Consider the following 54825-nt stretch of genomic DNA (forward strand, 5'->3'; position numbering starts at 1 on the left):
AATGTTTTCAAAGCTCTAAAGTGTAAAACAGTGGTTTTCCCTCCACCGTTTCTCAAGCGTTTTAGGGCAAGGTGTAAAACAAATTTCGACACTTTGGGCGCAACAGGACAGGGTCATTTGGCTCGAATTGCCTGCCCCATCCTTCGGGGCGTCGTGAGCCTGACAGCGCGCCAGCTTCCGATCGGGGATCGCGGTTAAAGTGAGCGGATCTCACTCAGCAGGGCATCGAATGTCTGGTCTTTCGGCGACTTGCCATCATCGCCCAGCCAGTTCTGGCGGCTCAGCAGGCCGTAACTCTCATCGGAGATATGTTGCCACGTCGCCCAGGGCATGAAGCTCCGCGCGCCCCAGGAGGCGAAGAAGAGCCCGTCCTTATTGTAACCCGTCACGGCAATGGCATGGCCGCCCACCGGCATGTGGTTCGAGACCTTGTCGAGATCCCACGTGTCCCCTGGCTCAAGCTCCATGAAGCCCTGCACCATCTGCACACCGCCGATAATCCCGCCGAGGAAGGCGATGCAGCGTTTGACGGACATGACATCCTTGCGCTCAACATAGCCGAAAGCGGTCAGAATATCCTTGTCCGGGCCAGGGCGGCGAAAGCCGTTTTTGCGCCAGATTTTCAGCACGTCCAGGAGAATGACGCCGTCATCGTTGATGCCCGTCCTGGGATCGTAGCCGGACACATCAGCGTAATTGGCAATCACCTGATCGGTGGAAAGCAGGACTTGGGACTGCGCGTTTTTCGTCCAAGTCGCAATGAACCCCGCCTGTGACGCGAGGCCGCAACAGCCGCATGTGTCATTGCCCCACATTTGATAATCGACCTTGTCGGACCAGTCCTGCGCCTCCGGCACGGAGGGCCAGTGGGCGGTGAGGGCCGGTGTGAGGCGGTATGTTCGCGGGTCACGCTTTGCGGGGCGCTTGCCGAGTTTATAGGTCATTTGAATGTCTCCTCGAGATTTTATTGTTTGTTGTTCGGAGAGCTGTAAGCTTACAGTCAGAGGGTCACGCCAAGGGTGGCGAGGGCCTCTGATTCTGTCATGGGCCGGGTGCGACGCCGGGGCGCACCACCAACAGCGATTGCCCCGCTGAGAAGGGCCTGGAAGATCGCGACGATGGTGCTGAGAGCGTTGAGCGCAGTGGCGACCGTCGCGCGCGTCTTCTCGTCCAAAGAGGGGGACATCGAACCGAGCGCCTTCGTGAGGCCGTGAGAAAGCTTTTCCAAGGCCGAAAGCAGGGCGTCAACCTTCGATTTGAGATCGCCCGAATCATAAACAATTGTTACCTGATCACCGACCTCCGCTTCAAACGCGTTCAACGCCGAAACGACGCCCTCGCTCGACAGGGTGATCGTGGCCGCGACGCCAGCCCCAATCGTGGAAGCTACCAGGGGAAGAGAAAGGATTGTAGCTGCTGCGTTGAGACCTGCCTGCGCATAGGCACGGATCTTGGCGACATTGAGGATCAATGTCGTCGTGTTTTTGCCGTGTATCACGCTGCAGTCGGGTAGCGTTAAAATCGCGGCGCTGGCGCAGGAAAGGCGCAGAAAAGCCCTGCGGCTATGAGGCTTCTTCATTTCTTACTCCTGATTATTTTTGTTTTTGACGTCGTGGTCACGCGTCAGGACGTCGATGCCCGCTTTGGTCAGGGCCCTGTGAGCGGCATCCGCTTCGTCACGTTTGACCATGAAGCCCGTGCGTTCGCATTGGAGTCGGTTCGATGCATGGCCAAGATTAAGCGCGCCCCAAGTGACGATGAGATAATAGAATTTGCGCACAAGATAATGCTTTGACCCGAGTGTCGGCGGTTTCAGACCGACGGCGAGCACATTGCAGAGCCCTGAGAGCATAAGAAAGATAAAAGGCGTGTAGACAGCCCAGCTTTCAGGAAGGGCATGTTGGAGCTGGTTGAGAAGAGCATTAATGTCCAATTTCTGGCTCCTTAAGAAAAAGCCACCCGTATGGGTGGCTGTGGGGGAAGGGGCTTTACATATTGCGCATAAATCCCCAATATGAGGACTTAGACAGGTAATGAACCCGGCGCATGTAAGGGCATGATCAATGTCAGCGAAATCCGGACACGTTTACGAAGACCACCGCCTGGCTATCGAACTGCGTCACCTGCTTGCTGAAAGCGATAAATTTGTGGCGGAGCAACGGAAGTTTGTGGCGGAGGCTGCTAAGCTTGGCCGTGACCGCTGGTTTGCTCCCATTGTGGTATCCACGTCTGTTGCTGCGGCCATGGGTTCGATTATCGTCTCCCTCGTGACGCATTTTCTGAAATGAGCCCGGTTGACCTTAGGCGGTCTCTCAACACGTTGCACTGGTCGCAACGTGGATTGGCTGAAGCCATCGAATGCGACCCGAGGCTCGTGCGGCGCTGGGTCTCTGGCGATAGCGCAATACCGGAAGAGGTGGCGAACTGGCTTCGTAATCTCGCCACGTTTGCCCAGCGAAACCCGCCACCCTTGAAATGGAAGCGCGGTCATCGTTCGGTCAACGTGTAGGCGTATGGTCGGGCCGCTTTCTATATGATCGCGGCGGACGTGAATCGCCGTCAATTGACCGCGGCCGCGATTTTCAGCGGTTAAATCAAGGTGGGGAAGACAATGTATTTCACGAATCTCGCGGACAAACCTCTCCGTTTGGCGGCGATCGGGTTCTTCGTTGGTGCCATGATAGGGGTGCGTTCGTCGTGGCGCTCTTTGCGCTTTCACAAATCAACTGCGGCTAGAGATCCCCAATTTCTCTCTTAAAAGCTTCAAATACTGATCCCGCATTTTCGCGAACCGATCCCTCACACCAAATTCAAGGCGCGTCACATTCGGCTCATCGCCGCGGCAGTCCTTGCGCACGACGTCAACCTCACGCTGAAACGTTAGCTCCGGTTGCATCATCATCGTTTCCCGATGGCCTGGACGTAAAGCTCGCTGCCATCGAGATTCGACATGACTGAGAAGCCCCCATTATCCACCCGCCCTATCGTGACATCCCTTCGCTGACCTGTGTTCGAAACGAGCGTACAGGCAATGCTGGAGACGCTGGAGAAGGCGCGGGGGAAATTGATGCGGCTATAGAGGCCGACGCCGCCCGATTTGAAGCTCTGAATCATGCCGTAGAAGGGGAGGAGAATGACCCGGCTATCGCCCGAATTGAATTCGTCGGCGGTGGGGCGGTTCCAGATTTGACCTTGGAAATCTTTGACTTTCGCGTTGTATGACGCCCAGTCCACACGGCCGCTGATGCTTGCCTTGAGGCTTTTCAAATCCTCTCCATCATTCAGTAAACGACCATTTTCCGTGTAAATATTGTCGTCATTCCTGAACGCGAATTTGTGCTCAACGCCCGCCGCATCATAGAGACGCATTAAGTAACCAGCATATTTGCCGGCGACATCGTAAGGGCTCAAAGTCGCGGCAATCTTCGCATAGGGCCCGATCTGCCTTACGGTTCCACCTGTGTAAATCTCGCCTGGCGTCGTGGCACCCGCATACCTCACATTCACTGTAAGGTTCCCCTCCATCTCATCCCCGGCTTTTTTTACGTAAGTTGCGGCGCTGTCGGCCTTGAGGGTTTCGACCAGCTGGCGGACGGTGGCCTCCAGCGCGTCGAGGCGTTTACGTGTCCATTTTGTGGTCGGGGCGGTTTCGGAGTCATCCTCATCGGCGGGGGAGGCAAGCGAGAGCGTGCCGTCCGCGTTCAGCGGGGCAATGCGGTCCCCCGGCAGGCCGGAATAGACGCGCACTTCTGTCGTGAAGTTCAGCGGGTTGCGCCCCGCGCTGGTATTGCCCAGGATAGTCTGGCGCGTCAGTGTGTTGACGGCCCCGACTTCCAACGCGCCCACGCCCCATTCGGCCTGGGACCCGTCTTCGGCGTAATAATAAACATCGCCCCCTTCCGCCAGGGCGGTGGCGAAGCTGCGCCGGCCTGTCGGCGCGCCATTCAGCACGAAGGCACCTGTGCCGGGATTGGTGCTCGTCTCCAGGACGAGATCGAGGACTTTGGGCGTGCTCATAATCTTTCCTTGATGTCGATGGTGGTGGCGTGCCTGTCCGCCGCGCCGAAGGGGTTGGAAATCTCATTCATGACGGCCCGCCCATAAAGCGCCGCCTTTGTCACATTCTGCGGCGCCGCACCGGGGTTGGGGATAAAGAGCGTATTGGCACCGCTGGCGGCCGCAATCTGCAGGCTGCGCAGGGCGGACACATCGTCATCACCCAGTGACTGATGGGCGATGGTCAGCCTGCGCTGCACATATTGCGGCGCAACAAATTCCGCCCCTGCCATGGTGGTGGTTTCAAGCGCGGTGGCGCTCACATTTTCCGTGCTGGCCGCGGCGTAATTGCGGGCCGGTTGAAAGAGCGGCCCCGCATAGCAGAGCGGGATGGAAAGAAAGCCATCCGGGTTATCGTGATCGGTGATGTCGAGGCGCATCTGGTCGCCTGAATAGGCCCGGGGGAGGACAATCACGCATTGCCCGTTCACCGGCGCCGTCCCATCAGAGGTGGCCTCAATGATCGCGACATCGCCGCGGAAAAGCGTCACACGCAAAACCGCGTTGGCGGTCAGATTGGTGCGATGCACACTGACGACGCGATATGCGCCCACGGCACGAAGCACCAGCGACACCGTGTCCCCGATCGCCCGCCAGGCCAGGCTTGCTGCGCCTTGTGGAAGTTTAAGGTTGGTCACAGGCAGTTGCGCGTGCTGGGAAGACGCACTGAGAGAGCCGATCAGAACAAAATTCTGCCAGCCAAAGCCACAATTTTCCATTTTGTCAGACCAGTAGGGTAAGGGTGGTGGTGGGGTCGAGCGCGTTTGACATTTCGCCAATTACCGTGCCGCGCGCGCCATCCTCCGCGCCCGGGATCGGGGCGCGGAGGAAGACCGTGTCGCCCAGCTCAAATCCTGTCGCCATGTCGCGCGGCACGTCGATCGCCCACATATGACGCCGGCGGCCCCAAACGTCACCGAGGCGATCCGCAATGGCAGCCGCATCGCTCTCCTGCGCCAGGGCGGTTGTCAGGAGAGGCGGGTCGGACGGGACGCGCCAATCTGATTTGACCGCCGTGCTGACCCATAAGGCGGCACGGTCTGACTCAGCGATAAAATTGCGCTGGTCCACCGAGATCTGGGGATGCAGGTCATTCAGATGGATCTGTCGCGTAAAATTATGCGCATAGCCGACGCGCCAGCGCCAGGGTGGCGGGTCCAGCGACGCATCCAGACGCATGGGGGCGATGCGGGCAATCACATCGGCGCTGAGATAGCGCAGTTCCGGCACATCGTCACAGACCCGTCTCATCAGAAAGGGCCGCAACGTGCCGGTGCGTGTCGGGATCAGGCTGATGCCCAACCCGGAAAGCAGCGTGTTGCAGACGCCCCGGCCCGAGACATTTTCCCCGCCATCCCAATACCAGCCCCCCGACGGGTCATAAGATTCTGAAACCGCGTCCCAACCCGGGTCGATGAAGTTGGCAGGCAATGTCAGATCTTCAATCAGCATCTGTCTGAGGAGGCTCAGCAAGCCATGCGGCGCGGCGCCGGAGGGGAAGCGCCCCGTCGCGTCGAGGGTGATGGCATAGACAGGTTTGGTGCCCAGGCGCAGCCACGTGCCCGCGGGCGAATGCTGGATGGTGTAATGGCCGGGCGCGGGCGGTGCGGCGTAAAGATCATCAACCCGCCCGCCAAAGGCGATCCCCCCACCGAAGCCCCCTTCATAAACCGCTGTGATCTCCGCTTCCGCGTCGGAGAGCTGATAGACAAGATTAACGGCATCAATCAAAATCGGGGTGATATTGCGGCACATGCCGCGCAGGCGTGGGTGGCTGCGGCCGACAACGTTTTTATCCCCGTCCAGACCGCCCCCGCCGCCATAACTGCGCGTGGGCATGGCTGTATCAAGCCAGTAAGTTGCATCCAGCAGCGGCACCTCAAAGCCGGTCGGCCCGGGCTGCCAGTTGCGCCCGAGCCCGGCAAAGACGGGGGCGGTTGCGTCATAAGGCGGGTCACGCCAGATCTGCCGCGATGCGTCCCAATCTTTCCGCCCCGCGCGGATGCGGACAGGGAGGTGATCATTGACACGGCTTTGCAAAAGGCCCGAGAGCGCGCCATCAGGGTTTGCGATTTCCAACGCGCCCACACTGTAACTGCCGCCCAGCGCCTCGGCGGAAAAGGTCAGTGCGCGCGTGAGGCTCAAACCTTGAATAACGTAAGGTGGGTAGGGCGTATGATCATCCGACACGTAACCCGCATCGGAATATCGCAGGGTCTCAAAGCTTTCCACCGCTTGCGGATAAGCGGAAAGCGCCCCCCAGGGGCGGCCATTCCACCCTTCAAGCCCCGCCATCTCGGGCAGGACCGCTTTGTTGCGGATGAGGTCGAGTTCAACAAGCTGCACGCGCATCAGGCGCGCCTCGGGCGCAGCGCTTCATTATTGCTGGCCTGTTTCTGCTGCGCCTGGATAAGCTGAACCTGCTGTAGCAGCTCCTGCATTTTATCGCGCAGCGCCAGCATGGCGTCCTCCTGCTTTTTGGAAAGTTTCTCGACCAGGCTGGCGGTCAGTTTGTCGCTATCCGCGCCTGAAAGCCCGCCCAGCATCTCCGTCAGGCGCTGAAAGTCATCCGCATAACCCGTGCCGGAGCCCCAATATTTCTGGGAGAGGCGCAAAGTCGTTTCCATATCGCCCTGGAAGCGACCGAGCGCATCCGAATCCCCCGCCATTGCGGCGTTATAATCCTTCGCGACATTGTCATTCGCGACCTTATATTGGTCCTGGATGGAGAGGGGCGAATAATCCGACGTCACCAGACCGCGCGCATAGTCTGTCAGGCTGCCGAAGCTTGTCGTCAGTGACTGCGCGGCGGAGAGGCTCGCCTGCTTTGCCTGATCCGCATATTGCTTCTGGATGTTCAGCCTCTCCGCGGCGAGGGTTTTATCAAGCTGCGTTGCCTGGTCGATATAAGCTTGCTGCGACGCATAAGCATCGCCGAGATAATTCTCCCACGATGTTTTAAGCTGCTGCCGCTGCTGCGCCGCCGACACGTCGAAATTCAGCAGAGCCGCACCCTGATCATCGCCGGTGGCGCTCAGATAGCGTGCTCTTACGGTGTCGGCATTCTGGCTCAGCGTCCCTTCCTGCGTGGCTTTGCTCTGATCATAAAGCGATTCATATTTCTGGCGGAGGGCGCCGCCATCCAGCCCATACGAATCCGCTTGCTGGGCCGCATCCTCATAGGTCTTTTTAAGCGCGGCCATTTGATCAACCCACGTCTTCTGACCGCTCGCAAGGGCTTTGAGCAGGTCGGGCATGGTGGTGTTCACAAAGGTCGAGATCGTGTCAAACTGCGCTTTCAGATCATCGACCGACATTGTCCTGCCGCCAATCGCCGTATCCAAAGCGGTGCGCAGATCGCCGGAGAATTTGGAGAAATTCGCCCCCGCCACCGTGCCATCATCATTGAACTTCCCGACTGAAATGCCGAGATCATCCACCACTTTGGCCATGTCCTTGAGCTGCGTGATGGTGCGCATATAATCATTGAGATCGCCGTAATTGCCGGTCAAACCCTGGCGCAGCGCCTGCGTGAATGTGGCATTGCCGGACGTCAGGGTGGCGTTTTTGATGATATCGACCAGCGCGACATTTTTGAGCGTCGGGTCTTTATTATTGCGGTCATCCCGCACCGCACCGATATAACCCCCGCCCACATGAATGCCGAGCCGCGCAAATTGCGTGTTGAGGCGGTCAATATCCTTGCGCAGGGGCCCGGTAATATTATCCGTCTGCGCCTGGTTCCAGACTTTACCGACTGAAAACCCATCCGGCCCGGCCTGGACCTGGGCAATGGTATAAGGGTTCTTGCGGTGCCCGAACAACCCGCCAAACAACCCACCCGCCGCCCCACCGAGGAGGCCGCCGACCACCGTGCCCACACCGGGGAAAATCGCCGACCCGATCGCCGTCCCCGCCGTGGCCCCGATGATCGACCCCATATTGCCATACTGCCCACCCCCAATATTCCCCAACGCCGAACCCAACGAAAACCCACCCCCAATCCCGCTGAACGCGTGGCTGAGGGGGGTGAGGAAAGACGTTGGTTTCGCTTGAGGCACATCATGGAGTGATGTTGCCGCCGGACGAACGTCACTGTGAGACCGACCTAACAGGCGCCCGAAGAATGAGCCTACCGAGTCGAATAAACCGCCTTCGCGCTGATGATTCACATGCTCCGCGGATCTCAGATAGGTGGCGAGGTTGCCGTGACTGACGCCGGTCTTCGACCCGACAATGCTTTCCGGCGCCGCCGACGCACCCTCGCCAAAAAGGCTCATGACAGAGCTTAACGTGTTCCGGTGTTTGCCATCGAGGCCGTTGAGCAATGGATTGACCAGAGACAGTTTCGCGATCAGCGATAAAACCTGAGATTGAATGCCGGAAAGGACAGACTTGAAGGAAACGCCACCGTTCGACGCATTGACAAGAGCCTGCGTCACGGAGTTGGAAAGCGTGTCCGCCATGGAAGAGATCGAACCTGTCAATTCACTCAAGGCGGATTCCTGCTGCTGATAGGCGGCGGTCGTTTGAGCCAGGCGGCCGGTGAGGGCAATGTAATCCTGCGCTTCCTTCGGGAGGATCTCGCCATATTGCCGATGCATCTGCGTTTCGGCCTGCAGGATGGATAGATGAATTTGGCGCTGCTGGGTGTCCTGTCCGATTGCGGCGGTCTGAGCCTCCATGAGAGAAATATTATCCTGAATACCGATATTCTGCGTTAGTTGCTGACTACGTGCCTGGGCAGCGGAGAGACGATCGAGCGCGGCGCTGCGCTTTTCAACCGCTGCTTCGAAACCACGCGATCCCTCGCTGAAATCATTGAGAGCCTCGCTGTAAGCCTGCTGGAAATTCGTTGCGTGCTGAAGCGCAGCGCTGCTTTTGCCTGCAGCATTGGCGATCGCCTCCTGAGACTGCGCCTGACGCATCGAGGCCGCCGTGCCATCCTCATAGGAAGCGGCCAGAGCTTGCTGTTTGGCGGTGAGCGCTTCTGACAGAGCTTGCTGGTTAACGGCAGTGCCGCGCGCCGCGTCATTGAACTGCGCGACCACTTCCGCCATCGCCCGCCAGTAACCCGTCTGAGATTGTAGCGGCTCCAGCGCGTCCTGCAGGCCGCGGGCGATTTTCTCCTGAGGCGAAATTGCATTGGCGAGCTCCGCGCGCGCATTGCTCAATTCTTCATTATTTTTCTGCCAGGCGACTGAACCGGCAGTCAGCGTTTGCGCGAGTTTCTCATGAGCGACGATGAAAGCTTCGATCGTCGCGCGCTGCGCTGTCAAACTGCCGGCATTGTACCCGCCCGCGGCATTGGCAGCGCCAGCCTGCAGAGATTTCTGGTCATCAATGATGGCGGCGGAGGTGGCATGACTCGTCTGATTCGTCACCGGGGTTCTGTAATCCGTGAATTGATGGCCGCCGCTCTCCCGCAAAATCACATTTTTGAAAACGCGTGTCTGTAAATCGGTTAGATTGAAGCGCGCCGCTTCCCTCTCGATCAGGTCACGCGTGTCGGTCGGCAGATCCATTGGGTTCCGCCCGTAAATTGACGCGGCATAATGACGTGCGGCGGCACTGGTCGGATCCTTAAAGCCGCCATAATAGCCGAGCGCTTTGTCGAGGCTGTTTCCCGCGCGTTTCAACGACTCTTGAAAAATCGTGAGGGCCGCGTCGATATTTCCTGACGGTGTGCTGATGTCATAGCCGTGCGCGTAGCGCGGATCGACCTGGCCGAGCCCGACATGACCACTTGCATTGATGAGCAGTTTTGACCCCGCAAGCCCGTCACGGCTGGCGCGATCTGCCGGGATCACCGACAGGATGCTTGTCATGACGTCGAGCAGGTCTTTGCCCAAAGCGGCACTGAGGCGGGAAATGACGCTGAGTAGCGGTGAAGCGGCTTCCTGAAGGCGGTGCATGGAGCGCTGAAAAGGCGTCAGCGCCATATCATTTGCGTCTTTGGTTGCGCCCCGAATTGCGTTGATCACCACCGCATAGGCTTTGCCCTGCTCGCCACTTGCCTGAAGCTGTTTCACCTGGTCAACCAATTGGGCGCTTATCCCGGGCAGGTGCTGCTTATAAAGCGCCTGAATCTCTGCGACGGGATCCGTCATTGCCGTCTGAACAGCGGTGAGGCCCTTTTCAAGTGAGCCGAAGACGGTGCCGGCATCACGTGCGATGTTGGCGAGGCTGATCATATCGCCAGCGCCGCCCGTAAAGTTGTAGGTGCCGCCGATCGACGTCGCAGCCTGGTTGGCCGCTGCGCCCTCCCAGCCACGTTGCTTCTGCAGGCTGAGGGCGGCCTGGTCGATCGCGCCCGCCATCTGCGCCGCATCTTGCCGCGTCGCTCTTAATTGCTGGGAAAGTTTTGCCAGGCGCGCCTGCTCTGCTTCCGCATGGGAGCCCATCTTGTAAAATGCGATGCCTGCGGCACTGGCAGCGAGGGCGACCCCGATCGGTCCGGCGAGATAATGTGTGACGAGCTGAAGGGCTTTGCCGAACCCGCCCATGACGGTGATCATATTCGGCACCTCGTAAAAGGCGGCTTTGAGGGGGTTGCCGCCTGCCACGACCATATCCGTGAATTTATGGGCCTGCGCCGTGAGGATGCCGAGCTGATGGCTTTCAAGTCCGATCGACTCAGCGTTCTTCCGATGCTTTTCCGCCTGCTGTCCAGAGGCCTCGCCCATCTGACGAATGGTCGCAATCTCAGCTTTGAGCGTCGCGATGCGTGACAATTGGTGGTTGACGAGTCGGTCCGCGTCTTGGGGGTCAAAATACTCTTTTTCGACGGCCAGCGCGCTGACACCTCGCAATTTTTCAAGCTGCGCTTCCGCGCGGTGAAGGGCGTCCTGCTTATGGGAGAGGGCGTCATAAGATTTTGTCATGCGGAGGAGGGCGTTTGTGGCGCTGCCCGCGCCTTTTTCCGTCACTTCAAACAGGTTGTTGCTCTGTAAAGCCGTCTTTTGGAGATTATCGCGGAAGCCCTGGACTATGCCGTTCAACTCACCCAGGCGGCCTGTCGCGGCATCCTGGGCCGTTGTGACCTGCCGGATTGCGCGCTGCACTCCCTCATATTTTTGAGAGACCGATGTCAGCTCGGCTTCGAGCTGCTTCAATTCCTGCGCGTCGCCGCGACCAAGCGCGCCCGTCATTTTGCCGCGCAACCCTTCAAGCTCCCGAATGCGCGCCTGGAGAGCGGCGGCTTCCCGAATCAGGGCAGTGTATTTTTTGCCAAGCGTGGCGGCGGCGCTTGCTGTCTCGTCTGAAAGAGCGCGCGTTGAAGCCCCGGCCCGCCGGGCCATGTCGGTGAAGCTCGTGGCGACGTCTTCCGCTTTACCTTGCAACGCATCAAGGTTGGCGCCCGCGGATTTGGTGCCGGATGACGTCTCGTCACGCGTGGTGATACGATATTGAAGCTCGGTGATTTTACGGTCTTCAGCCATTATTTTTCTTGCATATCAGGTGGTTTTTGCAGGTGAGGTGCCGCCTCTTGGGCGAGGCTTGAACCTAACGGAGTCGCGGCTCATGGCGCATCTCATCACCTTCAGCGCCGTGGTAGCCGGGCGCTAACTCACGCGCTCAAAATTATTGCGCAAGTGCGTGGCGCGGCGTGGACGGACACCCGAGCAACGTGATGCCCGTCTGGGCTAAGCTGGGTCTGTAGCGGCGCCATCGGGTCGCTTAAGCAGGCGATCCCTCTAAGTCTTCAGAAAGTTTTTCCACCGCGTTGAGGACGGCATCGCCCCGTGAGGCGCACACGATGCTGAAATCCCGCAGGGCGGAGCCGATCATCTGCGCCTCATGCGCCGTCAAGGCGGCATGTTCCAGCCGGTAGCCCACGCAGGCGATGATCTCGGCGAGGCTGGTGATCCCGAGCCCGACCTGGGCCAATGTGGCGCTTGTCTGTTCGAGATTGACACGATTCATTTTGCCAGCCCTCCGAAAACGATTTCCGGTTGGGAGATCTGGAGGGGAGAGGGCGGGCGCAGAACATGGATGACCCGCGCGTACCACCGCAACACGGTCACATTGCCGCCAGAGTGTGCGCGGGAAGTGTCCTCCAACCGTCCATATTGCCTGCCCGCCGCGGTGAGGTGGTAAATGCGATGCCCTTTTTTGTCGTAATAGGAGGTCTGCAAGCCACGGTCCAGCAGAAGCTGATTGATGTGCCGCGCTGAGAGTCTACCAAGCTTTTGACCGATCTGGCTCGGCGTCAGCGTGTGTTCATTTTCCGCGGCGGTCAAATACTCCGTCCCCATCAGCTCAAGCGGGTTCTCACCGCACTTGGCTTTGCAATAGCGCCCTGCACGCAGGACCAACTGACTTCCATTAAACCCGGCGAGTCTCCCGATTTCGATCGCGGTGCGGAAGGTCCGCAGGATTGAGGGACGGCGTGTAGGGGAAACCCGAACGGGAGGTGCTTCGCCGCGTTCATAGGCATCAAAGCGTTCTATGATCTCGATTGTCACCTCGGTAGCTACCCTAGTCTCCGACTTCGCCGTGATGAAGATCGCCTGCTTCTTGTTGAGGTAGTATTCCTCTGATGGGCGGCCGCCTTTGTCGGATGAGGTTTGCGCCACGGTGGCGCAAACCCCCATTTGCTTCAAATCAGCCAAATATCTCTTGATGAGTTTGCGAACGTCTCTGGGGCGATCGAATCCTAGGCGGGTGGCCAAATCGATATCGTGAATACGCAACTCACCATCATGCATGGAGGGAGATATGAAACCTGTGATAGTATCGATCTCAGCCGTGGCCATGAGATAACTCCTCTGGTTGTGGTTAGGTCGGTTGCGGGAGGGCAATCCCCAACCGACCGATACGTATCTACCGTATCTTTCGGTTGAGGTCAAATTTTTGTTGCGTATGTTACGGAAACTACGTATTCACAGGCTATGGAACGTAAGCCCATCCGCTTTGAGATTCGCCTCCAACCAGAATTGTCTGATCAGATTGACAACTGGCGCAGAAACGAATCTGGCTTGCCTAACCGTGCTGAAGCCGCTCGCAGACTTATCGAAGCTGGCCTCAAGGCATTGCAGAACGATGATCCCGAGAACAGTTAGTCGGGACTTCGGCGCATCGGCCATGTAGTCACCGGTTCTTCGGATAGCGGGGCGGACTTCCGCCGTGACCCACTTCTTGAACCGTTTCGCTGCGGGTTTACGCGATGTAAGGATCAGGGAGTAAAGGCCGGACTTGTTGATAACGGTGGTTTCTTGGGGGCCACCAAGGGTGTCCACTAAAGCCGACCTCCTTTCGTCACTGTCTAATCGTTGAGCAGCATCTCGGTAATTTCTTATTCCCAAAACAGCGCAAACGTCTGCGAGAACCCACCAAGGTTCATCAGACCGGTTGAGGACACGCACCTTTGCACCCTCAAAAGAGAATGCGGAGACAGGTAACTCTATGATACACGTGGAGGTAGCTATAGGCATCGGAATACGTCTCCATGCTTGTTGTTAGGGCCGAGAGGAAGTTGGCGCTTCCTTTCGGTCTGCTTTTTTGATAAACAAAAATAATGACGAAGTCAATAAGCGATAATCAGAAAAGAAGAGGCAGGCCAGCAACGGGTTTCGACCCCATGTGGGGTGTGCGTTTCACTGGAAATCAGCGTCGAGCGATTGAGGCTTGGGCTAATAAAAATGCGCTCAACAGAGCCGAGGCCATACGCCGCCTGGTGGAAGCTGGGTTGAAAGTTTCGGCGAAAAAATAATGTAGGTGGATGCCATAGGAGCGGGCAAAAGTTCTCCAATGTCATGTAAATTACACACTTGATGTAAGCCGACGATCTTGCCATCGTCCTCCTATGGAAAACGATAAACTAGATCAGAGATTACAACTTGTGGTTTCAAGACGCTTTCTTGAGCGCGTTGATCAATGGCGGCGCAGACAGACGGAAATCCCTTCAAGGTCAGAAGCAATAAGGGTGCTGGTTCAAAAGGGCGTGGAAGCCGACGAAGTCGAAAATTGATAATCAGATGAGGAGATGTCAGTCCTTTTTAGGGCTGCATCCAACGCGAGGAATTCGTTCGACATAAGGCTGAGGTGAGAAAATTGACTTCCGACCTCGGCGGAGGTGGTCAAGGGTCATCCAGCATCACGATTCTGTTTTTAAATGCATTCCACTCGCCGATCCATTATAGTAGACTCATCTGATGAGAGAGATTAGGCAGACCGAGGCATTTGCAGAATGGCTACACGATCTGAAGGATCGCAAGACTAAACAGGTCGTTTCTCAACGTATCTTGCTCATGGCAGCCGGCTCACTTGGCGACGTAAAGTCGCTTGGAGACGGCCTCTTTGAGGCTCGTATTCACTATGGCCCGGGTTACAGACTTTATTTTGTTCAGCGCGGTCGAACCGTAATTATTCTTCTTTGTGGCGGCTCGAAGCGTAATCAAAAGAGAGACATTAAAAACGCACAATGGATGATTGGAGCATTAGAGAATGAGGAAAATGCATAGCGAGGTGAAAACAACTTCTCTCGACCCTGCTTCCCTTTGTCGGACAGACGAAGAGCAGGAAAACTTTCTCAATGCGGCATGGGAAACCGGAAATCCTAGCGTGATTGCGAACGCTCTTTCCATCATTGCGCGAGCTAGAAAGGGCGGAGTCAACGAATTGGCGAAAGAAACGGATTTGGCACGCTCTACAATCTACAAAGCGTTGTCCAAAGATGGAAACCCACGTCTCAAATCGTTGCTGAGCTTGTTCAGAGATATAGGCATTGAAACCAGCTTCTCTCTGAGAAAATCGTAAAAAATTTGTTTTCCACGTTCTCACTTTCAGTAACTTTTTTCCTAGCGAGATCAGTCGGTGTCATTGAAATCCAAGGAGGGCGCGTCTTGAAAGGGGAGATGGAATTGTGAGTAACGCATCAAAAAAAATGAGCCGGTATGACTCGGCTGATTATCTTGAGAGTGACGAGGATATTGCAGCTTACCTCGACGCGGCTATTGAGGAGCGAGATGATGAGGGGACGTTACTTCTTTCGGCTCTTGCAACAATCGCACGCGCTCGCGGTTTGTCCGCGTAAAGCACTATCTGCCAAGCCGCACTTAATCCTCGCCTTCGATGTCAGCTATGAGGTGGTGAAAAGAGCGTGCATACCAAGTTGAAGGCTTTATAACCATCGCATTCATCTGGATTTCGCTGGATATGCGCCTTTTCGAAAAAGCATGTTTTCCCGTCGAGCATCCTAGTATAATGCCCGTTGATGTTTACAAGGCTACCTGAATTTTCACAGCATGTGGTGATTGTTTCGAAAACGCTGGCGTCTCTAGATCCATTTCTGACCAAAATCCCAATGTGGATTGGTCCCCGAGGCTTGAAGCCAACATTGACGTGTCCGTCTAGGCTCGTTCTTTGCATTCTCACGAACGGATCCATCTCGGTCCAATCAGGGTTCATAAAATAATCTCTCAGCTCAATGTTTTGGCCGAAGAGCTCAGGAGCGGAAATGGTTAGTTGCCCTTGATCAGAGCCAACATATCGAAATGGTATCATTCGTTTACTTTACCATTTTGTGAATATCCTTGTAAATGGAGCAAATGACGCTTTCTACTGATATTTGCAACAATTGAAACAACGATGTTTCGGGCTTAGAAATTGGATGTTGCACGATTCACGAGCGTGCCGACCATGTGACAAAGTCGTTCATGTCAGCAATCAGAGAATCTCAAAACCTCCGCCCCAACACCAGCGCAGGGTAACGCATGGGTTGGCCGGCCTGTCGGTCTTTGCGGCGGGTGCGGTAGGGGCGGTGAAGGCGCGTCCAGCCAGTTTTGCGAGACCACGTGATCCCTGAAGCCACGCCCCTACCCCTCAAAATGTAAGGCAAGTACCCGCCGCGTGCATCCGTCCCGTCGCTTATATCTTTAAATGCGCTCCAAACCGTCACCCCGCCGAAACGGCGTTTCACCGCCCGTGCGACGCGGTCCGTGACTCTTGGCGGGATGCTCACACGCTGGCCCCCGACCTCAATTTTCCGCGCATAAGGCATCGTATTGACGATCCAGACCTCACTGCCATCCGATATGTCATCGATGTTGCCGACATATGGCGTTCCATCAATATAGAGCGTCCAACTCTTCCGATAAGCGCCGCTATGGAGCGGAGAGCACCTTTTCAGCTCCTCCAAACCCCAACGTACGGCGTCGGCAAGCTGCCTGAAGCTGTAAATGATTCGTCCATTTTGAAGATCCACCGCTTCCTCGGGTTTAGACAGGCTCCAATCAACCAACCGATCAAAATGTCGGGAGGCCCGTCCGGAGGCGATCAGGCTGTCGCGATCTGCTCGGCAGTAAGCCGCAATGTCACGTCCGATATCCCCTCTATCGCGCCGATGCGCCGATAAAAGCTGGATATCTTTTTGAAGGGCTGATGAGAGCTTAATCATTAGGATGTTCCGACGCTTTTGTGCTTCTGATCCCAATAAGTCAGCGCGACGCGGTCCATCGCGGTGATGCAGTGATCGAAAAGCCGATATTCAGCTTCGGAAAAGCCATGACACGCCGTCCAGTGCCTCACAATCATCCAAGGTGTCGCACCTGGGCGCGTTGAAATGACGCCGCCGCCCATCGGATGGATGAAGCCAAACGGACATTGCGGCCGATCTGCCCCCAGGCGATGCCACCCATCCCAAATCCAGAGGAAATCCGGCCTCGGATTGACGCGCGGATTATCCGCCATGATCGCTTCCAGGAGCGGGCTTTCCAGATAATCACCCCATTGAAGATGCCAGGAGAGGGCGGCAGTCAGTTTCCCACAGCGTCCGCGCGCTGCGCATCCGCCTTCAATGTGATGGCAGCAGCGGCTTCAAAGCAGAGCGCCAGAAGACGGTTATATTCCGGTCTGGCGAGCAGGGATCTGAATTTATCCACGTCAATCTTGGTTACGCCGTCTTCTTCCGTCAGGCCGTCAACATCCAGCAAGAGGTGCTTGCCCACAAGTTCGGCATTAATGCTGCGCATGACGTTTTGGGGGAGCGTGTCCGTGGTGCAGCGGTGCAGTTCTGCGGCGCGGCGCGTGCGTTTATTGAGGGCGTCAATATAATCATCCGTATAACCGCGGGTCTTGATCCGCACATTCAGGAAATCAAGGCTGTCGAACCAATCGCCATCACTGATGGCGCGCGTATCACGGGTGAGAGTGTTGATCGTGACCATGTTTTTCTCCAATCTTTGAAGGGCGCGTTGCGATGACGGTTAGCCGATCCGACGCACGGCGAGTGTTCCGCCACCAGGATAGGGGTTGCCGGTGAAGGGCAGACGCAGGACCATCGTTTTGTTTTTCTGGTCGATCGGCGCGGTAAAGTTGAAAAGTTGCGCATTCAGCAAGGTGAAGACGTATCCTTTGCCCGCGTCATCAACGATGCTGAACGAGATTTGCACTTTGCGGCCAGATTGCCAGAGATCAATCACCGCGTAATCGCGGAAGTAGACTTCCGCCTCCAGGCTCGCTTTGAACGCGCCGAACTGGATGCCCGCCGCGCCAAGCTTGCCAAGAGCCTGATCCTGCGCGGCGCCATTGCGGGTAAGGGTGAGGTTCACGGATTGAACCATCCCATCATATGACGTGCCATCAATCGAAAAGGATCGGAAACGCGCCGCCTCCATGATGCGCGTCGTGGTGGCGGGCAATACCGAGTCTGTGACCGGTGCGCTTGAGAGGACGAGATTTGCACCGATAAAGTCCATTTGCACCGTCGGCGTCTGCTGCGCCTGAAAGTGGATCTGGATCTGCGAGACCATATTTCCGGTGAAAATTTGATATCGGTCGGCAACTCTTTTTCGGAAGGTGAAGGTTTTACCAACCTTGTGATTGGAAGCGCCCAAAGGGGTGAATTTGAATCCTTCAGGGATAATGACCCGATCCGTCACCGCGCTTGTTGCAAATAATTTCGCATAAATGGCCCGCCCCGCCATGTTGGAGTAAGTGACGATGTCCCGACGCGAATCTGACGGGTCAAGACTGCGATTGATGAAGGGCACATCTATCGAAACATTTTGCGGATTTGTGAGCCGCATCATCCCGGCGACCGGCCAGTCAAGGAGCTTCGGGTTGTCCTCAAACGTTTCGAGGTGGAAAACGCCATTATCCATCCACATTGCCGGGCAATGCGCCGGGTCAGAGCAGACATATTCCATCCCGTCCGCCCACTCCATCCCCATCACCGCGGCGATGAAATCATCGTAAGTGCTGTAAGACAGCAACCCGGAAATAGACCCGCTTACACTGCGTCCGGTGAGGATGGTCTCAGCGTCCTCCGGTATAGCGTTGATCTCATCCGGCGTGGCGGTCATGTCCTGCACTGCCAGAGTTTCGCCGGCGTGACGCAGCCGCATGAAGCCGGTTTTGGGGCTGGTGGCGAAGTTGAGTTCCTGCGCATATTCAATGTGCGTGAGGTTGGTTTGCTCGCCAGCCGCGTAACCCGAGGTGGGTCCCGTGATCGCCATATTATTTCCCCTTCGCGGATGATTTGACGCTTTCAGATCTGACAGCTTCCGGGGGTGTTTCCGGCGGGTCCTCGACGAAAGCGATCAGCCCAATGCGAAAGCCGTAAAGCCGCCCCAGCGACATGGCGATCTGCGCGGCGTCGATCTGGATGGAAACAGGCGTTTGATTGAAGGGCGTGAAATACGCGTTGACGCCATCAATCTGTGCGAGCGCACTATATTTCTTTCCCGTCTCTCCGACGTCAACCGGCTGGGATTGCGGCCAGCCCGTCAATGTCTGATAGGGAAACACCCCGACGCGCCGACCCTCCGGCGCGGCTTCGGCGGCTTCTGCGAGGGCGGCAGAAGTCGATGCCGCTTGGATACCTTTCGCCAACATCTCAAATTTATTGGTTTTTATGCCGGTCTCAAGGAGCGGCACGAAGGTGAATGACGTCATGGCTTTATCCCGTCTGTAAGAGGATTTGAAATCGGTAGGCGATGCCGAGCGGAAATTGCGTCCAGTTGCCAGCGCTTTGCTCAGGCGCATCAAATTGCTGCCCGTCATAAAGGAGGCCTGGCGGCCAGTCAGAGGCCGGGCCGAGAAAGGCGCGGGAGAGTTTCTGTCGCAGCGACAATGCTTCGATCGCGCCTGTGCCGCGCATGACGTGCAGGGTCAGTCCGATGACGCCTTCTTCTTCGTAAAGCGTTTCGCCTACCGCCATTCTGTCCGACGTCGCGGCGGCGATTTCGAAGAAGACGAAGCACTCAAGGCGGCTCAGATCCGCATGTTGCGCGAAGATGTCGAGCACGGGGATGCCATCATTCTTCAAGGCGGCGGCCGCGCGGTCAAAAGCGTCCTGCCAGATGATTGGCGACGTCATGTGCCGCCTGCCGCGATGAGTTTCCACCCCACAATCTGCTGACCGTCATAGACAGGGCAGGCGTCAGTGAGGGTGTATCGGCGGTCCCCATCAAGAATGACGTCGCCTGCGCTGGGTCTGCCGTAAGACGGTGCCCGGGCGAGCTCGTCATGCGTAATCTCAGCGATGAAAGCCTGTCGGGGCATCCCATCCGTTAAAAACGCCGTGGAAACAGGTGCGGCATAGGCCATGATCTTGACCATCGCGCTCTCCGGCGCGGCGTGGCGCAAACTCATGATCCGCCCGCGGCGCCTGATCAACCGTCGCCTTCTTTGGATGCCAATCATGACAAGCCCGGTGCGCGATAGCGATTCAGCATGGCCGTGGCCTCATGCGGAAGGGCACCTTCAAATGGCGCCCATGACGATCCGCCAATGCCTGACTCGCTTTCCGACCGCAGCGCAGGGTCGCCACGCTGAAGATCGAAAAACAAGGCACGCGCAGTGATCAGCGTGGCGCTCCGCACATCATCCGGGATGGTGTCCTCTTCAGCGGTGAGCCAGTCTGCGCGACCGACATAATTACGCACCCGCGCACTCGCATCCCGCAAAAGCATTGCCAAAGCGTCATCATCAGTCTTGTCGGCGCCGCTAATGGCGAGCTGTATACGCAGATCTCCCATGGGCGCGAGGAGATGCGCGCCGGAGCTCGTTTGTGTCATCAGCCTTCTTCCGGATCCTTGCCATCATCGTTTTTCTTTTTCCGGCTGGGATCGAGCGGTGCCTTGACCGATGGCGGCGCGCTTGCGACACGGCCTTTGATAAGGGCTTGTGGACGGTAGACGGCGAGGGCAAGGCGCTCTTCCGCCAGGATCGTCACCATATTTTTGACGAAATTATCCCGGTCTTCCGTCGAGATCGCGACGATGGCCGTTTCACGATCAAAGATCTGCGCAGCGTAGGCAAAGGCGCCGGTGAGGAACGTGCCGGCCTTCATACTGAGACTTTCCGCCACTGGCAGGCCCCAGAGTGTCGGTCCCGCGAGACCGGTTGGGTTGGCGAAAATATACCGGCTGTAATCATCCTTGGTGAGCTCGATCGAAGCCCAGTCGGTCGGATTCAGCACATGCCCCGTTGCGGGATATTGCGCTAAAGTCGCCTGCAGCATGGCAAGGCGCAGGCGGTCAATAATCGTCTCATTTCTGACGGTGACGCCTGCAGGCGCAACATATTCCGTTGCCTGGGTCATTAAACCATGGAGATTCTGGCCCGTGCCATCGCCATTGAGGAGTTGCTCCTCCTCCGCCAGCGCGAGGCCGTAACGCAGGCGGCCATCAATGTAGCTGGTCAGCATCGGTGCGTCGGCGAGGATCTGGCGGGAGGCGGCAACGAAATGCGCAATCGTTTTGACGCCCTGCGTTACCAGTTCAAAGGTGATTTCCGATTGCGGCTTGATCTTGGAAGGGTTTTCCTCAACGGGCGCGGCTTTGATGTCGAAGAGCGTTTCCCGCACATAGTCAATCGCATTGGAAGATGTCGTGCCGGGCATCAGGAGGTCGCGTATGGTTAAAAGCCGGTTCGGCACGGCCTGAACGATATCGGGGCGGCGATCCGCTACCACGAGGCCCGTCGTGCCTGAGCTACCGGTCGAACTTGCTGAGGTAATGGCCTTGACCTCAACGGCGGCGCGTCCACGAAAGCGCTCACCCTCACTCAGAAGGGTTTTGATTTCATCGCTCTCCACGACGATCTGACCCAGGGAGCGCCGCGCGAGACCCTGATCATGCTGCCCACGCCGCGCATTTTTCTGCTCCAGATCCATTACGCGGGTGGAGAGGCTGTGCATTTCTGTCAGGGCTTTATCGGCGCGCTGCTTGGTTTCATCCGAGACTTTGCCCAGATTACCCAATTCCATTTTGGCCGTATCGGCGAAGCGCTTAACCTCATCCGTTGCCGCCTCCAGATCTTTGACGGCCTGTTTGTAATCCTGCTCAGACATGGATGATCCTCATAAAAAAAGGCGCTTAGAGCGCCGTGGTCAGTTGCGGTAAAAAAGGGACAGTCCTTCAGTCTGGAGTTGACTGACGGGCGAGATCAGGCAGGCGGAAATCTTTGAAGGGACGGTATGAGGCGGCCTGCTTCAGTGCCTGGCAGGCCGCGCGTATCTCTTCGATGATCTCGGTTTCATCGTCCGGCGTTCGGAGAAGTCGCCGACGCATTTCCGTGACACGGGCCAGGGCGTTTGATGGGTCATCCACGAGGCTCACCTCATGCAGGTCGATGGCGCTGATCTGGCGGCGCGGGCCGTTCGGATCCTGACACGAGACGAAGCCATTTTTGCGCAATGAGTAACCGATGGATAAGCCGCTCAAAGCACCATCTTTCACAAGGCCGTAGAGCCGCCTTCCATAATCCGTATCCATGCCTGAAAGCCGCCCGCGAAGATGCAGGCCACGGGAGTCTTCGGATGCCTCATGCCATACGCCAACCGGTAGGCCGTCTCCGCCTAATATGCCGTGCATGACATGCATCGGAATCATGCGGCCCTGCGCCTTCCGCTCAGCAAGAGAATCGCGGAAGGCGCCTGGCAGCACCTCATCTCCATGCGCGTCGATATTGCCAAAAACGCTGCCATAGCCTTCGAAACTGCCATCCGGCGCATCCGGCGCGAATTTCATTTCGAAAGGGGCGGTCAGATAGAGATTTTCCGTCATATTTCTGCATCTTCTTTTTGGCTTGAACGGCCTGGCTCGGGAACATGGTTCAACCGGTGGGCGCCCCCAATATCGGTAAGGGGGACCATTTGGGACTGCACCATCAGCACGTCGCCGCCCGCCATCGCCGGGAGATTATCATTTGCGCGCGCTTCATTGGCTGTCATCCAACCATTATTGACGGCGGTTTTCATGTAAGTCGCGCGGGCCGTACTATCACCGCGCAAAAGCGCGTCCACGTTGAAGCGGGCAAAATAGTGATCGCGCTCTGCGGGCGGGAGCAGACACCGTGCAACGGCCTGCTCAATACGTTGCAGCCAAGGCATCAATCCATATTGAAGAAACCAGAGATTCATCTGCTCCAGGCCTGTTCCCCAGGCGGTGGATTTCTCCATGGCGCCGATCATCACAGGTTGCACGCCAAACCACCGGCAAAGCATTGCAACGCCAAGTTGCCGGGTCTGAAGCAGTTGCATGTCTTCAGCGTTCAGCCCAACGCTCTCGATCTTCCAGCCGCCTTCAAGCAAGGGTGTCTTGCCCGCATTGATGGCGCCCGTGTAATCGGAAAGCAATTTCTGCGCCTGCTCCTTCTGCTCACTGGAGAGGTAGGCGGGCGCGGAAATATAGGTTTGCGAAAGCAGCCCATTGCGGAACATGCGGCCTGCGGATTCCTCTGCCGCGATTGCGGCGCCGATTGATTGACGTCCGGCGGTGATCGGGGAAATCCCCATCAGCCCATCGAACGAAAACCCCTTAATGTGGAAGATATCATCCTCCCCGAGGATCAGCGTCTGGCCCTGATAACTGTAAATGTACGTCAGCCCGCCCGTTGAGGCGTTGCGCTGGACACTCATGCGGTCAGGGCGCAGCGGGTTGAGTGCGACGATCTGCCCATCGCCGCGGCGCATCACCTGAGCAAAACCGTTGCCCCAGGCGAGGCAGCACGCCGCCATGCAGGACCAGAATTCGATCGGCGTCATATCCGCATTGGGCGCGCGGGCCAGCACGCGGTAAAGAGGGTGATCCCGTGCAAGGATGGATTGCCCGTCACCTTGCTGCGCGTGAAGCTTAAGAGGCATGGAAGCGATCGTTTCCGAAATCAGCCGGATACATGCCCAGACCGTGTCGAGCTGCAACGCCGCGTCCACCGTCACCACCTGACCCGTGTAACTGGGCCCGCCCGCCAGAAATGCGCCCAGGCGCAGGTCCGTCAGGGAAACGCCGGTGATCGACTGAAAAGCTGCCAAAGTCGCTTTGTAAGCGAGGCTCCGAAGGCGCGCCGTGAAACTCATGCCGCGATAATTCCGGTGGAGAGGAAGTCCTGCATGGAGCCACCAGATGAGAGTTCAGGATGATCCGCCATGCAGGCCGCGGCATCAATCAAAGCCATGAGGGGATCGATTTTCTTGCCGCCTGCCATCTGCTTGGAAATGACCACGTTATTGCCGCGCAACTCCGCCTTGGCATTGCCGACCGCCCAGGCCATGATCGGGCGGGCACCATGGATGAGGGAGCCATCAGCGAGCTTGCGCTCCAGCGACTTGGTCGCGCCATTGAGGTTTGCGTAGCTCTGCGCCACCCCACGAATCATCGCATGAGGGATACCGCCTTTCTCCAGCTCGAAGACGATGTCGGCGACACCGTTCGGGTCCAGCCCGACCAACGCCAATTTGCCCGATTGGAAAATCTCCATCGTGACATCGCAAAGGCCCTTTATGTCGTCGCGACGGTCATCGACCAGGACAAGATCGCCATCCATCTCGAAATCGACATAGCGTGGCGCATCTTCCTTGCGCAGTTCGAGCACCTCCCGCGAGACCCATGATTTCTGCCAATGGAGCCACCGATCGGTTAATTTATCGCGACCCAGGACAGCCATGGAGAGGAAATCGTCATTGCCCCCGCCATCAATGCCGATGACGATCAGGCTGGCGCGTTCCAGCAAGACTGGAAGCGTGAGATCAATTACGCCCTGTTTTTGCCAGTAACGTGCGCCGCTCCATGCCTGGTCATATTGGGCGAGACCCACTTCGACATTAAGGTGCTTGGCCATCCAGGCCGTCAAAACACCTGGCCCCGCCTCCTTTTTCTGCTGATACTGGCTTCTCAGGAAATCTTCGGCAACCGAGGCGCCCAGATTTGGGTTGGCAATATGCCAGAATGCCGGGTCATGATGCTTCTCCGCCTCAATAAGGCGACGGGGGAATTCATAGATGACGGGAAGGAAAGATTGGTTTTCCACCACGCCATCGCGGATTTTGCGCGCGAGATTGAGCTTGGACCGAAAGACGCCGGCAGGGGGCTCGGAAGATTGGGTGGAGAGGTAAATTACAAAACCCTCGGGACGGCTCGCCATGCCGCCTGTTGCTTCCATGAGGAGCGTCTCACCCTGCTTTTTCTTGCCGAACTCCCATAACTCATCGACCAAAATGCCGCCGGCCTTCTTACCAACAACGGTCTGCCCATCCGCGGCAATGACTTTGAGCGTCGCCCCTGTCGTGCCATGTTCAATGATACGCGGATGGCTCTGAACTTTCATGAGGGTGCTCAGCTCTTCCGAGGCTCTAACCATGTCCTCCGCAGGCCGGAAGGCGTTGTCGGCGGCTTCTTTCGTCGGTGCGAGGATGAGGAACTCCGCTGAAGCGCGCCAATTCAGGATCAAGGCGGTGAGCATAATGGCGGAGGCCAGCGTCGATTTGCCGTTCTTCTTCGCGATCAGCATGAAATACTCATTGATCAGGCGCTTGCCAGTCTGTGGGTCGTATGACCCGAACAAGGCGGCGGCGAAATCCATGATCCAGGGACGGCAGATCTCGCCGACTTTCGGCATGCCCGTGACATCGACAAGTTGCAGATTGCGCATGACCTGCAGTGCGCTTTCCGCAACTTCCGGGAAAAGCGGTCTGACCGGGATAATGCTCTCACCGGCAATGATGCGACGCTCCCAATCGGGGCAGGCAGTCCGGTATTGAAGCGCGGCCATGACGCTAATTCATTGTTTTGAGATTGGGGGGCTGGAGCGGTGCGAAAAGCCCGGTTGCGGCAATCTGCGCCGCGCCACGCTTTTTCTGCGCCTTTTTGCCCATTTCCACGCCATCGGTTTTCAGCATGATCGCCGTTTGGGTGAGCGCCTTGAGCGACTGAACCCTTGCGGAGAGACTGATGGCTTTAAGCATGGCGTTGCGCCGCGCTTCATTTTTGTCGTTTTTCGTTTCCTGCGTGATGGCGTTGGCGATTTCGCTCTCATGCGCAGAGACGTCGCCCAACTCTGCGATCATCCGCCGGGTCAGGCCTTTTAGGTCCGGGATGAGATCGGCAGGATTTTCTGCCGTCTTAGTATCGGTGCGCATCGGGTGCGCAGTGCGCACTTTTTGCGTCAAAACTGCGCACCGCCTGCGCACCCACTTTTCCGAAGAGGCACGTTTCCGGATGGCGGCCTCGGAAACGCCGAATTGCTTGGCTAAAGCGCGGTTTGACGCGGTTTCAGCCTCCCACGCGGCTTTGATTTTCCTCCATTTGGACATCGCAATCAGGTCGATCAAAAACGGCGCTTTTTCTGTTCCGGGAAAAATTTTTTGCGCGTGAGACCCTGTGCGGTGACAGCCCCTTCAAACCGCGTCGAGTTTTCACGACCCCCCGCGGGTAGGGGAGGGAGGGTGCGCAACGGCTCGCGCGGCTTTCATCATTGCGGTCTTCTTCGTATGGCAGGATCCGCACAAAAGCTGCACGTTATTGGCGTCAAACGCCGCGCCGCCATCGCGAAGCTCGATAATGTGATCGCCGAAGATACGGCCATCGCTCCGGCCACAGTGCTGACAGCGTCGTCCGCGGATCCTGAAGAGATATCGCATCAGGCTGCGCCATCGCATCGAGTGATAAATCGGGGCCGCTATTTTCTTCGACACCGGCGCGATCGCCGTCGTCCTCGCGGGGATACGGGGCTGTAGGCATTTCACAACAGGATCTCTTCATAGCGAGGAAGGAAGGCCTAGAAACGACAAAAGCCGCCTAAGCGGCGGCTTCGAAGTTCATTTTGGCGGAGTTAACCCATTTTGTTTAAAATTAAATCAAGGACGGGCCGGCGTCAACTCTCTCCCGATGCTCAATTGTCGGTCTCGCTGCTTCGCGCGTTGGCGCTCCTTATAGACCTCATCCAGACGGGTCAGCGTCATGGCGAACTGGGCGGAGACGCGCTTGCGCGCATCGTCCTTTGTGCGTTGCGGCATAATGCGTGCGGCCATTTGGACGAAGGTGAGCTCATCGATCAAACCCCATTCGAGCCGACGATGCGCGTCCGAACCGATGGCGTCGCGAATTTCCGCGAGATGGCACCAGACCTCCGCCTGAGTCATGCGCCACGAGATTTCGTCATGTTTTACGTGGGCGCTTTGCTGGTCGCGGCGGTCAAAGTCCTGGTAGCCGAAGCGAGCAAAAAGGTAATCCCGTCGCCACCGACTCGCTGCGGAATAGGCGTCGTCCGAGATGTCACCAGTTTTGAGCAGGGCATCCAGCATCGTGACCACGCGACGCGGGTGGCCTCGCGTGAAGTCGGATTTCTGGAGGCGCTCGGGAGTAGGGGCATCGAATGGGCGTTGCGCTGCGGAGGGTGGGCGCGAACTGCTCCGGCTTCTTTCAGTTTTGGGCACGGTTTGCCTCTCAAATATGCGGTGCTGTTAGATTATTTGACGCTAAGGTCAAACCGCTGTTAACTTCAAGCAGAGGGTAAAAACGAAACCTCCCTTGTTCATGTCTCCAATATTTCCAATAAAGGTCCGAACGCGTAAAGTGCGGCCCTCCGTCCGGATGGGGCGGCCACGACCCGCAAGATATTCGCGTCGGCCAAGCGTTTAGAGATCACCCGCGCCGTCGCCGCTGGAATTTTAGAGGTTTTGATAAAAGTATTATTATAGAAAAAGGGCTTCGAGAACACGAAATCTAAAACTTGGTCGTGGTATTGCGTCTTCAAGACTTCTCTAAATGCTTTACGCATCAGATTATATAACTCGAAGATGCTATCGACGGTCTTGGTATTGGCTTTAGCTTGTTCTTGCAATGCTTCGAGGAAGAAAATGATCCATCCCTCCCAATCGCCGTCCTTGGACACGGCGCGCATCTTTTCGATATATTCATCTCGGTGGTCTTCGAAGTAGCCCGAGACGTAAAAGTAAGGCTCCTCCAAGACGCCAAGTTTCCACAGCATGAGTGTGATGAGCATGCGTCCTATGCGGCCGTTTCCATCTTGGAACGGGTGCAGGGCTTCGAATTCCACATGAGCAATTGCCGTGCGCAATATAGGGCTTATCGTCGGGTCATTGATATACTTAAACAGTTCGCCCATTGCCGGCACAACGAAGTCGGGCCGGGCGGGCACGAAGGATATTTTGCCGCGTCGTTCAGAACCGATGAAATTTTGCTCCGTTTTGTAGCTCCCGGGGTTTTTCGCTGCTCCGCGTCCGAAGGAAAGTAAATGCTGATGCGCTGTTCGCACCAGATGTTCGTTAAGAGGGGATCCTTGAGAAAGTAAAGCCTGCGCTTCGTTCATGACGCGTGAATAAAGATATGTCTCAATCGTGTCGTTTCGCGCCTCTTTATAAGGGTTCCGGCTTCCAGAGTCTTCGTCTGCTTGAAGGCGGTAGATTTCCCCAATGGTAGCGATTGTTCCCTCCATTCTAGATGATGCAACAGCGTCTTGCGCTCTTAATGGGGCCACTAAAAGGGCCGCATTGACCATCCCTGTCATCTTAGCATCGTATCTTGCCAGAGTCCTCGAAGCCTCTTCCATAGGCCTGAAAAGTTTCTCCCAATCCAAAGAATCAGGAGGAAATCGGCCGTAGTGATATGTCACCGCGTCGGAGAGGTTGGAGGCTTTGTCGCTCATCTGGTAGGATTTCCCATCGTCTAGCTCCGTAAGTGTTAGCGTATATTATATCTAGAAAGTTTGACAACAGATTTGGCCTCAATCTCGTTGTCAAACTCCGTAGACGATGGTGAAGAGATATCTACGAGGTTTGATAACAGGATTAGCTCCAGTTTCGTTGTCAAACTCCGTAGACGATGGTGAAGAGATATCTACGAGGTTTGATAACAGGTTTAGCCTCAATCTCGTTGTCAAACTCCGTAGACGATGGTGAGGAGATATTTACGAAGTTTGATAACAAAGAAAGATCCGATTTGGTCATCAAGATTGATTTGAGCACGACCTTTGAAGTACGTGCTCTCCTCGGTTCGGAGGTTTGAGTATTGTCCGGCATAACTATCGGGTTTCCTTTCATGTCTTAAACTTTGATAAAAAACCGTCATTTGAAGGCGGCGGCTCAAACGCTGATCGCTCTCTTCACCTCATCACCCCCGACTCACTCGGGCGACAAACGCCGCAGCTCGTGGGAAACGAGCTTGCATGAGGTTCATCCACAGGCCCCTTCGGCGTGCCTGGCATCGCGCATCGATGGCGTGCTCGTCGTCATGCAGCCACCCTCGTGCCTCATTGCGTTCCCAGACGTCCACCCAAGCTTTCTCCTCAGACGTCAAAGTTCGGTAGGCGCGGCCACGCGATTTCTCAACTCCGGGCAGATATTGCGCGCCGCGCCAATTCTCACCAACCTGGTCACGGAGCGGCTTAAAGGCGGGAAACCATTCGTGCCGCCCTGCCACGGCGAAGAGAGAAGCTTTGCTGAAGGCCGCGATTGGCAGGTCGGACAGGGTCAGCCCTTCGGCGAAATCGGCCAGGGTGGCGGCGCGGGTGGGTTCGTCGCTGTTGGGGAAGCGTGTCAGGCGTGACAAGCGCCATAACCAGGCGGAAATATGTTTTCGTCGAAGGGCCTGCGCCGCATCCTTTTCAGCTTCGCGCGAGGTTGGATGCCCGCAGGCGGTCAGTGCAGACATGCTTGCTCCCTCCGACATTGCTCGTGGTAGACGCGAAGAGGTGCATCAAGATCAACCTCATCCAATCCGAACCTCGCCACCGAAGCTTGAATCAGCGGAGGAATGCGATGACGCAGAGAGGCGGTAATCCAGGCGATGGGGTCGGCCGGTCGCTGCTCGACCGCTTCCGCGATGACCTTGTTGACGAGATGCGCCTCATCTTTGCAGGCCTTAAGCCATCGTCCGATCACGGGTCGGCATTGCGGTGGCGGCTTGCCCGTGAGGCGCGAGACATTGTCGAGACCTGTTCGAAATAAAATCTGGCGCTGATCTGGAGGCGGTTTCTCGTCAATGACAGGCGGCGAATGGCGACGCGCCGTCGCGTCATCTGAACGAAGTGAAGATGGTACTTCTGTGAACTGTGTACTGTGTTCTGCTTCCGCAGATGCAATTGCATCCGTTATGCAGTCATTTTGTTCCTCTTTTGTTTTAGCCTTACGCCATCTCTTGCCCGCGGCCTCACGCCGTTTCTGGCTCTTATCCGCCGATTTTTCACGTTCGTTCTCAAGGCGGCGATTGACCAGATTGCCTTCCGCATCCGCTACAAAATGGCCCCGCAAACCGGGCCAAATTTCACGCAGAAACGACTTTCGGTCCATGCCCAGCAGTCGTGCGAGTATATCCGCATTATCGGGAAGCGGCCCGTTGATCCACTCTTCACTAAGGAGTGAGATGAGTGCCCCGATCTGCGCCAGTGTCAGGCGCGTCGTGCCGTCCCGAAAGTCACGTGGGTAAAAGGCGAACCATGGAAAATCATGTGTCATGGTGGGTCTCTTCAAAGAGGGGAGAGGTTTCGCGACGGGCTTGCGCACCCCGTTTGTGCGGAAGGTGCTGAAAAATGCATGAGCCGGTATGGGCGTGCTGAAACACGAACCACGCATATTCCGTCATGCCGCTTCCGCGTGGCGGCATGTCGCCAGGCAGCATGGAAATGCGCGGCACCAGGTGCCAGATGCGCGCCAGGGGCCTGGTCTTGAAAAACAGGTAGCGCTTTTCTGATCCGAGGAAATTAAGCGGCAGGAGCACGCAAACCCGGTCTGTCGTGTTTTCCAGCGCGCATTCGATGAAGGCTTGCGCCTCCCGAAATGGTGGGTTGGTAATGACGCTGTCCGGACGCCACCGCGGCAAGGATGTGGCGTAGGGTGCGAGTTCGAGGACGTCATCCCACCTTTTGACGATATCGCTCGTGACCATTTTTGCCGTGTGGCGGGGTGTGTCGGCATAAGTGAGGGGGATGGTGCCCCTGCCGCAACACGGATCCATGACGCGCCCGATGAAAGGGGATTCGACCTCCAGCAGGGCTTCGATGACGCCGGGTGGCTCGACATACCAGTCATCCGGGTGGCGCCGGTAAGGAGAGGTTTGACGGCCTATATTCATGAAGTCGCCTCGCCATGTGCCGGCCGCCCGGTCATCCATTGATGTAAAGTCAGTGTCGCATCGCGCATGACATCAGAACTCTCTTTTGAAGGAGGGTGGCGCGCGGCCATCAATCCCGTCTTTGCAAAGCTTTAGCGAGGGTTCTTACGGAAATGCCTCGCATATTATCGTCCAGCCGCATAAGATCGTGCAAAAACTCGTAAGTTACGCGAAGGCGATCCGTGCCATCGGAATCCATCGGCTCAACCTCATCAATCGCGCTGGCGATGGCGAGATGATGGAGGCGGGTTTTCCTCATTCTCAGCCTCACATGCCTAAAGCGTGTCGATAGATGTCGAGCAGGTTTTCAGCCTCCTCCACATCTGCCGGGTTCTGTTGGCGGATACGCAACAAGTGCTTGAGCACTTTGATGTCGAAGCCCGATGACCTGGCTTCAACGAAGATGTCCTTCACGTCGCCACCGATGGCTTTCCGCTCTTCCTCCAACCGCTCAATGCGAAGGATGATGGATATGAGACGCGTGGCGTCGATCCCGCCAGCTTGCTTTGGTGCCGGATCGGCTTTGGATACGTTGTCAACGCGGATTTCAGCCGACATCAAGGCGTGCCCCGCAAATCAAAATAGGCCTCAACGCGGCTGATGCCGGCAGCCTCAAGAATGTCATTGGGGATGACGCGGAAAACCGAGTTCAGGGCTTGATTGACCCGAACGTGGCACAATCCGTGTGCGCGCGCGAATTCCATCTGCGCACCGTGATGAAAGCCGATCCTGGCGCGCAGGAGAGGAAAGACGTCTCGCTTATCAATTTGCCTAAATGAGGTCGTCAGATCGCCAAAAAATAAAGCATTGCTTAAGTTCGTGCGCATAAAACCTCCTCTCGTCACGGTAAAATTTGCTTATCTCAAGTTAAGTTGTGGGATAATCGACAAGACTTATGGAATGAGCCGTGAATGAATTCCGCGTTTTGACGATTTATAAAATGGTATAAGCTGTAATTCAGCGCAGGACTCGCGATATGAGCGATTTTTTGCGTATTATATACAGTAAAAGGTAAGTTGGAATGACGAGGAACATGACCCGCGAGGGTCTTATATGGAAAATTGCAGAAACAATTTCCGTCGTGGAGGGCAAGCCTATCGGCCTGAACCGGACGGAAAATCCGGAACGAACCTACATCGTCGATCTCTTCAGATCCGTCATACGTGTCGTTGATGGCAAAAAGCTGACCACGTCTGACAGGACGGGGGTGAGGCTGTTTGACGATGAAGAAGATGATTATTGACGCGTCGGGCTTTTGACAGGCGGTGAGGGGTTCGCTCCCCTTGGCGGACGGAGTGCGAGTTGCGCTTCCGGCCGTCCGGAGGGCGGGGGTGATGATTTTCGGAGCGAGTGGCTGTGAGGACGGACACGCAAAGCGTTCGATCATCAGCCCGACTTCCTGGACGCGTTTGACGGAATGGAAATGATTTTACGTTCCGCTTCATCCTCATCCGGCGCCAATTGGGGTTGCCTGATATATAAGTCGGGCCGCAACGCTTCACGGGGTATGCCCGTTATTTGTTCAATCTTCACCAGATGCCTATCAGGGACGCGTTTCCATTTGAGGACAGAACCATGAAATTTGAGACCCAAAGCTTTGGCGAGCTTGGGCGATCCACCGCCTGCCTTGATGACGAATTTCATATCCATGGTTTTTGCTACCAAAAGAAGCAATATTCTGTCAACGTAAATTGCTACAGATGCGGAACGCAGGTTTGACGCGCCTATCCTATGCTGCCCGAATGCAAAATACGTTCGGCGCGCGGCTGCGGGCCCTCAGAAAACAGCGGAAATTAACGCAAGTGGAGGCAGCCGAGGCGATAGGGGTTGGACGTCCCTACCTTTCCCTCATGGAGCTTGATCTCCGCGACGGTAACTTCGACATTGTAAAAGCCGCGGCAGATTTTTTCGGCGTCACCGTCGATTACCTTGTTTATGGTGGCGTATCCGACAAGTCCGGCAGCGACGTTCCATCGGACGAGGCCGAGCTGCTGGCTTTGTGGCGAAGATTATCGGATGACGATAAGGCCATCGTGTTGACGCTCATGGAATCCATGTTGAAGCGAAGGTCTTAGCCGGTCGCGAAAGGACGCTCCCTTGAGTGACGCGCAAAATGAGGACCATTTACTGCAAATTCTTGACGCACTGTGTGCGGATGTCGGTGTTTCGCGACGCCGACTGAGTTTGATGGCAGGTCTAAGTGACTCAGCTGTGAAGCATGTCGCTCATGGATCGTCCCGAAGTCCACGAGTCGAGACATAGGCGCGCCTTTCAAAGGCGGCCTCAAGAAATTTCACGATGTTTCTCGGTAAGCATTGTTTACGCGCCCATGTGAGTGCGTCGCACATTGATGGGGGCTTGGAGAAGCCGGCAATTGTGTCTCTCAAGCGTTTCGCGGCGGACTTCACGCACGTTGAGCAGGAGATACGATGGTTAGAGACTTGGCGAGACATGTCTCAGGCGCAGCGGAGAAGGGCGACCGCACTTCTCAAAGCTATGTCTGAGGCTGATGAGAGCTGAATCAAGGTAAAATTCTCCCTTATCATTTCCACTGCCATTTACCCACCACGCGCCCAAAGATGCGAACTCCGTTCAGCGCTTGTTCGCACGCTTTGTAGGCTTGATTGATGCTGGAAACGCGCAATTTCACGGGTATTCCATCTCCGAAAATCACTTCGACCCGTTTCAAAATGAGCCCGAATCCGTCCCACAAAAAGTAGATCCCTGGAGGCGAGGGTGCAACTTGAGAACGATCAACCAGGATGCGTTCGCCTGCCTGATATTCCGGCTCTGCGCTGTCGCCCGCGACTCTCACGATCGCGAGCGAGTCCAGATTTTTGAGAAAGCCCGAAGCAAAGCTTCGAGGAAGCGTCCAATGGTCGATAGCGTGCAGGCCGTCTTTTTCCCGACCGCTATTGAGGAGATTTTCGCTCCATGCTGCCGAAGCATCATATTCCTAGATCTGAAGCTTGCGAGAAGCCATTCGACTTTTTCTTAATCCTTCGAATGCCCGATCAACGCTCCGGTTTTTCGGGACTGACCGAAAGCTGTCCGGAGAAACGCTAAAATATGCACCAAGCTTGTCACGCTCAGTCTCGCTTAATTAGCGAGGTGAGCCGCGATTGATGAACTGATGCAGGTAGGCGTGGTTACGCCCGATAGCCCGAGAGACGGAAGCGAGATTAGTCCCGCGCTTCGCAACCAGTTAAAGAAGATGAATCCGGGCCTGATCAAGCTTTGACATGCCTCATGATGCCACCATGAATAGGAAAATCACAACGTGGCGTTACCCCAACGCAGAGAATTTGCTACGAATAGTCGCAAATTAGCTTGACTTCGAACTGCTACCAACGGTAGCAATAACTCATCTTTCACGGAGGATGAGATGTCATCGCTTGTTCCGAAGAATTATTTTAAAATTTCGCCCGACGTCATTGACCCGCAACCCTCCGTGAGGCCGGGCTGGCACGATCTTACCCGTTACTCGCCCGCCATCGGCGACGTGTTTGTCCGCTATGAGGACGGCCATATTGACGTGGCCCCCGCATGGCTGCTTTCGCGTTACGGCGAGCTCTATGATGAGGTCGTGGCCTTCCGTCCGCTTCCCGCGGCTCTCGATGACCGATGGATACCCTTCCATGAGGGCAAACCAGGTGAGGGGGAGGAGTGCCTCGTCCTCTGGGTCGATGAAATCCGGCCGGATCGGTGGTGCAATGGTGCGTTTCAGCACACCGGCAATTTCAGCCCCGTGCCCCGCGCCTGGATGAGCATCGCCGAGGCGTTGGGGGAGGTGGCGCCGTGACCTTTCAGATCTTTTATCCAGAAATCGCACATCAACGCGCCGCCTTGGCGCGAAGCTGGCACGCTCTCAATGATGCACCGCCGCGCGAGCGCCGCCGGTTACTCAATTGGCTTGCCCGCCGCGAGCTCAAGCGGCGTTACGATGCTTTGGCGCACGCCATATCTGAGTGTGAAGCCTATGACGCCAAATGAAATCATCTTCATAAGCGGCGCCTATCTGGGCCTCGAAATCGCCGTAATGTCCGCTCTTTACCAAATGATTATGCGGATATTCGGCGCCACTTCAGCGGGCGAGGGAGGGGGGAATGAGCTATCAATCCTACCCGCCGAAAATGATGTCGGCGACGTCCGCGGCCCGTTATCTCGATATCTCTGAACTGCATTTTCGCAATGCGGTGCGTCCGGCCTTGAGGGCGATCCGAATTGGCCGATCCGTCCGCTTTTATCGTGAAGATATCGATGCTTACGTCGAGAAACTGAGTCAGAGAGAGACGAACGTTGAGCAAGGTGAGGATTCGGTCTCGAATGTCATCTCACTTGACGACATTTTATGCTTCTGAAGCTTAAATATCTTCAAACAGTTAAAGATCGTTGTGGCGGTTATCGCACCTATTTTCGTCGCAAGGGCCATCCCAGCCTCCGCCTGCCCGATAAAAACCACCCGAACTTTTTATCCGCTTATCACAACGCCCTCGCAGCGTCGGAAAAGCCGCGTGAAATACCGACCTTGCCGCATGACACGCTCGACCAATGTATTTCCGCCTGGATGAGGTCGCCGCATTTTCAAGGGCTGCGCGCGTCAACGAAAAACACCTATCGAAACATCCTGACGCGCATCCAGAAAGAGGCTTTCGCGCAATTTAAGCTTAAGGATTTCGAGCGTCGGCATATCCGCAAAATCCGCGACAGAATTGCGGATCGACCCGCCGCCGCCAATCGTGAACTGAAACTGCTACGGGCCATTTTTCGCTTCGCCATCGATGAGGAATTAATTGCGACCGACCCGACATTCGGTATCAAATTGTTGAGGGAGGCGCAGGAGGGGCAGCGTAGCTGGTCGGAGGAGGAAGTCGCGCAATATCTCGCTTACTGGGGTGAGGGGACAAAGCAGCGGTGCGCGCTCCTCCTCATGCTTTATACGGGTCAACGGCGCGGCGACATTGTGCGTCTCGGTTGGCGACATGTTGATGGGGATTATCTCAGATTCACTCAGGAAAAGACGGGCACGAGCCTTGCTATTCCTATCCTGCCACCTCTCAGGACGGCGCTCAATCTTTGCCCGAAATGTCATCCGAGCTTCCTGACGGCGGAAAGGCTCCGCCCGAAGCCTTACAGTGCCAACGGATTTTACAATAATTTTGTCGATTGGGTCCGCGCCGCCGGTCTCTCCTCAGCCCTGACGCCCCACGGACTCCGAAAAACCGCAGCGACGCGCCTCGCGGAAGCGGGCTGCACACCCCACCAGATCGCCGCAATCACCGGCCATAAAACACTCTCTGAAGTGTCCCGCTATACGAAACAGGTCAGCCAGGAACGTATGGCGGATGAGGCCTTCCGGGCTTTGAGTAGGAGGGGGGGATGAGTGGGACAACTCATTTATGAGCCTTAATCATGATGAAGCCGATACCAATGGAGATCAACGTTGTTGCGAAGCCGCAGATCTTCGCCGCAATTTTGAAAGACGATGCAGCTTTACCACTAGGGTCAAGCACCATCTCTTTGAAATCACTCTTTGACAAAAAGCTGTAGATTTGGGTGCGCCAAACTCCCTGTCGGTCCTCTTGAAAAGCAATGAATTTTAATCCTGTATAGATAACCGTCCAGACGTAAATGCAGGCGATCATCAATATGGGCACGATAAGAATGAAAGGCGTTTCGACAGTAATACGAGCCGCCACTGCACCGAGCACGGCCCATAGGGCTGACGCGACAGCCTGAGCTACTTGTCGGGAAGCGTCTCCAATTTTGCTCATTTCCTCAATCAAGGCTTTCCGCAGATCGGCCAGCGCCTTTAGATTGTCGGCGCTCATTTTAGCCACCAACATCTGGTAAGCAATTTTGGCACCATCCAACGCTTCAGCTGACGACTCTTTGATGCACGCGACCGCGTCAGTTTTGCCGACTCCGTTGCGTGCTAGCTCCGAGGAAAAAAGTGTATGTCTAACCTCTGCCTCGCGATCTGACTCGTAAACCCATCGGCCAGCAGCCTGAAGATTCTCAAAATTTTTTTCGTCTAAGCTGGTTTCGAGCTCGAAGTCACTCTTGAGCATTTTTAACGCCAAACGTGGAGTTCCCTTGAATACGTAGGATTCAGTTTCTTCATCAATCTCATTCGCTAGGGACAGCAGGATAGCTCGTGTAGAATAACTGGCCCACAGTTTAAATTGGACAGACTCGCCCCAGCTCGCCGGGTCGGACAGGAGCCAACATTCGATAGATTGAGGTACTTTGCGTTTCGAGGAGTACTCTCGCACGAGCTTGCGTGGATTACAAAAGGAGACCGAGCCCCTCCTGGGATCTCGGGACGCCCCGTAAGGAACAAATTGTGTGCTTTCCGTAGAAATTATCTCGTCTAAACCGACCACGACGACGAGATCCGCTTTCGTAGGACTATTAAGCCAGTCTCTAAATCCTGCCGTAGACAAGAAAAGGATTTCTCCTGACGCGCAACTGGGTTTCTGCACGCTTACCCGATACGGACATAATGCCTCCATAATGTCCGGGATTTCACAAGCAGAGTCAGCACCATCATATACAGAGAGTGTCCAACCGACTTCTTGAAAGCTGCCTGCAATTTCTCTTGCCAAATCCGCGGATAGATTAGCAAGCGTTATATGTTCCGTTCTTTCGCTGACGACGATTCCTTCAATGCAGCAGCGATTTAACTTCGAGGCGAGCATTTTCAGGGAGGACTCGGACATTAGTCACCTTTTTGGTGCAAATTGTTATGATCTCTCCGCCTTCATCAGTGGGCTCTCGATGGATCGTCTCGGCAGGGGCGCCCTCACGATACAAAATGTTGACGCCCTCACAGGTCTCCAGTCTTTGATATGAAGGCCTCCTGAGAATTGTTCGGTTTGGCTTGAACGACAATCCCTCTAACTTGAAGCTTTTTAACTTGCGCCGCAAACACTGTTCAAAACGGTTGATCTTTCTCTCGTCGTCTGGATGATCCGCGCCAGATAATATGGCGTCGAGCGTGGCGTCATCATCTATCGTTCGATCAGCCAAATGTGCTTTTGCTCGATTGAACGCTGCTTTAACGTCGTTCCCAGGCAAAAGAGAAGAGCATTCAGTCAAAGTTTCGAGGACAAGCTTTACAACTTCCTTTGTTAGTTGCTCGTCGCTCCTTTCCTGAGACGCATCCAGATATTTCGCAAAGTAATCTCCGATATTCGTATTCGATTTTATCCGATCATATGCACTGAGAGATGAATTCGCTTTTCCGTCAACCACTTTGATCAAGGCTGATTTCTGCACGGCTCGTTTACCAGCGACTATAGCGCGCGTTATCAACCTAAAGCGCGTTTCCCCGCTACCACCGACTTGTTCAAGTGCTTTTTCATAATCAAATTTTATGAGGCTGAAAATCTTTACCCTATCATCATCAGTTGCAAGCTCGAAAATGAAAAAGGCGCCATCTATACTCGTCTTACTATGTAATTTTGCAAATGCTTTGGATAAATTCTGCGCACCGGTATTGAAGTCGTCCTCACACCTCGCAATCCGTTCAATCTGATCCAGAGTCGAGGATGTTTCGGAAAATCTGAAGTTTGCGTCGATATTGGTTTTCCGAATTTGGCTTCTCAAAAATTCGTCTTCTTCCAACTGACTCGGGGGCTGAGGCACGAATTCATTTTCGCCCACAATGTGGAGCGCCGCGTTAACTATGCGCAGACAGTCCAATTCAGCTTCCGCAAGAAATCCCATCTTTATTCCTCTTTCAGAATGTCGAAAGGTGCGCAAACCGCAGCATCAGAGCCTCAAACGGCGCTACGAAGAGTGAGCTCGGCCGAACTTATCGTGGTTTGAGAGCGACAAATAACAGCTCGGCGGGAGTTCAATCGTTGATCGTCATTGATTGCATTATGAAGACAAACTGTAAAACAGCGCATCCAAAACTGTAAAACAATTTCCTAAAGTGCTGAAAAACCCGCATTTTTTTAACAAGGTGGAGGTCCGGGCGGGAATCGAACCCACATTGACGGATTTGCAGTCCGCTACATAGCCATTCTGCCACCGGACCTCGGCTGTGGCGCCTATATCTCTTTATCTCCCGCCACACGTCAAGGGCAAAACGCAGTGATCATGAAGGGGGACGCCTTTTTCATTTTCCTAAATCGGCGGGCGTAGTATGTTCTCACTCTCGCTATGGTGGGTTGCTTTGTAGCGGGTTATGCTGGGTGACGGACATAGGGGCACGACAGGATCATGATGCGCGCGGTAAAGCCGACCACGTCAATTAGTCTGGGACTTTTGGCAATATGCAGCTCAGGGACCGCGCTGGGGCAAACCTATGACGGCGCGGGCGCGCCGAAATTCATTCCCCATACTTTGCAGGAAGCCCTCGCATCGGCTTATCTCACAAATCCCACCTTGCAGCAGGAGCGCGCCAAGCTTCGTGCGACGGATGAGCAGGTGCCGGAAGCCCTGGCGGGATGGCGCCCGACCATTCAGGCCAATCTTGCCGGCAGCTATTATAAAGGTTTCAATGCTTACGGGGCGCAGTCTGCGTCACCCGGTTCCCCCTTCGGTACGCCAGCTTCAAACCGATCCTATGCGACGCCTGGTTATTCTGCCGGTGTGACCATCCAGCAGCCGATCTACCAGGGTGGTAAAACCACCGCGAAAACGCATCAGGCTGAGAACACCGTCCGCGCCGAGCGCGCGCAGCTTATCGCGACGGAGCAACAGGTTTTTCTTGATACAGTTGATGCTTATATCGGCGTGGTGCAGGCGGAGCAGCTTCTTCAGATCAACATGAATAATAAACGCGTCCTCTCACAACAGCTTGAGGCGACACGTATCCGTTTCCGCGATGGTGAAATCACCAAGACGGATGTCGCGCAGGCGCAGGCCGCCGTATCCTATGCTGAAGCGAATCTCCGCAATGCGGAGGGCAGTTTGCAGGCGGCGCAGGCGACTTATCTTCAGGTCGTGGGTATTCCCGCCGCGCCAAACCTCAAAGCGCCGCAGCCTCTCATCATCCCGTTGAAGAATGAAGCTGAAATCGTGCGCATGGCGGGGGAAAACAGCCCGAACGTCATCAACTCCCTTTTCACCCAGGCGGCGAAGAGGGATGCTTTTTCGGTCGCGATGTCGGCGCTGATGCCGCAGATTTCCGCAACCGCGGCCTATCAGCGCGTCAAAAATCAGGGCTATGGCAGCCTTGAAACCGACAATAAATACGCTTTGTTGACGTTGTCCCTTCCGATTTACCAGGGTGGCGCGGAATATGCGGCCGTGCGCGAGGCGCGGCAGGAATATCTGGCGGCGCGCCGTGCAACCGATGTGGAACGTCGGCGCGCCGCGCAGCTTGCGTCAGCGAACTGGCAGCAGATGCGTGCCTATCGTGACTCCCTCACCAGCAATCGTGAGGCGATTTACGCCAACGTCGTTGCTTTGGACGGGATTGAACAGCAGGCCGTCGTGGGCACAGCGACGACATTTGCCGTTCTGCAACAGCAGCAGACACTTTTACAATCTCAGACAGCCCTTATCCAGAATCTTGCCGGGCTCGTGAAGTCATCCTACACGGTTGCCGCCGCAATCGGACGCCTCACCGCCGCTGATCTCAAAATCAATGTGCCGCTTTATGATGAGAAGGCCTATTACAAAGCCGTGAGGCATAAATTATGGGGTATCAGCGACGTCGCCACCCAGCAGCCAGGCCGTTAAAGCCATCAGGCCCGGTGGATCACGTCGCACTCTGATCAACCCGCACCCATTATTAACGCTTTATCCATCCCGACACCGGTTTGCAGGGTGCCATAAACGGGTTTTTTTGCTATGGGCTCGCTGTTAACATTGCCCACTCTATAGGTATGCCATGCTGGATAAGTCCTTCGATCCTTCCAAATATGAAGCGCGCCTTTACAAGGAATGGGAGGATGCCGGGCTGTTCAAGGCGAACCCCGCGCAGGGGGGTGAAGCCTTTACCATTATGTTTCCGCCGCCAAATGTGACGGGTTCTCTCCATTTCGGCCACGCACTTAATTTTGCACTTCAGGACATTATTATCCGTGCAAAGCGTATGGAAGGCCGCAATGTGCTTTGGCAGGCTGGCACGGACCATGCCGGCATCGCCACACAACTCGTCGTTGAGAAAGCGCTTGCGGCGGAGGGGCACTCCCGCACGGCGCTCGGTCGCGAAGCGTTTCTGCGCCGCGTCTGGGACTGGAAAGAAACTTACGGTGGCACAATCGTCTCCCAGCTTCGCCAACTCGGCGCCTCAGCAGACTGGACGCGTGAGCGCTTCACGATGGATGATGGGCTTTCCCGCGCTGTGCGGGAGGTGTTCGTCACGCTTTATGAGCAGAAACTCATTTATCGAGACCGGAGGCTCGTCAATTGGGACCCGGTCTTCGGCACGGCAATATCCGACCTTGAGATTGAGAACCGGGACGTCAATGGTTCCATGTGGCATGTCGCCTACCCGCTGAAAAATGGCGGGCAGATCACGGTTGCCACGACACGTCCCGAAACAATGCTCGCCGACATGGCGGTCGCCGTGCATCCTGACGATGCGCGTTACCGCGAGATGATCGGGCAGACCGTTTTCCTACCGCTTGTCGGGCGTGAGATCCCCATCGTTGCGGACACTTATTCCGACCCTGAAAAAGGGACGGGGGCGGTGAAAATCACCCCGGCGCATGACTTCAATGATTTCGCGCTCGGCCGACGTCACAACCTCGCCATGCCGAGCATTCTCGATGCGCGTGCGGCTGTAACGCTTGAAGAAATTGCGGGTGATCTGCGCGACGTGCCGGACGTCACGGATATTGCTTTTATTAAGACGCTGGAGGGCGTTGATCGCGTCGAAGCGCGCAAGCAGATCGTCGCGAAATTGGAGGAGATGGGTTTCCTCATCAAAGTGGAACCGCATCGCCTCAGCATGCCGCATGCCCAGAGGGGTGGGGCCGTGGTGGAGCCGCGCCTGACGACGCAATGGTTCTGTGATGCTGAGACGCTGGCAAAACCCGCGATACAGGCTGTCGAAAATAAAGCCGTCAAATTTGAGCCCCAGCAATGGGAAAACACGTTCTTCGCTTGGATGCGGGATATTCAGCCCTGGTGCATCAGCCGCCAATTATGGTGGGGGCATCGCATCCCGGCATGGTATGGCCCTGATGGCACGGTCTTCGTGGCGCATGACGATGTGGGCGCATGCCGGAAGGCCCGCGCGCATTACGGGCGTGACGTGGCTTTGACGCAGGATGAAGATGTGCTGGACACCTGGTTCAGCTCCGCTTTATGGCCTTTCTCAACACTCGGCTGGCCGGAGAAGACGGCGGAGTTGGCGCGATATTACCCAACCAGCGTGCTTCTGACCGGTTTCGATATCATCTTCTTCTGGGTAGCCCGCATGATGATGATGGGGCTGCACTTTACCGGCAAAGCGCCCTTTGAAACGGTTGTCATTCATGGGCTTGTGCGTGACGAGCACGGCCAGAAAATGTCGAAAAGCAAAGGTAACGGGCTGGACCCGCTGGAGTTGATCGCGGAGTACGGCGCGGATGCGACGCGCATGGCGATCTGTGCGCTGGCGGGGCCGGGTCGTAATATCCGCTTTGGTCGCAAGCGGGTCGAGGATTATCGCAGTTTTATTACGAAATTATGGAATGCGGCGCGTTTCTGCGAGATGAATGGCGTTAAAGCTGACCCGGCTTTTGACCCGGCTGCGGTGCGGACCTCCGTGGCAAAATGGCTTCTGACAGAGGCTGATATGGCCTTAAGCGCGGCGCAGCAGGCGCTTGATCATTATCGTTTCGATGAATATGCGGGGCAGGCTTATCGCTTTGTCTGGAATATTTTCTGCGATTGGTTCCTTGAATTTGCGAAGCCCTTCTTTGCAGGTGAGGATGTTGTTGCGCGGGGTGAGATCCAGGGGGTTGCGTCTCACGTTCTGAGCAGAATTCTCACGATATTGCACCCGGTTATTCCCTTCGTCACCAGTGTGCTATGGGAAAATCTCGGCCATCAAAATGCATTGCCCTCCGAAGCCTGGCCGAAATTCACGGAGAATGCGCAGAGTGACCCTACGATTGACGAAGTCCGATGGATCATCGCGCTCATCTCAGAAATCCGGGCTTTGCGGGCGGAGATGAACGTGCCGGCAGGTCAGAAGATCGCGGTGTTTCTACAGGAGGCGGATGCGGGAGTTTCGGCACGCATTGAAGTGTGGCGCCCCGTCATTGAGAGAATGGCGCGGCTTGCGACAATCGACATGCTCGATGGTGCTCCGCCTGGTTCGGCCGCGCTCAGCGTCCTGCAGGGGGCGACATTGGTCATGCCCCTTGAGGGCCTGATCGACATTGCTGCTGAGAAAAACCGCGTGGAGAAGGAAATCGAAAAGGCGCGCAGTGAGCTGGAGAAGGTCGAGAAGAAGCTCGCCAATGCGGCCTTTATCGAGCGCGCGAAACCGGAAGTCGTCGAGGAAAATCGCGCCCGCGCGGCGAGCTTTGCGGATGATATTGCCCGTCTGGAAAGAGCCGTGGCCCGCCTGAACGCGATCAACTGAGGCGCGGGCAGGTCACCGCGCGTCAGACTTTCAAAGGCGTTTGGGCAAAGGGGTGAGGGTGGTGACATCCCGCACCGCACCATGCGCGGCACTCGTCGTCATCGCGGCATAGGCTTTCAACGCGCCTGAAACATGACGGGTACGCTTGGCCGTCCAGGAAGCGGGACCGCGCGCCTCCATACGCGCCCGGCGCGCGGCGATGACTGCGTCGCTCAGTAAGGCGGTTATCCGACGCTGCGGGATGTCAATTTCGATCTGATCGCCTTCTTCCAGCAAAGCAATCAGCCCCCCTTCAGCGCCTTCCGGCGAAATATGTCCGATCGACAGGCCCGAACTCCCTCCCGAGAACCGTCCATCCGTGATCAGGGCGCAGGTTTCTGCGAGGTTTTTGGATTTAAGATAACTGGTCGGGTAGAGCATTTCCTGCATACCCGGCCCGCCGCGCGGCCCTTCATAGCGGATGACCACCACATCCCCGTGGGTGATCCGCCCCCCAAGAATGGCGGAAACAGCATCTTCCTGACTGTCAAACAGGCGCGCCGGGCCGGAGAAGGTGAGAAGCCGTTCCGCAACACCAGCCGTTTTGACGATGGCCCCATCTTCAGCCAGATTTCCATAGAGCACGGCAAGCCCCCCATCCTGGGAAAATGCATGGGCGCGATCTCGGATGACGCCGTGACTCCGGTCAAGGTCAAGGCTGTGATAGGTGCTTGCCTGCGAGAAGGCTTGCGCGCTGCGCACCCCGCCCGGCGCGGCGCGGAAACGGTTCACAGCGGCTTCATGACCATTGACGACGTCCCACGTCGCAAGGCTTTCCACTAAACTCGGCGCGTGGACGGTTAAGGCCTCCCGATGGATCAACCCCGCGCGATCAAGCTCCCCCAAAATGGCGGGCACACCCCCTGCGCGGTGGACATCTTCCATATGCACATCGGCTTTGGCAGGGGCGACTTTGCAGATATTGGGCACAAGGCGGGAGAGGCGATCGATATCCTGCATGTGAAAATCAACTTCCCCCTCCCGCGCAGCGGCGAGGAGGTGCAGCACCGTATTGGTTGAGCCCCCCATGGCGATATCGAGGCTCATCGCATTTTCAAAAGCCTGCTTATTCGCGATGGTCCGGGGCAGGGCGCGAGCATCATCCTGCTCATAATAACGTTTGGCCAGTTCGACGATCACATGCCCGGCCTGCACGAAAAGCTCCCGCCGCGCCGCATGGGTTGCGAGGAGACTGCCATTGCCGGGAAGGGAGAGACCCAACGCCTCGGTCAAGCAATTCATGGAATTTGCGGTGAACATGCCGGAGCAGGAGCCACAAGTCGGGCAGGCTGCCTCTTCAATCGCGGCGGAGTCCGCGTCGGAGACGTTGGGGTTGGCCGCGGCGACCATGGAGTCAACGAGGTCCAGCGCATGGTTAATGCCGGGCCGGTTAAGCTTCCCGGCTTCCATCGGCCCGCCAGATACAAAAATAACGGGGATGTTGAGTCGCAGGGCGGCCATCAACATGCCCGGTGTAATCTTGTCGCAATTACTGATGCAGACGAGCGCATCGGCACAATGTGCATTGACCATATATTCAATAGAATCGGCAATCAACTCGCGGGATGGCAGGCTGTAAAGCATCCCGCCATGGCCCATCGCGATCCCGTCATCAATCGCGATCGTGTTGAACTCCCGCGCGATCCCCCCGGCCTCCGCCACGGATTGCGCCACGATCTGCCCGAGATCGCGCAAATGAACATGGCCGGGCACAAATTGCGTGAAGGAATTGGCGATGGCGATCAGCGGCTTATCAAAGTCCGCATTGGTCATCCCCGTTGCGCGCCACAGGGCACGTGCGCCGGCCATGTTGCGGCCGTGAGTGGTGGTGCGGGAGCGATAGACGGGCATGGGCAATCCTCGGCGATGTCTCCTCGCTGAATTGATCAAACCAGCCAGGCGGGGCATGTCATGATAATGTTCGACGCTGATAATACCCTCATCGCCATGAAGCAAGTCACATCCGATTTTACTGTGATGGCGTCCTGAAAATTCGGCGCCACCCTTGCATAAGGGGGAGGGGCATCGTGATATGGGGAGAGAGGCTCTTAATGTTAAGAGCGGTGCGTGGGATGAGAATGGCCGGAAAGGATCAAAATGCGTGAGACCGAGGTCGCTTTATTCGGGAATGGGTGTTTCTGGTGCACGGAAGCGATTTTTCAGAAGCTGAAGGGCGTTGAAAGCGTGCTACCCGGTTATGCAGGCGGGCAGATGGCGCACCCGGATTATAAATCCGTCTGCACGGGTGAAACGGGTCACGCGGAAGTCCTGCAGGTCGTTTTTGATCCGGACGTCATTTCCTACCGTCAGCTCCTTCAGATTTTCTTTCTGACGCATGACCCCACTCAGCTCAACCGCCAGGGAAATGATGTCGGCACGCAATACCGCTCCATCATTTTTGCCCTCACGCCAGAGCAGCGCCTGACGGCGGAGGCGGCTTTAAAGGAGGCGCAATCACCCGATTTATGGGGCCCGGATGTGGTAACGGAAATCAGCGGCCCCGCCCGTTTCTGGGAAGCGGAAGCCTCTCATCATGATTTCTTCACGCGGAATCCGTCAAACGCCTATTGCAATGCGGTCGTCGCGCCGAAACTGCAAAAAGCGCGTCGGCAATTCCTGTCCCTCATGCGTGACGATATGTAAGGCCGCAACGCACGTTAATCCGGGTCAATGAGTCGGAAACGATCTGTCTCTTCATCAAAATCGTATAGGTCCCCGTAGCGACCCCAATTGATGGCGGTCTGTAATGTCTGCGCGGCGTAGGAGGAGGACATCGTCTCCCGCATGGCTTCCAGAAAGGTGCTTTTTTCAATGACATGAGAGGGCGCCTCATCCAGAGCCGCACGGATCTGCCGAATGAGCGGGACGGTGTGAAGAAGGCTGGTCCCGATCATATCTTTGCGCCCGTCATGATCACATAAAACAAAGCGGCTTCCGAGATCCGTCAGGATGATGTCACCATCCTCAAGCTCCGCCAGCCCAAGAAGATGCAGCGAGTCGCCAATTGCGAAGAGATCATCAAGCGACATTTGCAGGCTCGTCGCCAACGGCGGCAAATCCGCGCGACCATTAAAGGGCGCCGCCGCGACCGCTTCCAGCAACCCGACGAGAAGCGTAACCGGTATGGCGGGCAGAACAACCGACGGCGGTGCTTCCATTTTCCGCAGTCCGGACTCTTCCGCTGGTAATTCAGCTTCAGAGACGATCGGCGTGCGGCGGGTCAGGATGGTGTAAATATGGTCGACAAAACCTTGATAGGCCAGGTCATTCCGGTTGCGCGGATGCATGAAGGGCACTTCAAGCTCATGTTCGATCTGGCCCGGATTGGATGAGAAAAGCAGGATGCGATCACAGAGGAGGACGGCCTCCTCAATATTATGCGTCACGATCAGAATGGAACGGGTGGGCAGGCGCTTCTCCGTCCAGAGGGAAATCAAATCGGTGCGGAGATTTTCCGCGCTGAGGACGTCGAGATCAGCAAAAGGCTCATCAAGCAGCAGAACCTCCGGCCCCATGACGAGGGAGCGCGCGAGACTGGCGCGCAACAGCATGGATTTCGATAATTCATGCGGCATCGCGTTTTCATAGCCGCCCAACCCGATAAGGTCGATCATGCGCTGCGCCCGCGTCTCACATTCCGGCGGCGGGAAACGCTGGGCCTGCAGACCGAGCATCACATTTTCCGCAACGGATAACCATGGGAAGAGCGCGAATGACTGTAAGACAATGCCGATATGCGGCGTCGGCCCGTGCAGCGCCTGATCTTTCCAGTAAATACTCCCGGAGGTTGGGGGTATCAGCCCCGCCGCGATACGCAGGAGAGACGATTTCCCCGACCCGGCACGCCCGACAAGTCCCACAATTTCATCAGGATAGAGGTCGAGATTGATATCTTCCAGGAGGGAGATATCCTTATGACCTTCATTATGAAAGGTTTTGCTGCAATCACGAATGGAGAGAAGCGGTTCCATCATGATGTTTTCACTCCTTCATCCTTATTTCGATAGGAGGACGCGATTATTTTGGAGCGCACATGCATCAGGTCGCCTCCGACGGGTCTTGTTCAATCAAGCGGACACAGAGCCACGCGGTGGCCGTCACGAGCATGAAGAGCATCAAGGTCTCAGCCACATCTCCGCGCGTCACGGCCTGAATCAGATCGCCGCCCAAAGCGGGGGCGCGGGCCGGGGTGAGAAGGGCCACGACCAACTCCGCCAGGAGGGCGTTGTGCCACCCCATCACCACGCTATGCGCCAGGTTCTGACGCATTGAGGGTGTGACGCAGGGCAGAAACACTTTCCGCCACCATAAAATACCGCGCACATTGAGATTGCGCGCAACCTCCAGCAGATCGGTCGGGAATTGCTGGAAAGCTTCGAAACAACGCACCGCAACCCCCGCCTGGATTGAAAGAAAAACGAGCAGGAGCGTCAGTGTCAGAGGCGGGAAATCATATGCAGGGAGAAGATCCGTTAAAAACGGGAACAAAAGGAATGTCGGGAAGATCATCCAAAATTTCAGAAAACGGGGGACAGGTCGCTGCGCCGCGACCCGCCTGCGCATCAGAACACTGAGAGGGAGCCAGATCGCTAGCGCGATGGCCGATGCCAGCAGCACAATGAATGCCGTTTCAGCGAGGGAAGCTAAAATCTCAAGCCGGATGTGAAAGGACAGAAAAATTTCTCGGTCATACCCGATTATAAGCCCGCAAATTACGATTAAAATCGCGGGAAGCAGCTTTGCGCGCGCGGGCGGTGCAGATTGATGCGTCGGGTCATGATGCTGCGCCACCCTCGTGTGCCGCAAACGCCGATTGGCGAGGGAAAGCGCCTGACGATGCAGAAATTTCAAGAAGAGGCTGGAGGCCAATCTGCGATGAAAAAAACTGTAAAAACGACTCTCCTCCGCAAGCATGGCGGCTTGAAGCCGGAAGCGCTGTGACCAGTGTCGCGCCGGGTTGATCACCATCCATTCGAAGCCGAGCACGAGGATGGCGGTGGCGACCAAAGCGCCAATCCAGATCGATGCGCGGCCTTCTTCAAAGCCATTTCGCAGGAGGCTGCCCAGCCCCAAAGAGATAACGTGACTCTCCCGGCTTGAAAGAATGAATTCCCCGCCGACCAGGGTCAGCCACGCGAGAGGCATGGCCGCACCGAGCGCGACGATGATGCCGGGCGTCAAAATCGGGGCCTTGCACCGCCAGAACATTTGCCAACGTGTCAATCCCAGTGCCCGGCAGAGTTCAATCAGGGCGGGGGGTGTTTCCGCCGCCGATAAGCGCGATACATAGCCGACCTGGACGGCAAAACTCGTGGCGGTGGCGAGGATGATCGCAAGATCGTAGTTAATGAAGGCAAAAACCGCGATCAGCCCGATAAAGGGCGCACAACGCAACAGGTCAAGCAGTGCCGACAGCGTCACACCCGGGACATGGCGTCGCCGCGCCAATGATGTCAGGATGAAGGAGACGGGCAGGCTGATAAGAAGCGCCATGACCATACGCAGTAGCGTAACGAGAAAGGCGGAGAAAACTTCAAGCCCTTCCGCATCCATCGGGACGGCATTTTCCGAAGCTAAGGGGGCTGTCTGCCGGGGTGCCCATGCCAGCAGAGAAAACGACATGAAAAAAAGCGCCACCACCCATAAAAGTCCGAGAAGCGGATCCGCCTTTATTCCCGATCGGTGCGTTTTCATCAGCTTCCACCGCTCTTCCGTTTGACATCAGGTCATGGTTTCAGTGCGCGGCGCCTGTGCTCCCGAAGCCCCCTTCGCCACGCAATGTCTCGTCGAGAGTTGAAACTTCCTGCCACTCCAGACGCGTCACGGGCGCGATAATACCCTGGGCGATCCGCATCCCGCGCGAGATGACGAAACGTTCCGTGCCGAGATTGATCATGATGACTTTGACCTCACCCCGATAATCCTCATCAATCGTGCCCGGCGTGTTCGGCAGCGTCACACCGTTATTGAGGGCGAGGCCGGAACGCGGGCGGATCTGCAATTCGTAACCGTGCGGCAATGCCAGTTTGAGGCCGGTGGGGATCAAGGCGCGCGCGCCCGGTGCAAGGACAATATCCGCCTCAATTGCCGCGATAAAATCAAATCCGGCCGCGCCGTCACTGGCGTAACGTGGGAGGGCAAGCCCCACCGCATGTGGCAATCGCACGACGCGAACCTTGAGGCCGCTTGTCATGTCTTGAGTTACAGGCATGGAAGACCTCATATGGAGTGGGAAGTTCGGGAACGAACCGTTTTAACGGCGCGCTGCACGAGACGCGCAGCAATCTCCTTTTTTGGGAGACCTGGCCAAGTCTCGGTGCTGGTTTCATCAATGATTGTGACGGTATTATCATCCTGCCCGAAAGGGGCATTTTGCGCATCGACACCGTTCGCAACAATCCAGTCGCAATTTTTCTGCGTCCGTTTCTGCGCCGCATTCTGCTGAATATCGTCTGTTTCCGCCGCGAAACCAATGACAAGAGAAGGGCGCGACGGGCCCGGTTGTGAAATCATGGCCAGAATATCAGGGTTTTTAACCAGAGAGAGCTGCAAACGCTCGTCGTCCCCTTTTTTCAGCTTATGCGCCGAAGATGTTTCAAGGCGCCAATCCGCCACGGCCGCGACGCAGACAGCGATATCGACCGAGCCAACCTGTCGGCACGCGTAAAGCATTTCTTCCGCCGTGGTCACATGGATGCGCGCCACATCTTCAGGGGCAGGGAGCGATGTTGGGCCACTCACCAACGTCACCTGTGCTCCACTCTGCGCGAAGGCGGCGGCAATCGCGTAACCTTGCTTGCCGGATGAGCGGTTGGCGATGTAACGGATCGGGTCGATGGCTTCATGGGTCGGCCCGGCCGTGACAAGCACGCGCAGGCCGCTGGCGATGTCCGCAACCTCATTCGCGCCGTTCTCAAGGATGATCTGCACGAGTTTTTCCGGTTCAACGGCGCGGCCTGGGCCATATTCGCCACAGGCCATGTCACCTTCCTCCGGCCCGATAAAGTGTACGCCGCGTGCCGCCAGGGCTTCAACATTCTGCTGCGTTGCGGGATGGTTCCACATGCGATGATTCATCGCTGGCGCGACATAGATCGGCTTATCCGTGGCGAGGAGGATGGTTGAGGCGAGATCATCCGCGAAACCATGGCGCATTTTAGCGAGGATGTTCGCGGTGGCGGGATAAACCACAATTATATCGGCGTCACGGCTCAGGGCGATATGCCCAATGCGGCTTTCTTCCGTCGGGGAAAAAAGCGCGGTATGCGGTTCTGTGCCCGCCAGCGCCTGCACGGAAAGCGGCGTCACAAATTTGAGGGCGCCCTCCGTCAGCACGACATCGACGTGATGCCCCTCTTTTTTGAGCAGGCGAATCAGAGCCAGCCCCTTATAGGCGGCGATCCCCCCTGTGATGATGAGAAGGATGCGTTTCAGCATGTCTATAGGCGCCAACCCGTATGAATCGCGGCGATGCCGCCCGTCAGATTCTGATATTTCACGCGTTCAAACCCGGCCTCCCGCATCATATTGGCCAGCGTCTCCTGATCCGGGAAGGTGCGGATGCTTTCCGCCAGATATTGATAGCTCGCCGCATCCTTCGCGATCACCTGACCCATGCGCGGCAGGACTTTGAAGGACCACAAATCATAGATCGTGGACAAGGCAGCGACTTCAACATGGGAAAATTCGAGGCAGCAGAAACGTCCACCGGGTTTCAATACCCGAAAGGCCTCGGCCAGCACCGCATCTTTCTGCGTGCAATTACGCAGCCCGAAAGCCATGGCGACGCGGTCCACGCTGCAATCGGGCAGGGGGATGGCCTCCGCATCCACGACGCAGAAAGACATTCTGCCCGTCAGCCCGCGCTCAGCCGCGCGCTCCTCCCCGACACGGAGCATCGACTCGTTGATGTCCGTCAGAATGGCGGGGCCACCGCCATGACGCAGCCAGCCGAAAGAGATGTCACCCGTGCCACCAGCCAGATCAAGCAGCGTCATATCGGGCCGTGGCAGAAGAGACCGGATGAAAATGGATTTCCAGACGCGGTGAATGCCGAGTGACATCACGTCATTCATGACATCATAGCGCTTTGCGACACTGTCAAATACACCGCGCACCAGAGGTTTCTTCTGATCCTTGCGGACGCTGCGGAAACCGAAATCCGTCACATCCTCATCAAGTGTGCCGATGGGCGGGGGCGTATCATGTGCAGATATCTCTCTCATAAGTGTCTTTAATATCGTGTTGCGCGCCCGGATGCCAGTGCCATATAGAAAGCCCCTGCAGAGCGGGCGGCGCGCGACGTCCGTTCAGGGACGGGCTTTGCGGTTCATCAAACCCTCTCGGCATCGCCTCTTTTCAAGACGGGTCAGCATAAAGTGCCGGAACTTCCTGAAGTTGAAACAATCTTGCAGGGCATTGCGCGACGTGTTCTGAAATCCCGCATCCAATCCGTTGACGTCATCCGCGCTGGCTTGCGCCGCGTGATCGACCCGCATTTTTCCGCACGCCTCGCCAGTGCCTGCGTGACAGAACTGACGCGCCGCGGAAAATATATGATCATGAGGACGGATCGGGGCGACAGCATCATCGTGCATCTCGGCATGTCCGGTCGTTTTCTTCTCACTGACACGGATGCGACGCGCGCCCGCCACACGCATGTGATTTTCCATTTTCCCGACGGTTTGCAGTTGCGCTTTGTCGATCCGCGTCGTTTCGGCGCGATTGACCTGATACGGACGGAAGATGAGAGGAACTGGCCATCTCTCGCCCTTTTAGGGCCGGAGCCGATGAGTGAGGCATTTTCCCCGGACTATCTTTCGGCCGCCATTTCTCGAAAATCCGCCGCCATCAAGGCCATTTTGCTGGATCAACGCGTCGTGGCCGGGCTCGGCAATATTTATGTCTGCGAAATCCTCTTCCGTGCGCGGGTCAATCCATTCACGAAAGGGCGTGAGCTGACCGTTCGGGAGATCTCCTTTATTGTCAGGGAAACACGTCAGGTGCTGGCGGCAGCGATTGCGGCGGGCGGCTCGACATTACGGGATTATGTCGGCGCCGATGGCGAGAAGGGCGGGTATAAGGACTTGCACCTTGTCTATGACCGTGCCGGGCAGGACTGCCCTCAATGTGCCCACCTGTCGCGCAAAGGGGTGATCCGCCGGGCCGTGCAGGGGGGACGCTCCAGTTTTTACTGCCCACTTTGCCAGGATACGCGATGAGACCGCGTTTCGGGTAAGAGAATGCTTGACCTGTGCCGTGATACTGGATAAATCGGCTCCGAAACATCGGTGTTTCGAAAGTCGTCACAGCGAGGACGGCATTTGGGGCATCGTCACAGGGTCAACCGGCCAATAGCAGGACAGGGCTGAAAAGAGAACATGGCTAACACCGCATCCGCGCGCAAGCGTATCCGTCAGAATGAGCGTCGCCGCGCGCGAAACGTGGCACGCGTCTCTCGTGTGCGCACCTTCGTGAAAAAAGTCGAGACGGCGATTCTGGCCGGTGACAAGGACGCTGCGCGTGAGGCTCTGCGTGCGGCGCAGCCGGAGATGCAGCGCGCTGTCGGTAAGGGTGTTGTCTCCCTCAACACCGTGTCACGCAAATTGTCCCGTCTGTCGGCGCGGATCAAGGCGCTGGCCTCCGCTTAAACGCCTTCAGCCTGGCGAAGGGGCTTTATGATGCCCGTTGAAGCGAGCAACATCTTCGCGGATGTGCTCGCTTTATTTTTGACCCCTTAAGAAAAAATTCAACTTTTTTCGCGAGGCTTGTCCCTTCACGGCGGCTTTCATAGATTTCTGTTTTTCTGAAAATTGTCGTGCACGGGTCCGGTTCCTGATGCAAAACAGTGCAACGGGTCAGCATGGCAATGTCCGAGGTTCATATGGCGGAAGAGGGTCCAGGTAAGGTACAGGCGGCGGCCTTCAACTGCGTCGAAGGCTCAACGGAAGAGCTTGCGGAACAATGGCTTAAAGTGCGTGAGCGCCTGCGTGCCGAGATCGGGGATGTTGAGTATAAAACGTGGCTGCTGCAAATCGTCCTCGGCCCGCTGGAGGAAGATGAGGTCACGCTTTTCCTGCCGACGCGCTTTCTGAGGGACTGGATTCGCGGCCAGTATGGTGACCGGCTCGAAGCTTTATGGCGCGCTGAAAATGCGCTCGTCCGACGCGTTGAATTACAGGTCGTCCGCCCGGCAACCGCCGTACCAATAGCGGAACCCGCGCCCGACTCGACACCTGCCGCATCAACGCCGCGGGATCGCGTTGAGATGGGCGAGGAAAATCCTTCCAACCCAGGCCCGGAAGCACGACACGACCTCGCCGCGCCGCTGGACCCACGATTCACCTTCTCCAGCTTCGTGGTCGGCAAACCGAATGAATTTGCCTATGCCTGTGCGCGGCGCGTGGCGGAGAAACCTTCCAGCCCCGGTTTCAACCCCCTTTTCCTTTATGGTGGGGTCGGGTTGGGCAAAACCCATCTGATGCACGCTATCGGCTCAGAATTGACGCAGGCGGGGGGTGTCTCCGTCGCCTATATGTCGGCAGAAAAATTTATGTACCGCTTCATCGCGGCGATCCGCTCCCAATCGACGATGGAGTTCAAGGAGCATCTCCGCAGTGTCGATGTGCTGATGATAGATGACCTGCAGTTCTTGATCGGCAAGGACAATACGCAGGAAGAATTTTTCCATACTTTCAATGCCCTGGTGGATGCGGGCCGTCAGATTGTCGTCAGCGCGGATAAATCACCGTCAGACCTCTCAGGGTTGGAGGATCGCCTGCGCACAAGGCTGGGATGCGGCATGGTGGCGGACATCCATGCCACAACGTTCGAGCTGCGCATCTCCATTCTGGAAGCCAAGGCCCAGGCTTCCGGCGTTGTCGTGCCGGGCAAGGTGCTTGAGTTTCTCGCACATAAAATCACCTCCAATGTGCGTGAGCTTGAAGGCGCGCTGAACCGCCTCATCGCCCATGCCAATCTTTTCGGGCGGCCCGTCACGCTCGAAAACACGCAGGATGTGCTGCATGACATCCTCAAAGCGCATGACCGGCGCGTGACGATTGAGGAAATCCAGCGAAAAGTGGCGGAGCACTGGAATATCCGCCTGACGGACATGTCGTCAGCCCGGCGCGCGCGCGCTGTGGCACGGCCCCGACAGGTTGCAATGTTTCTCGCGAAGCATCTCACCAGCCGCTCCCTGCCGGAAATCGGGCGTAAATTTGGCAATCGTGATCACACGACGGTCATGCATGCCGTCTCCCGCGTTCAGGAATTGATGGAGCGTGATGTCGCCTTCGCGGAGGATGTCGAGCTTTTAAAGCGGATGTTGGAGGGGTAGGCTTTCACCACGCTACTTGCTCTGCTAATCTCATTTTGTTGTATTTCGATTGTGGCCAGGGGTTCCGAGATCTCATGAAATTTCAAGCTGAAAGATCTTCTTTGATCAAAGCGCTCGCACACATTCAGAGCGTTGTTGAGCGGCGGAATACCGTGCCGATCCTCGCCAATGTCATGATCGATTACAGCAATGGCCGCATTCACCTGACCGCCACGGATATGGAGATTTTGCTGGTCGAGGTGCTGGAGGCGGAGGGCACGCAGGATGGCGCTGTCACGGTCGCCGCCAGCGTGCTTTATGAAATCGTCCGCAAGCTCCCCGATGATGTCGCGATTGAGCTGGAACATGCCGGCGGAACCGCCCCTTTGGCCCTGCGCGCCGGGCGTTACGCGACCAGCCTCAACGTCCTGCCGGTTGAAGATTTCCCGACGATGGTGACGGGGGATCTCTCCCACAGCTTCAAACTACCCTCCGCCACTCTGCGTCGCCTGATCGAC

The 54825-nt window shown here is 56.4% G+C and carries 60 protein-coding genes and 1 tRNA gene (1 of these 61 only partly in view); 18 read left to right on the forward strand and 43 right to left on the reverse strand.

Going from position 1 to position 54825, the window contains the following annotated elements:
• Positions 1-194: 194 nt before the first annotated feature.
• Genes CGLAMM_RS07010 through CGLAMM_RS07020 form a run of 3 tightly spaced genes read right to left on the reverse strand, consistent with a single transcriptional unit; the run spans position 195 to position 1933 of the window.
• Entirely contained in the window at positions 195-944 is a 750-nt protein-coding gene (locus CGLAMM_RS07010; protein ID WP_394820413.1) for a C1 family peptidase, read from the reverse strand.
• Between the two features lie 56 nt (positions 945-1000).
• Positions 1001-1579 carry a hypothetical protein gene (locus CGLAMM_RS07015; RefSeq protein WP_394820414.1) on the reverse strand — a complete coding sequence of 193 codons (579 nt, stop codon included), beginning with the start codon at positions 1577-1579 and terminating at the stop codon, positions 1001-1003.
• 3 nt (positions 1580-1582) lie between these two features.
• Positions 1583-1933: a hypothetical protein gene (locus CGLAMM_RS07020; protein ID WP_394820415.1), complete on the reverse strand. Its 351-nt coding sequence runs from the start codon at positions 1931-1933 to the stop codon at positions 1583-1585.
• 130 nt (positions 1934-2063) lie between these two features.
• Here CGLAMM_RS07020 and CGLAMM_RS07025 point away from each other — a divergent pair, with 130 nt between their 5' ends.
• Together CGLAMM_RS07025 and CGLAMM_RS07030 are read left to right on the forward strand one after the other, a co-directional pair.
• Positions 2064-2288: a hypothetical protein gene (locus CGLAMM_RS07025; RefSeq protein ID WP_394820416.1), complete on the forward strand. Its 225-nt coding sequence runs from the start codon at positions 2064-2066 to the stop codon at positions 2286-2288.
• Positions 2285-2509 (forward strand): helix-turn-helix domain-containing protein, encoded by a 225-nt coding sequence (locus tag CGLAMM_RS07030; RefSeq protein ID WP_394820417.1) that lies wholly within the window; start codon positions 2285-2287, stop codon positions 2507-2509. Before CGLAMM_RS07025 ends, CGLAMM_RS07030 begins: the two co-directional genes overlap by 4 nt.
• Positions 2510-2898: 389 nt before the next feature.
• Here the strand turns inward: CGLAMM_RS07030 and CGLAMM_RS07035 are convergent, their stop codons facing one another.
• The 7 genes from CGLAMM_RS07035 to CGLAMM_RS07065 all read right to left on the reverse strand — a co-directional run bounded on the left by CGLAMM_RS07035 (position 2899) and on the right by CGLAMM_RS07065 (position 13493).
• Positions 2899-4017, reverse strand: coding sequence for a hypothetical protein (locus CGLAMM_RS07035; RefSeq protein ID WP_394820419.1), 1119 nt, complete (start codon positions 4015-4017; stop codon positions 2899-2901).
• Entirely contained in the window at positions 4014-4775 is a 762-nt protein-coding gene (locus tag CGLAMM_RS07040; protein WP_394819153.1) for a hypothetical protein, read from the reverse strand. The genes CGLAMM_RS07035 and CGLAMM_RS07040 overlap by 4 nt, the downstream gene beginning before the upstream one ends.
• 4 nt (positions 4776-4779) lie before the next feature.
• The gene (locus CGLAMM_RS07045; RefSeq protein ID WP_418115509.1) at positions 4780-6408 is read right to left on the reverse strand and encodes a hypothetical protein; all 1629 of its coding nucleotides are present in this window, start codon (positions 6406-6408) and stop codon (positions 4780-4782) included.
• Positions 6408-11498, reverse strand: a complete 5091-nt coding sequence (locus CGLAMM_RS07050; protein WP_418115510.1) for a phage tail protein — start codon at positions 11496-11498, stop codon at positions 6408-6410. Before CGLAMM_RS07050 ends, CGLAMM_RS07045 begins: the two co-directional genes overlap by 1 nt.
• 238 nt (positions 11499-11736) lie before the next feature.
• Positions 11737-11982: a hypothetical protein gene (locus tag CGLAMM_RS07055; protein WP_394819750.1), complete on the reverse strand. Its 246-nt coding sequence runs from the start codon at positions 11980-11982 to the stop codon at positions 11737-11739.
• Entirely contained in the window at positions 11979-12815 is an 837-nt protein-coding gene (locus CGLAMM_RS07060) for a Rha family transcriptional regulator (protein WP_394819751.1), read from the reverse strand. The genes CGLAMM_RS07055 and CGLAMM_RS07060 overlap by 4 nt, the downstream gene beginning before the upstream one ends.
• Before the next feature lie 126 nt (positions 12816-12941).
• Positions 12942-13493, reverse strand: a complete 552-nt coding sequence (locus CGLAMM_RS07065; protein WP_394819752.1) for a BRO-N domain-containing protein — start codon at positions 13491-13493, stop codon at positions 12942-12944.
• Positions 13494-14213: 720 nt separating this feature from the next.
• Here CGLAMM_RS07065 and CGLAMM_RS07070 point away from each other — a divergent pair.
• The 3 genes from CGLAMM_RS07070 (at position 14214) to CGLAMM_RS07080 (ending at position 15094) form a co-directional block, all read left to right on the forward strand.
• Positions 14214-14522 (forward strand): type II toxin-antitoxin system RelE/ParE family toxin, encoded by a 309-nt coding sequence (locus CGLAMM_RS07070; protein WP_394819753.1) that lies wholly within the window; start codon positions 14214-14216, stop codon positions 14520-14522.
• Positions 14506-14817: an addiction module antidote protein gene (locus CGLAMM_RS07075; RefSeq protein WP_418115511.1), complete on the forward strand. Its 312-nt coding sequence runs from the start codon at positions 14506-14508 to the stop codon at positions 14815-14817. Before CGLAMM_RS07070 ends, CGLAMM_RS07075 begins: the two co-directional genes overlap by 17 nt.
• Before the next feature lie 106 nt (positions 14818-14923).
• Positions 14924-15094 (forward strand): helix-turn-helix domain-containing transcriptional regulator, encoded by a 171-nt coding sequence (locus CGLAMM_RS07080; protein ID WP_394819755.1) that lies wholly within the window; start codon positions 14924-14926, stop codon positions 15092-15094.
• Positions 15095-15736: 642 nt separating this feature from the next.
• Here CGLAMM_RS07080 and CGLAMM_RS07085 read toward each other — a convergent pair.
• From CGLAMM_RS07085 to CGLAMM_RS07190, 22 genes are all read right to left on the reverse strand, one after another.
• Entirely contained in the window at positions 15737-16456 is a 720-nt protein-coding gene (locus tag CGLAMM_RS07085) for a hypothetical protein (RefSeq protein WP_394819756.1), read from the reverse strand.
• Positions 16456-16749: a hypothetical protein gene (locus CGLAMM_RS07090; protein ID WP_394819757.1), complete on the reverse strand. Its 294-nt coding sequence runs from the start codon at positions 16747-16749 to the stop codon at positions 16456-16458. The genes CGLAMM_RS07085 and CGLAMM_RS07090 overlap by 1 nt, the downstream gene beginning before the upstream one ends.
• A 65-nt stretch (positions 16750-16814) precedes the next feature.
• Complete coding sequence (locus CGLAMM_RS07095; RefSeq protein ID WP_394819758.1) at positions 16815-17225, reverse strand: hypothetical protein; 411 nt, start codon at positions 17223-17225, stop codon at positions 16815-16817.
• 39 nt (positions 17226-17264) lie between these two features.
• Complete coding sequence (locus tag CGLAMM_RS07100) at positions 17265-18515, reverse strand: phage tail tube protein (RefSeq protein ID WP_394819759.1); 1251 nt, start codon at positions 18513-18515, stop codon at positions 17265-17267.
• A 1-nt stretch (position 18516) separates the two neighbouring features.
• Positions 18517-18954 carry a hypothetical protein gene (locus CGLAMM_RS07105; RefSeq protein ID WP_394819760.1) on the reverse strand — a complete coding sequence of 146 codons (438 nt, stop codon included), beginning with the start codon at positions 18952-18954 and terminating at the stop codon, positions 18517-18519.
• Between the two features lie 4 nt (positions 18955-18958).
• On the reverse strand, positions 18959-19378 hold the full coding sequence (locus tag CGLAMM_RS07110; RefSeq protein ID WP_394819761.1) for a hypothetical protein: 420 nt from the start codon (positions 19376-19378) through the stop codon (positions 18959-18961).
• Positions 19375-19653 carry a hypothetical protein gene (locus CGLAMM_RS07115; protein WP_418115512.1) on the reverse strand — a complete coding sequence of 93 codons (279 nt, stop codon included), beginning with the start codon at positions 19651-19653 and terminating at the stop codon, positions 19375-19377. Before CGLAMM_RS07115 ends, CGLAMM_RS07110 begins: the two co-directional genes overlap by 4 nt.
• Positions 19654-19700: 47 nt before the next feature.
• Positions 19701-20078: a phage head-tail connector protein gene (locus CGLAMM_RS07120; RefSeq protein ID WP_394819763.1), complete on the reverse strand. Its 378-nt coding sequence runs from the start codon at positions 20076-20078 to the stop codon at positions 19701-19703.
• Positions 20078-21355, reverse strand: coding sequence for a phage major capsid protein (locus CGLAMM_RS07125; protein ID WP_394819764.1), 1278 nt, complete (start codon positions 21353-21355; stop codon positions 20078-20080). Before CGLAMM_RS07125 ends, CGLAMM_RS07120 begins: the two co-directional genes overlap by 1 nt.
• Positions 21356-21422: 67 nt before the next feature.
• On the reverse strand, positions 21423-22070 hold the full coding sequence (locus CGLAMM_RS07130; protein WP_394819765.1) for an HK97 family phage prohead protease: 648 nt from the start codon (positions 22068-22070) through the stop codon (positions 21423-21425).
• Complete coding sequence (locus tag CGLAMM_RS07135) at positions 22067-23362, reverse strand: phage portal protein (RefSeq protein ID WP_394819766.1); 1296 nt, start codon at positions 23360-23362, stop codon at positions 22067-22069. The genes CGLAMM_RS07130 and CGLAMM_RS07135 overlap by 4 nt, the downstream gene beginning before the upstream one ends.
• Positions 23359-25053 (reverse strand): terminase large subunit, encoded by a 1695-nt coding sequence (locus CGLAMM_RS07140; protein ID WP_394819767.1) that lies wholly within the window; start codon positions 25051-25053, stop codon positions 23359-23361. Before CGLAMM_RS07140 ends, CGLAMM_RS07135 begins: the two co-directional genes overlap by 4 nt.
• Before the next feature lie 4 nt (positions 25054-25057).
• Positions 25058-25612 (reverse strand): hypothetical protein, encoded by a 555-nt coding sequence (locus CGLAMM_RS07145; protein WP_394819768.1) that lies wholly within the window; start codon positions 25610-25612, stop codon positions 25058-25060.
• Between the two features lie 84 nt (positions 25613-25696).
• Entirely contained in the window at positions 25697-25939 is a 243-nt protein-coding gene (locus CGLAMM_RS07150) for an HNH endonuclease (protein WP_418115557.1), read from the reverse strand.
• Positions 25940-26137: 198 nt separating this feature from the next.
• Entirely contained in the window at positions 26138-26716 is a 579-nt protein-coding gene (locus CGLAMM_RS07155; protein ID WP_394819769.1) for a hypothetical protein, read from the reverse strand.
• A gap of 98 nt (positions 26717-26814) precedes the next feature.
• Positions 26815-27948 carry a Fic family protein gene (locus CGLAMM_RS07160; RefSeq protein ID WP_394819770.1) on the reverse strand — a complete coding sequence of 378 codons (1134 nt, stop codon included), beginning with the start codon at positions 27946-27948 and terminating at the stop codon, positions 26815-26817.
• 464 nt (positions 27949-28412) lie between these two features.
• A complete protein-coding gene (locus CGLAMM_RS07165; RefSeq protein ID WP_394819771.1) occupies positions 28413-28952 on the reverse strand; it encodes a hypothetical protein in 540 nt (179 codons plus the stop codon).
• A complete protein-coding gene (locus CGLAMM_RS07170) occupies positions 28940-29755 on the reverse strand; it encodes a DUF1376 domain-containing protein (protein WP_394819772.1) in 816 nt (271 codons plus the stop codon). The genes CGLAMM_RS07165 and CGLAMM_RS07170 overlap by 13 nt, the downstream gene beginning before the upstream one ends.
• Positions 29745-30371, reverse strand: coding sequence for a hypothetical protein (locus CGLAMM_RS07175; protein ID WP_394819773.1), 627 nt, complete (start codon positions 30369-30371; stop codon positions 29745-29747). The genes CGLAMM_RS07170 and CGLAMM_RS07175 overlap by 11 nt, the downstream gene beginning before the upstream one ends.
• A 109-nt stretch (positions 30372-30480) precedes the next feature.
• Positions 30481-30669, reverse strand: coding sequence for a hypothetical protein (locus tag CGLAMM_RS07180; protein ID WP_394819774.1), 189 nt, complete (start codon positions 30667-30669; stop codon positions 30481-30483).
• A gap of 8 nt (positions 30670-30677) precedes the next feature.
• The gene (locus tag CGLAMM_RS07185; RefSeq protein ID WP_394819775.1) at positions 30678-30968 is read right to left on the reverse strand and encodes a DUF2312 domain-containing protein; all 291 of its coding nucleotides are present in this window, start codon (positions 30966-30968) and stop codon (positions 30678-30680) included.
• On the reverse strand, positions 30968-31237 hold the full coding sequence (locus CGLAMM_RS07190) for a hypothetical protein (RefSeq protein ID WP_394819776.1): 270 nt from the start codon (positions 31235-31237) through the stop codon (positions 30968-30970). The genes CGLAMM_RS07185 and CGLAMM_RS07190 overlap by 1 nt, the downstream gene beginning before the upstream one ends.
• Positions 31238-31443: 206 nt before the next feature.
• Here CGLAMM_RS07190 and CGLAMM_RS07195 point away from each other — a divergent pair, with 206 nt between their 5' ends.
• Complete coding sequence (locus CGLAMM_RS07195; RefSeq protein WP_394819777.1) at positions 31444-31653, forward strand: hypothetical protein; 210 nt, start codon at positions 31444-31446, stop codon at positions 31651-31653.
• 143 nt (positions 31654-31796) lie between these two features.
• On the opposite strand, the gene CGLAMM_RS07200 is transcribed toward CGLAMM_RS07195, so the two are convergent.
• Positions 31797-32060 (reverse strand): YdaS family helix-turn-helix protein, encoded by a 264-nt coding sequence (locus CGLAMM_RS07200; RefSeq protein WP_394819778.1) that lies wholly within the window; start codon positions 32058-32060, stop codon positions 31797-31799.
• Positions 32061-32125: 65 nt separating this feature from the next.
• Between CGLAMM_RS07200 and CGLAMM_RS07205 the strand changes: the two genes are divergently transcribed.
• Entirely contained in the window at positions 32126-32485 is a 360-nt protein-coding gene (locus CGLAMM_RS07205) for a helix-turn-helix domain-containing protein (protein ID WP_418115513.1), read from the forward strand.
• Positions 32486-32952: 467 nt separating this feature from the next.
• On the opposite strand, the gene CGLAMM_RS07210 is transcribed toward CGLAMM_RS07205, so the two are convergent.
• A complete protein-coding gene (locus CGLAMM_RS07210; RefSeq protein ID WP_394820097.1) occupies positions 32953-33303 on the reverse strand; it encodes a S24 family peptidase in 351 nt (116 codons plus the stop codon).
• 492 nt (positions 33304-33795) lie between these two features.
• Between CGLAMM_RS07210 and CGLAMM_RS07215 the strand changes: the two genes are divergently transcribed.
• From CGLAMM_RS07215 to CGLAMM_RS07230, 4 genes are all read left to right on the forward strand, one after another.
• A complete protein-coding gene (locus CGLAMM_RS07215; RefSeq protein WP_394819780.1) occupies positions 33796-34212 on the forward strand; it encodes a hypothetical protein in 417 nt (138 codons plus the stop codon).
• Complete coding sequence (locus CGLAMM_RS07220) at positions 34209-34403, forward strand: hypothetical protein (RefSeq protein WP_394819781.1); 195 nt, start codon at positions 34209-34211, stop codon at positions 34401-34403. The genes CGLAMM_RS07215 and CGLAMM_RS07220 overlap by 4 nt, the downstream gene beginning before the upstream one ends.
• A 113-nt stretch (positions 34404-34516) precedes the next feature.
• Positions 34517-34771, forward strand: coding sequence for an excisionase family DNA-binding protein (locus CGLAMM_RS07225; RefSeq protein ID WP_394819782.1), 255 nt, complete (start codon positions 34517-34519; stop codon positions 34769-34771).
• Complete coding sequence (locus tag CGLAMM_RS07230) at positions 34762-35793, forward strand: tyrosine-type recombinase/integrase (protein ID WP_418115514.1); 1032 nt, start codon at positions 34762-34764, stop codon at positions 35791-35793. The genes CGLAMM_RS07225 and CGLAMM_RS07230 overlap by 10 nt, the downstream gene beginning before the upstream one ends.
• A gap of 10 nt (positions 35794-35803) precedes the next feature.
• On the opposite strand, the gene CGLAMM_RS07235 is transcribed toward CGLAMM_RS07230, so the two are convergent.
• The 3 genes from CGLAMM_RS07235 to CGLAMM_RS07245 all read right to left on the reverse strand — a co-directional run bounded on the left by CGLAMM_RS07235 (position 35804) and on the right by CGLAMM_RS07245 (position 38457).
• A complete protein-coding gene (locus CGLAMM_RS07235; RefSeq protein ID WP_418115515.1) occupies positions 35804-37132 on the reverse strand; it encodes a hypothetical protein in 1329 nt (442 codons plus the stop codon).
• Positions 37077-38141, reverse strand: a complete 1065-nt coding sequence (locus CGLAMM_RS07240; protein WP_394819784.1) for a nucleoid-associated protein — start codon at positions 38139-38141, stop codon at positions 37077-37079. The genes CGLAMM_RS07235 and CGLAMM_RS07240 overlap by 56 nt, the downstream gene beginning before the upstream one ends.
• A 242-nt stretch (positions 38142-38383) precedes the next feature.
• Positions 38384-38457: transfer RNA gene (locus CGLAMM_RS07245), tRNA-Cys, on the reverse strand.
• A gap of 185 nt (positions 38458-38642) precedes the next feature.
• Between CGLAMM_RS07245 and CGLAMM_RS07250 the strand changes: the two genes are divergently transcribed.
• A complete protein-coding gene (locus CGLAMM_RS07250) occupies positions 38643-40109 on the forward strand; it encodes a TolC family outer membrane protein (protein ID WP_394819785.1) in 1467 nt (488 codons plus the stop codon).
• Positions 40110-40260: 151 nt separating this feature from the next.
• Positions 40261-42951, forward strand: coding sequence for a valine--tRNA ligase (locus tag CGLAMM_RS07255; protein ID WP_394819786.1), 2691 nt, complete (start codon positions 40261-40263; stop codon positions 42949-42951).
• 30 nt (positions 42952-42981) lie between these two features.
• On the opposite strand, the gene ilvD is transcribed toward CGLAMM_RS07255, so the two are convergent.
• Complete coding sequence (gene ilvD / locus CGLAMM_RS07260; protein WP_418115516.1) at positions 42982-44841, reverse strand: dihydroxy-acid dehydratase; 1860 nt, start codon at positions 44839-44841, stop codon at positions 42982-42984.
• Positions 44842-45087: 246 nt separating this feature from the next.
• Here ilvD and msrA point away from each other — a divergent pair, with 246 nt between their 5' ends.
• A complete protein-coding gene (gene msrA / locus CGLAMM_RS07265) occupies positions 45088-45633 on the forward strand; it encodes a peptide-methionine (S)-S-oxide reductase MsrA (protein WP_394819787.1) in 546 nt (181 codons plus the stop codon).
• Positions 45634-45647: 14 nt separating this feature from the next.
• On the opposite strand, the gene CGLAMM_RS07270 is transcribed toward msrA, so the two are convergent.
• From CGLAMM_RS07270 to CGLAMM_RS07290, 5 genes are all read right to left on the reverse strand, one after another.
• Positions 45648-46964: an ABC transporter ATP-binding protein gene (locus CGLAMM_RS07270; protein WP_394819788.1), complete on the reverse strand. Its 1317-nt coding sequence runs from the start codon at positions 46962-46964 to the stop codon at positions 45648-45650.
• 64 nt (positions 46965-47028) lie between these two features.
• Positions 47029-48612, reverse strand: a complete 1584-nt coding sequence (locus CGLAMM_RS07275) for an ABC transporter permease subunit (protein ID WP_418115517.1) — start codon at positions 48610-48612, stop codon at positions 47029-47031.
• A 112-nt stretch (positions 48613-48724) separates the two neighbouring features.
• Complete coding sequence (dut, locus tag CGLAMM_RS07280) at positions 48725-49201, reverse strand: dUTP diphosphatase (protein WP_394819790.1); 477 nt, start codon at positions 49199-49201, stop codon at positions 48725-48727.
• 8 nt (positions 49202-49209) lie between these two features.
• Positions 49210-50427: a bifunctional phosphopantothenoylcysteine decarboxylase/phosphopantothenate--cysteine ligase CoaBC gene (gene coaBC, locus CGLAMM_RS07285; RefSeq protein ID WP_394819791.1), complete on the reverse strand. Its 1218-nt coding sequence runs from the start codon at positions 50425-50427 to the stop codon at positions 49210-49212.
• Positions 50428-50429: 2 nt separating this feature from the next.
• Complete coding sequence (locus CGLAMM_RS07290; protein WP_394819792.1) at positions 50430-51215, reverse strand: class I SAM-dependent methyltransferase; 786 nt, start codon at positions 51213-51215, stop codon at positions 50430-50432.
• A 153-nt stretch (positions 51216-51368) separates the two neighbouring features.
• On the opposite strand from CGLAMM_RS07290, the gene mutM reads away from it, so the two are divergent.
• The 4 genes from mutM to dnaN all read left to right on the forward strand — a co-directional run.
• Entirely contained in the window at positions 51369-52211 is an 843-nt protein-coding gene (mutM, locus tag CGLAMM_RS07295) for a bifunctional DNA-formamidopyrimidine glycosylase/DNA-(apurinic or apyrimidinic site) lyase (protein ID WP_394819793.1), read from the forward strand.
• A gap of 159 nt (positions 52212-52370) precedes the next feature.
• Positions 52371-52640 carry a 30S ribosomal protein S20 gene (gene rpsT / locus CGLAMM_RS07300; protein ID WP_319807436.1) on the forward strand — a complete coding sequence of 90 codons (270 nt, stop codon included), beginning with the start codon at positions 52371-52373 and terminating at the stop codon, positions 52638-52640.
• Positions 52641-52858: 218 nt separating this feature from the next.
• Complete coding sequence (gene dnaA / locus CGLAMM_RS07305) at positions 52859-54328, forward strand: chromosomal replication initiator protein DnaA (protein WP_418115518.1); 1470 nt, start codon at positions 52859-52861, stop codon at positions 54326-54328.
• A gap of 74 nt (positions 54329-54402) precedes the next feature.
• Positions 54403-54825: the start of a DNA polymerase III subunit beta gene (dnaN, locus tag CGLAMM_RS07310; protein WP_394819795.1), read on the forward strand. 702 nt of this gene lie beyond the right edge of the window; the window shows 423 of its 1125 coding nt (coding positions 1-423); its start codon is at positions 54403-54405; the stop codon falls past the right edge of the window.

Source organism: Sorlinia euscelidii, assembly GCF_036452135.1.
Lineage (GTDB): Bacteria > Pseudomonadota > Alphaproteobacteria > Acetobacterales > Acetobacteraceae > Sorlinia > Sorlinia euscelidii.

What these genes read in the sequence shown, in the direction of transcription:
- CGLAMM_RS07010 (WP_394820413.1), bottom strand. Translation starts at nt 944, where the DNA reads ATGACCTATAAACTCGGCAAGCGCCCCGCAAAGCGTGACCCGCGAACA.
- CGLAMM_RS07015 (WP_394820414.1), bottom strand. Translation starts at nt 1,579, where the DNA reads ATGAAGAAGCCTCATAGCCGCAGGGCTTTTCTGCGCCTTTCCTGCGCC.
- CGLAMM_RS07025 (WP_394820416.1), top strand. Translation starts at nt 2,064, where the DNA reads ATGTCAGCGAAATCCGGACACGTTTACGAAGACCACCGCCTGGCTATC.
- CGLAMM_RS07030 (WP_394820417.1), top strand. Translation starts at nt 2,285, where the DNA reads ATGAGCCCGGTTGACCTTAGGCGGTCTCTCAACACGTTGCACTGGTCG.
- CGLAMM_RS07035 (WP_394820419.1), bottom strand. Translation starts at nt 4,017, where the DNA reads ATGAGCACGCCCAAAGTCCTCGATCTCGTCCTGGAGACGAGCACCAAT.
- CGLAMM_RS07040 (WP_394819153.1), bottom strand. Translation starts at nt 4,775, where the DNA reads ATGGAAAATTGTGGCTTTGGCTGGCAGAATTTTGTTCTGATCGGCTCT.
- CGLAMM_RS07045 (WP_418115509.1), bottom strand. Translation starts at nt 6,408, where the DNA reads ATGCGCGTGCAGCTTGTTGAACTCGACCTCATCCGCAACAAAGCGGTC.
- CGLAMM_RS07050 (WP_418115510.1), bottom strand. Translation starts at nt 11,498, where the DNA reads ATGGCTGAAGACCGTAAAATCACCGAGCTTCAATATCGTATCACCACG.
- CGLAMM_RS07055 (WP_394819750.1), bottom strand. Translation starts at nt 11,982, where the DNA reads ATGAATCGTGTCAATCTCGAACAGACAAGCGCCACATTGGCCCAGGTC.
- CGLAMM_RS07060 (WP_394819751.1), bottom strand. Translation starts at nt 12,815, where the DNA reads ATGGCCACGGCTGAGATCGATACTATCACAGGTTTCATATCTCCCTCC.
- CGLAMM_RS07065 (WP_394819752.1), bottom strand. Translation starts at nt 13,493, where the DNA reads ATGCCTATAGCTACCTCCACGTGTATCATAGAGTTACCTGTCTCCGCA.
- CGLAMM_RS07070 (WP_394819753.1), top strand. Translation starts at nt 14,214, where the DNA reads ATGAGAGAGATTAGGCAGACCGAGGCATTTGCAGAATGGCTACACGAT.
- CGLAMM_RS07075 (WP_418115511.1), top strand. Translation starts at nt 14,506, where the DNA reads ATGAGGAAAATGCATAGCGAGGTGAAAACAACTTCTCTCGACCCTGCT.
- CGLAMM_RS07085 (WP_394819756.1), bottom strand. Translation starts at nt 16,456, where the DNA reads ATGATTAAGCTCTCATCAGCCCTTCAAAAAGATATCCAGCTTTTATCG.
- CGLAMM_RS07090 (WP_394819757.1), bottom strand. Translation starts at nt 16,749, where the DNA reads ATGGCGGATAATCCGCGCGTCAATCCGAGGCCGGATTTCCTCTGGATT.
- CGLAMM_RS07095 (WP_394819758.1), bottom strand. Translation starts at nt 17,225, where the DNA reads ATGGTCACGATCAACACTCTCACCCGTGATACGCGCGCCATCAGTGAT.
- CGLAMM_RS07100 (WP_394819759.1), bottom strand. Translation starts at nt 18,515, where the DNA reads ATGGCGATCACGGGACCCACCTCGGGTTACGCGGCTGGCGAGCAAACC.
- CGLAMM_RS07105 (WP_394819760.1), bottom strand. Translation starts at nt 18,954, where the DNA reads ATGACGTCATTCACCTTCGTGCCGCTCCTTGAGACCGGCATAAAAACC.
- CGLAMM_RS07110 (WP_394819761.1), bottom strand. Translation starts at nt 19,378, where the DNA reads ATGACGTCGCCAATCATCTGGCAGGACGCTTTTGACCGCGCGGCCGCC.
- CGLAMM_RS07115 (WP_418115512.1), bottom strand. Translation starts at nt 19,653, where the DNA reads ATGAGTTTGCGCCACGCCGCGCCGGAGAGCGCGATGGTCAAGATCATG.
- CGLAMM_RS07120 (WP_394819763.1), bottom strand. Translation starts at nt 20,078, where the DNA reads ATGACACAAACGAGCTCCGGCGCGCATCTCCTCGCGCCCATGGGAGAT.
- CGLAMM_RS07125 (WP_394819764.1), bottom strand. Translation starts at nt 21,355, where the DNA reads ATGTCTGAGCAGGATTACAAACAGGCCGTCAAAGATCTGGAGGCGGCA.
- CGLAMM_RS07130 (WP_394819765.1), bottom strand. Translation starts at nt 22,070, where the DNA reads ATGACGGAAAATCTCTATCTGACCGCCCCTTTCGAAATGAAATTCGCG.
- CGLAMM_RS07135 (WP_394819766.1), bottom strand. Translation starts at nt 23,362, where the DNA reads ATGAGTTTCACGGCGCGCCTTCGGAGCCTCGCTTACAAAGCGACTTTG.
- CGLAMM_RS07140 (WP_394819767.1), bottom strand. Translation starts at nt 25,053, where the DNA reads ATGGCCGCGCTTCAATACCGGACTGCCTGCCCCGATTGGGAGCGTCGC.
- CGLAMM_RS07150 (WP_418115557.1), bottom strand. Translation starts at nt 25,939, where the DNA reads ATGCGATGGCGCAGCCTGATGCGATATCTCTTCAGGATCCGCGGACGA.
- CGLAMM_RS07160 (WP_394819770.1), bottom strand. Translation starts at nt 27,948, where the DNA reads ATGAGCGACAAAGCCTCCAACCTCTCCGACGCGGTGACATATCACTAC.
- CGLAMM_RS07165 (WP_394819771.1), bottom strand. Translation starts at nt 28,952, where the DNA reads ATGTCTGCACTGACCGCCTGCGGGCATCCAACCTCGCGCGAAGCTGAA.
- CGLAMM_RS07170 (WP_394819772.1), bottom strand. Translation starts at nt 29,755, where the DNA reads ATGACACATGATTTTCCATGGTTCGCCTTTTACCCACGTGACTTTCGG.
- CGLAMM_RS07175 (WP_394819773.1), bottom strand. Translation starts at nt 30,371, where the DNA reads ATGAATATAGGCCGTCAAACCTCTCCTTACCGGCGCCACCCGGATGAC.
- CGLAMM_RS07180 (WP_394819774.1), bottom strand. Translation starts at nt 30,669, where the DNA reads ATGAGGAAAACCCGCCTCCATCATCTCGCCATCGCCAGCGCGATTGAT.
- CGLAMM_RS07185 (WP_394819775.1), bottom strand. Translation starts at nt 30,968, where the DNA reads ATGTCGGCTGAAATCCGCGTTGACAACGTATCCAAAGCCGATCCGGCA.
- CGLAMM_RS07190 (WP_394819776.1), bottom strand. Translation starts at nt 31,237, where the DNA reads ATGCGCACGAACTTAAGCAATGCTTTATTTTTTGGCGATCTGACGACC.
- CGLAMM_RS07195 (WP_394819777.1), top strand. Translation starts at nt 31,444, where the DNA reads ATGACCCGCGAGGGTCTTATATGGAAAATTGCAGAAACAATTTCCGTC.
- CGLAMM_RS07200 (WP_394819778.1), bottom strand. Translation starts at nt 32,060, where the DNA reads ATGGATATGAAATTCGTCATCAAGGCAGGCGGTGGATCGCCCAAGCTC.
- CGLAMM_RS07215 (WP_394819780.1), top strand. Translation starts at nt 33,796, where the DNA reads ATGTCATCGCTTGTTCCGAAGAATTATTTTAAAATTTCGCCCGACGTC.
- CGLAMM_RS07225 (WP_394819782.1), top strand. Translation starts at nt 34,517, where the DNA reads ATGAGCTATCAATCCTACCCGCCGAAAATGATGTCGGCGACGTCCGCG.
- CGLAMM_RS07230 (WP_418115514.1), top strand. Translation starts at nt 34,762, where the DNA reads ATGCTTCTGAAGCTTAAATATCTTCAAACAGTTAAAGATCGTTGTGGC.
- CGLAMM_RS07235 (WP_418115515.1), bottom strand. Translation starts at nt 37,132, where the DNA reads ATGTCCGAGTCCTCCCTGAAAATGCTCGCCTCGAAGTTAAATCGCTGC.
- CGLAMM_RS07240 (WP_394819784.1), bottom strand. Translation starts at nt 38,141, where the DNA reads ATGGGATTTCTTGCGGAAGCTGAATTGGACTGTCTGCGCATAGTTAAC.
- CGLAMM_RS07250 (WP_394819785.1), top strand. Translation starts at nt 38,643, where the DNA reads ATGATGCGCGCGGTAAAGCCGACCACGTCAATTAGTCTGGGACTTTTG.
- CGLAMM_RS07255 (WP_394819786.1), top strand. Translation starts at nt 40,261, where the DNA reads ATGCTGGATAAGTCCTTCGATCCTTCCAAATATGAAGCGCGCCTTTAC.
- ilvD (WP_418115516.1), bottom strand. Translation starts at nt 44,841, where the DNA reads ATGCCCGTCTATCGCTCCCGCACCACCACTCACGGCCGCAACATGGCC.
- msrA (WP_394819787.1), top strand. Translation starts at nt 45,088, where the DNA reads ATGCGTGAGACCGAGGTCGCTTTATTCGGGAATGGGTGTTTCTGGTGC.
- CGLAMM_RS07270 (WP_394819788.1), bottom strand. Translation starts at nt 46,964, where the DNA reads ATGATGGAACCGCTTCTCTCCATTCGTGATTGCAGCAAAACCTTTCAT.
- CGLAMM_RS07275 (WP_418115517.1), bottom strand. Translation starts at nt 48,612, where the DNA reads ATGTCGTTTTCTCTGCTGGCATGGGCACCCCGGCAGACAGCCCCCTTA.
- dut (WP_394819790.1), bottom strand. Translation starts at nt 49,201, where the DNA reads ATGCCTGTAACTCAAGACATGACAAGCGGCCTCAAGGTTCGCGTCGTG.
- coaBC (WP_394819791.1), bottom strand. Translation starts at nt 50,427, where the DNA reads ATGCTGAAACGCATCCTTCTCATCATCACAGGGGGGATCGCCGCCTAT.
- CGLAMM_RS07290 (WP_394819792.1), bottom strand. Translation starts at nt 51,215, where the DNA reads ATGAGAGAGATATCTGCACATGATACGCCCCCGCCCATCGGCACACTT.
- rpsT (WP_319807436.1), top strand. Translation starts at nt 52,371, where the DNA reads ATGGCTAACACCGCATCCGCGCGCAAGCGTATCCGTCAGAATGAGCGT.
- dnaA (WP_418115518.1), top strand. Translation starts at nt 52,859, where the DNA reads ATGTCCGAGGTTCATATGGCGGAAGAGGGTCCAGGTAAGGTACAGGCG.